The sequence below is a fragment of the Herbaspirillum rhizosphaerae genome (assembly GCF_046025915.1).
Taxonomy (GTDB): Bacteria; Pseudomonadota; Gammaproteobacteria; order Burkholderiales; family Burkholderiaceae_D; genus Herbaspirillum; species Herbaspirillum rhizosphaerae_A.
This window is the reverse complement of sequence record NZ_JAQQFR010000001.1, coordinates 228,175-285,845: the sequence shown is the minus strand read 5'-3', so window position 1 is coordinate 285,845 and position 57,671 is coordinate 228,175. Positions and strand designations below refer to the sequence as shown.

Sequence of the window (57,671 nt, the reverse complement as noted above, 5' to 3'; positions counted from 1 at the left end):
CGTGTGTGATGTGCTCATGATCTGCTCTTCAGAATGTGCGGCCTGCGGGTGCGTACCGCTCGCAGGGAATGGCCAAGTTGCAGACCGAGCGAACAATGCCAGCCGGTCTGCGGACTACTTAGTTACCACTTAGTTACCAACTACTTGCTTACTTTTTCGGCAAAGCTGTTGTCCACAGCGCTATCGTAAGTGACTTCGCCTGCCTTGATGTTGCCGATGGAAATCTGCAGATCAAGACCAGCCTGGAACGCCTGTTTGGAAATCGATGGCGTCGCCGGATAGATCTTCTGATCCAGCAGACGCTTCACAGCCGCTTCCACCACGCTCTTTTCCAGTGAAGGAAATTCCGCCACCGCTACACGATACGCCACTTGCGGATTGGTTTGCATCAGCTTCTCGGCGTCGGCGATGGCGCTCACAAAACTTTGCACCATTTGCGGACGCTTCTGGATCGTCGACTTCAGCGTGTCGATGGTCGAGAACGCATACACGCCGTCATACTGCTTGGCGAAGTCATAGACGATCTTGTAGCCGTTCGCCAATGCCTGTTCCACCTGCGGCTGATACAGCGTCGCAGCAGCTGCGCGGCCGGCTGTCACCGGCGAGATTTCTGTGCCGATCGAGACGGTGTTGAGCTTGACGTTGGACAAGCCCTTTTCCTTCAGCAGATTTTGCAGCAGGTAAGTGCTGGTCGACGGCGGCAATGCAGCCGAAATGGTCTGGTCCTTGAGATCGGCGATCGACTTGATCGGCGAATTTGGCGGTGCCACCATCCACACCGGCACGCCTGATACCACCATCGCCACGTTCACCAGCGATGCGCCCTTGAGGTTGGCCAGCACCGCCGTCATCGGATCCTGCAGCGAGAAATCCGCATGCCCGCCGATCACCGCCGCCACGCCTTGCGCGCCGCCGCCGGCAGTCACCTTCTGCACTTCCAGTCCGTGTTTGGTGAACAGGCCTTCATTCATCGCCACATACAGCGGCAGATACTGAATCGACTGGAAGGCCTGATAGATCACCGCCTTTTCAGCGGCATTGCTGGCCGGCGCGGCAACGCAGGCCGCAGCAATCAGGGTGGCACCGAGCAGACGGCGGGCATGCATGAATGTGAAACTCATTGTGCGATTCATTGTTCTGTTTTCCATGAAACGATCCTCTCTTCGATTAATTGGACAACCCAGGTAAGAACTGCGGCCATCAGCGTCAGAATGATGACGCCCAGCCAGACACTATTAAGATCGAACAGCGAGCCGGCGACGAACACCGCATGTCCCAATCCGTTTTCTGAAGCAATGAATTCACCCACCACCGCGCCGATCAGCGCGAAGCCGATGTTGATGCGGAAGATGGAGAAAATCCACGGGATCGACGCCGGCACGATCAGCTTCTTGAAGATCATCGCGCGCTGCGCCTTGAACGATTTGAAAAGGTTCAGTAAATCCTTGTCGACTTCCTGTGCCGCCGCGCAGGAAGAGATCATCGCCACCGCAAAGGTCGAAATGCCGGCCAGCCAGATTTTCGACACCATGCCGGAGCCGAACCAGATGATGATCAGCGGGCCGAGCGCGATTTTTGGAATGCTGTTGAGCAGGATGGAAAACTGCTCGACGATGTCTGAGGTGCGCGGATAAAACCACAGCACCAGTCCCAGCACGATACCCAGACCGCTGCCCAGCACCAGCCCGAACAGCGTTTCGAACAGCGTCACCCAAGTGTCGTACAGCAGTTGTCCCTTGGTGAAGCCGATCACGGCCGAACGATAAATACCCAGCGGCGAACCGAGCAGCTGGCCGTTGATCAGATTGGCCTGCGCCGCCATCTGCCACAACACAACCAGCACAATCAGGATGGTGGTGACGATCATCGTCGCGCCATTGTTCTTTCTTTTCATGAGATCCCTTTCTTCACTCGGTTCGGCTTAAACGCTTGCGTGCGCGACATCGCTCGCACGCAAGGCATTCCAGATTTCCTTGTGAAACAAGGGAAACTCCGGCGCACCGCGTGCCGTCACCGCATCGCGGTCGCCATCGGTAATGCCCTCGACGGTGAGCAGGATTTTTTCTTCGCGTGTGATCTTTGCCGGACGTCCGCCGAGCACGACGATGCGGTTGCTCATGGCGATGGCTTCATCGATATCGTGCGTCACCAAAATGACGCTGGTGCCTTCGGTGCGGGTGAGGCTGATGACATCGTTCTCCAGCATCAGCCGCGTCTCGTAGTCGAGCGCCGAGAAAGGTTCATCCAGCAGCACCACTGAAGGATCCGCCAGCAGCGTGCGCGTCAGGGCGACGCGTTGTTTCATGCCACCCGACAGCGAATGCGGATAAGCGTTGGCGACCGACTCCAGGCCATAGCGGCCCAGCATTACTTTGGCGCGCGTGCGATCAGCCTCAGTCACAGGACGATGCAGCTCGATACCCAGCACGGCGTTCTCAAGAATCGTGCGCCACGGCAGCAGCAAATCTTTCTGCAGCATGTACGCGATGCTGCCCGGCGTGCCGTCGGCTTTTTCGCCCAGCGCGATCTTGCCGGCGCTCGGTGTCAACAGGCCGGAGATCAGGTTGAACAGCGTGCTCTTGCCCGCACCGCTGCGACCGACGATCGCCACGATCTCGGCTTTGCCCACCGTGAAATTGAGGTTTTGGAAAATACGAATTTCTTCGCCGTTGGCCTTGATGAAGGCGTGGCTCAGATTCTGGACTTCAAGACGGTTCTCCAACATTTGCTCCGTAAAAAAGTACCGACGGCGTCGCCGGCGGATGAGTCAAAAGTGTTGCCGATGTTTCTCAAAGAAAATTATGCATAATGCATAATTTGCTTCGATGAGCAGGGCCATAAGCAGAAGACGTGCCAGAAAATGCAATCAACTGGGCACCTGAAAATCGAACCGGCGGGAGGCCTAGAAGTGGCGCGGAGTAAGGCTTCAAAGCCGATGGAGATGTAAAGGGAAATGCGCAAAAACGGTGAAGACGTCAGTTGCCGGAATGGATGGAAAACGTGCACGGAATGTGTGCGGAGAGGTAAAGACAGGCGCGCAATCCCAAAGATGGCGCGTCGCTGAGACGGCCAAATGATGAGCTATCGGGGCAGTTGCCGGAGGGATGACGGAGGGTACTTCAGGCAGCCGGCGACGGGCTGATGATGCCCGCCGCCGTGTTTCTGTCTTACTTTGATCGCATTGCTAATGACTATTTAGCGTAACGGCACATTGATCCCCAGTAGCACCGACGAGTACCGTCCCTGCCCGACATTCAGATTGCTGCTGTAGTCGACGATCAGCGATGTCCCGTTGGACAGCAGCAAGCGCATGCCCAGGCCGGCGGTCCAGTTGCCGGTGAAGCTGTCGTCCGAGCGGATCACATAAGCCGGGCTTGACGACGCCAGGTCGGCGTACGAAATCCCAGCTTCGCCGGCGCCGGAGAACTGGCGGCGGTATTCAAGCCGCGCGCGCGGTGTCCACATGCCGAAACGGCTCAGGTACTGGCCTTCGGTGCGCAGGCCGAACGTACCGCTGCTGGTGCGCACGCGCTGTTTGAAATAGGTCAGCGCGTTATTGCCGGCGGCGGCTTCGGTATATTGCGCCAGCGTGGTCGACGCCAGATCGACCTTGCCGTACGGCGACCACATCCAGCTCTCGCCGCGGAACTCATAGCCGCTCGACAGCGCGACGAACAGTTGCTTGCCGCCGCGCTGACCGGTAGCGAAGCTGCCGTCATCGGTGACGTAGCGCGTCGAATCGAAATTGAGCGCGCCATAGCCGAGCATGCCGTCGATGAAAATATTCGGCGTCGGTCGCACACTGCCGTAGACGGTCGCGACCACGGCTTGTCCGATGGTCTTGCTGCCGTTGTCGCCGATATCGCTGCGGTCGCGGCTGTAGCCGGTACCCACGCCGATCGTCAGTTGATCGCTCAGGCGATAGTCGGCGCCCATGCTGACACCGTTGGTGGTGAAGCGGAATCCTTCCTGTTGACCGTTGCTGTTGCGCTGGCCGAAGTCGACCGTACCAGCGATCCACAGCGACAACTCCTGCCGGCTCTGTTCACGCTTGGATGGCAATTCAGGTAGCGCGGCAAGATCTTTGCTGCTTTCTGCAACCGGCTTTGTCTCGGGTTTGTTCGCCTGACTCAGCAGCGGCCAACCCACTTTGCGCATGCCGGCCTGCAGCGGCGAACCGACCACGCGATCGACTTCATCCTCGCTCCATTGCGCCAGCAGCGGCTTGATCGGCGCCGTCGGCTGACCGAATCCAAGGCCGAAACTGGATGGCGCCCAACCGGTGCCGTGCAGGCTTTCCAGGCGGCGGCTGAAGTTGCCCAGCTGCGCGGTGGCGAAACGGCTTGCGGTCTGGCCGTGTGCGGCGACCAGTCCCTTGACCTGCGGATCGTTCGCGGCATTGGTGCGGGCGCCGACGGTGATCGTGACCGTCGCGGCAGCGGACGGCCCCGAGGCATTGCTCAGCGTAAAGGTGACCGTGGCGACGCCGGAGAACGCGGCCGCCGGCGTGAAGTTCAGGCGATAGGACGGGCTGCCTGAACTGGCGGCGTTGACCATGGTGGCGGTGCCGGCGGTTGCCGGATTCACCGCGACGATGGCCGCGGCAGTGAACGGACCGCCGGTGGCGCCGGCCGTCACATCTACCGTGGCCGTGACACCCGCAGCGACGGCGACGCTCTGGTTCGATGCGACCGGCACGGCGCTGGCGCTGACGGTGGCGGTAACGAGTGCCGATGCGCCGAATACGTTCGATAGCGTGTAGGTGAATTGCACATTGCCGGTGAAACCGGCGATAGCGGTGTAGACGATATCGGTGCCGTTGACCACGGCGCTGCCGGACGTTGGCGCGCCGACGATCGTCACCGCTGTGATCGGACCGTTAGCGGCAGCAGCGCCGACATGCAGCGTCACCGACTGACCTGCCTGCACGCTGGCACTCTGCGGCGGCGAGGTCGGCACTGCCAGAGCCGTTACCGTGACGCTGACCGTGGCCGACGACGAGGTGCCGCCAGGACCGGTGGCAGTGTAAGTAAAGCTGTCGCTGCCGAAATAATTGGTGTTGGGTGTATAGATAACACCGAGACCACTGACGGTGGCGCTACCGTGCAGCGGCGTGGTAACGATGGCGATGCTGGTGATCGCGCTGGTGTCATTGTTCGTGACAGGAATCGTCACCGCCTGATTGGCATTCGTGGTGGCGCTATCGGCCACGGCGACCGGCACCGCCTGGCCGACCGTCAGCGTGAAATTCTGCGACTTGGTCACCGGCGTCGGCGTGCTGCTGTCGGAGGCCGACGCCGTCAACGAGAAGCTGCCGTTTTGCGTCGGCGTGCCGGAAATGGTCGCGCCGGTAGTGCTGGTGCTGTAGGTCAGGCCTGTCGGCAAGCCGGTCACCGTGATGGTGCTGTAGGGCGCGGTGCCGCCGCTCCAGGTCAGCGTCTGACTATACGCGGTTCCTTGCCTGACGCTCCATGTCGTGGACGGCGTGATGATCACCGTCGGCGCGCTGATCGTCACGGTCACTGTTGCCACCGCCGAGGTGCCGACCGCATTGGTGGCGGTGTAGCTGAACGTATCCGTGCCGCTGTAGCCGGCCGTCGGCGTGTAGGTGAACCCCGTGACGCCGGAAGGCGATGCCGTACCGTGCGCCGCTGCCGTGGTGATGTTCAGGGACGTAGGCGCACCGCCGGTGATCGTTGCCGTGATGCTGTTGTTGCTACTGCTGTAGCTGACCGCGGCGGTGCTGCTGGCCGTCACCGGTTTGCCGGCGCCGACCGTGCCGCTGTAATTGATCGTTGTAGTGACGCTGTAGTTATCGGCGGAGGTTACCGAAAAATTGTATGCACCGGCAGCCGTAGGCGTACCGCTGATGAGACCGGTGCCCGAGACGTTCAGGCCGGCCGGTGTTGCGCCCGCCGTGACGGTATAGGTATAAGGCGAGGTGCCGCCGGAAGTCGACAGTTGCTGCGAGAAAGCGATGCCGACCTGAGGCGTGGTCAGCGACGACGGCGAGATGCCCAGTGTCGGATTGCCTACCGCCAGCGTGTAGTTGTTGGAGGTATTGAACGGCGCTCCCGCTCCGGTCGAACTGTCCTGGGCTTTGAGCGTGAAACTGAAATTGCCGCTCTGCGTCGGTATCCCCGACAGTGTTCCGCCAGTGAGCGTCAGTCCGTTGGGCAGACTGCCGGCGATCACGCTGTAGTTATAAGGCGATGTGCCGCCGCTGCCGGTAAACGTCTGCGAGTAGGCAAGGCCGACGGTGGCGCCGGACAGGGCGGGACCGGCAGGCGACAAGTTCAGCGCCGGCGGCGAAACAGTGATCGATACGGTCGCGGTGTTGGATGTGCCGACGGCATTGGTGGCGGTGTAGGTGAAGGAGTCCGTCCCGGCATAACCGGCGGTCGGCGTATAGCTGAACGACGTTGCGCTGAGCACGCTGACCGTGCCGTGCGACGCGCCGGAGGCCACGGTCAGCGATGCTGCAGTGCCGCCGCTGGCCCCGATCGATGCCGCAATCGTGGTGGCGCTACTGCTGCCGGTGTTGTAAGCGACCGAGGAACTGACGGCGTTGGCAATCGGTGCGCCCTTGCCGATACCGCCGGACATAGGCAATGTTACGGTGAAGCCATTGCTGTCGGTTGCGGTGACGGTGTACGAGTAGTTGCCGGCGACGGTCGGCGTGCCGGTGACGGCGCCGCTGCTGGCCGACAAGTTCAACCCGGCGGGCAGGCTGTTGCTGGTGACGGCATAGGTGTAAGGAGCGGTGCCGCCCCCAGCGACGAACTGTATGGTGGGCGCAGGTACGCCACGTTCCAGATTGACGGAATTGGCAACAAGAGTAAGGGTGGGCGCTGCCACGGTCAGCGTGTAGTTGCGCGAACCGGTGACAGCGGTGCCGGTGGAACTGTCGGTCGCAGTGATCGTGAAAGAAAAGACTCCTGCCTGGGTCGGCGTTCCCGACAGCGTTGCCGTGCCGGCATTGAAGCTCAGGCCGGTGGGCAAGGTACCGGTCTGGCTATAGGTATAAGGACCGCTGCCGCCGCTGGCGCTGAACGACTGGCTGAATGCCGATATCGTCGTCGCACTGAGTGCGGTTACGCTTGGCGACACCGTGATCGTCGGCGCCGTCATCGTCACGCTCACGGTTGCCGGCGCCGATGTGCCACCTGCATTGGTGGCGGTGTAGGTAAATGAATCCGGGCCGTTGTAGCCGATGGTCGGCGTGTACCTGATCGTCGTGCCGCTGATGAGGGTCGCGCCGTGTAGCGGTGCCGTGGGGACCGCCACGGAAGCCGTCGGACCGCCGCTGAGCGATAGCGTCGCCGCATTGAGGGTGCTGTTGTAATTCACCGTCATACTGACCGGACCCGCCACCGGCGGCGGCAGGGGATCGATCGTCATGCTGTAGTTAGCCGTCGCGATTGCGGGCGTGCCGGAAGTGCTGTCGGTGACCACGATCCGGAAGGTGGCGGTGCCGGCCGTGGTTGGCGTGCCGGAAATCAGACCGGTGGAGCTGATGCTCAAGGGCGAGCCGCCCCCCGGAAAGTTAGTGGTGTCCATCGCATAACTATACGGCGCAATACCGCCGCTGGCGCTCATTTGCTGCGAGTAGGCGACGGTCGCAGTGCCATTCGGCAGCGTCCCCGGCGAGATGCTCAGCGTCGCCGCGCCGACATTCATCTGATAGGGCTTGGTGAACGTATTGGAGGGCGTCGCCGAGTCGCTGACCTTGATCGAAAAGTTATAGCCGCCGGAGGCGGTCGCCGAGCCGCCGAAGGCACCGGTTGAATCATTGAAGGTGATGCCGGGTGGCAGCGACCCAGCGACCAGCGCATAGGTATAGGGCCCGGTGCCGCCGGTGGTGCTCATTTGCTGAGAGAAGCTCTGCGCGACGACAGGATTGGCGGACGCCGTCGGGGACACTGTCAGCGGCGAGGTGGGAGCGCTGATCGTGATGTTGAATACCATCGGATTGTTGCTGTCATCCTTCAGGGTGAAGGTATCGGTCAGTTGACCGTTGCCGCTGTTGGAATAGTTGATCCATGTGTTGCTGTCGCCAGTCGTAAGGTCAGCTGCGACGAGAGAGCCGTTTGAAGGAAAGGTAAACACTCCATTCCAGCCAACCGAGCAATTGAAGTTAATCTGGACCTGAGTTCCAGACGCAACATTCGCGCTGATCGGTCCGCAAGCGTAGGCTGAGTTGAATCCGCTCCCCAGCATCATCAACGCAAGCGCTGCCGACAAGGTGACCGCACAAGACCATGCGAATCTCGTCACAAATCTCGCCGCAATACAGGCACGCCGCCACGGCGACATCGGTGACGATAAAAGAACGCGACTTGCGCCGCCGCTGAAGCTTGGTTGAAACATGCATCCCCCTGGATGATCGTGCGAGTGTTCTGAAGCCGGTGTTTGCAATCTGGTGTCGCTGTTGCCGGATTGCTGTCGGGTTGTTGTCGGTGAAAGCGGCATGCGTGAAAACACCGGAGAGGCGAAGCTGCACTCTCATTTGTTAATCCACTTCTGTCTTGCGCAGGTATTGCCGGACAACGCCGCGAATGTGACGGCGGTGTGACGTCACTCCCTGAAAACCCTTGCGGGTTGTGCCGTGGCGGGCTTGTCACCGTTCGCAGGCGGTCCAGTTTCCGCACGCGAGTGTAGTCCCTTTTTTTCTAAGGACTTGACCGCATGTCTCACTTTTCGAGATATCGAAAAGAAAAAAATATTCAATGGGAATTAGGCTTGACGACGCCATACGCGATCCATATGCTTGGCAAAAATTTCGGTAATCGCGGCATCAGAAAAGCAGAACGAGAACAGCAACGTCCGATGCTGCGCCGATGAATTTTTCATCCGACCGGGAAGGTTTTTCATGTGACCCGTAAATCCGGACGCGCCTCGCGGCATGTCGGTGACATTGCAATTGCACAGTTCAGGGAGAAGAAAATGGATGGCGAATACTATCTGGGGCAGATCATCACGACGGCGTTTGGTATCGTGCCGAAAGACTTTGCTCCTTGCAATGGACAACTCTTGCCGGTGAATGTCTATCAGGCATTGTTTGCGCTGCTCGGCACGCGTTACGGCGGCGACGGTATCCGGACTTTCGCCTTGCCCGATCTGCGCGGCAGAACGCCGGTCGGCGCCGGAACATCGGTCGACGCCGCGTGGCAACCGTCCCCCTATGAGATCGGCACGCTCGACGGCGCTGAAACAGTGGTGCTCAAAGCCAATCAGGTGCCGGCCCATACGCATGACAGTGTCAACGCAGTCAAAACCGGCACCGGCGATCTGCGCACTCCCGTCAGCAATCTGCTGGGCGTGAGTTCCGACAAGCAGATCTATGTCACCGGCACGCCTGCCACGAAAGTGAAGCTCGCCGCAAACGCCGTTAACAGCCGCGGCGGCGGCACAGGTCACGACAACATGCAGCCGTTCCAGGTACTCAGTTTTTGCATCGCGATCAACGGCATTTTCCCGCCGCGTCCCTGATTCAGTTTCGTCCCAACCAATTTTCAGACAGGACCACCTACCATGCCTAGCCCCATGATTGGAGAAGTTCGCATGTTCGCCTTCGGCCGCGCGCCGGTCGACTGGCTCTTATGCGACGGCAGCCTCAAACAAATCAGCGACTACGATGCCTTGTTCGCACTGATCGGCACCACTTACGGCGGCGATGGCATGAGCAACTTCGCTCTGCCGGATCTGCGTGGCCGCGTGCCTGTCCATCAGGGACAAGGCATGAGCAGATCAGGCGCCATGACTGACCGCAAGCTCGGCGTCAAAGGCGGCAGCGAAACAGTGACGCTGCAAATCGCGCACATTCCTGCCCATACCCATGCGTTCGAGGTCAGCGGCGATCAGGCCAACAGCCTGCAACCTGATGGCGCTCTGCTGGCAAAAGCGGTCGGTGACACCATTTACGTCAAACCGGAAAACATCAAGTCTGCGACGCCGTTTTCTACCGCCGATACGACGACGTCCGTCACCGGATCCTCTGCATCGCATGAAAATACGATGCCGACCCTGGTGCTGTCGTATTGCATCTGCGCCAAGGGATATTTCCCTTCCCGAGCCTAAGACCTCAGACCGGCAAGACCATCAATACAGGAGCATCGCGATATGGCATTCATCGGTGAAATTCAAATTTTCGGGTTCGGCTATGCGCCTCCGGGCTGGGCGCTATGTGACGGCGCATCGCTCCCGGTCAGCCGTTTTACGCAGTTGTTTTCCCTGATCGGCAACAACTACGGCGGCGACGGCGTCAGGCAGTTTCAGTTGCCCAATCTGACGGGACGTGCGGCTTGCGGCCAGGGGCAGGGCAACGAGCTGTCACAACGCCGGATCGGTGATAAGTTCGGCGTCAACACGGCATTACTGGCAGCCGAAAACATTCCGGCGCACAGCCATGGCCTGAACTTCTTCAGCATCCCCAAGACCACCGATCCCGTGACCGGCGTTGTCACGGATCACAGGGAAAACGTACCGGCGGAGGGTTACAGTCTGGCGATACCGGAATCCAAGATCTTCTCTCACTCCACCAGCGATGCCAAGATGAGCAACACGCTCGGCAAGCTCGAAGGCGGCACGGATGCGCACGAAAACCGCCAGCCGTTCGGTGCGCTGGCGTACTACATCATGACCCAGCCTGCTGCCGGCGATGGCGTGTTTCCGGTGTTCGCATAAGAATCTACGAAAATTTCGGAGCGTCAGCATTTGTTCCCAATATAAAGAGGAAAAGATGGAATCCAATTCGCAAGACGCTCTGCCCGGCATAAGCAAGGACTTAAGCTGCGTTGCATCCGGTACGCTGATCGCTACGCCAGACGGGCAGAAAGATAGCGTCAAATTCAATCTCGGAGATGCGGTGATGACAGCGTCGGTCAGTTCGACCGGAGGAAAGCTGACATTACAATGGTCGAATGCTGAGATCGGCTTCCATCATGACCTGTTGCCTACAGCGTCTCATCGTGACAGGCTGCTCGTAGAGATTGAACTGGAGAGAACCAAGCTTCGCTGCACATTGGATCAGTGGTTGCTATTACCAAATGGCGAATGGACCACGGCGGGTCTATTGCGTCCTGATATGCAATTGGTCGATAAGGATGGCGCCAGCCTCGCTATTAGTTCAATTGAAAAGGGATATTTCAAGGACGGCATTCAATCTATCATGACAAATCGACCGTGGAATGGAAGTCCTGATGGACATATTCTGTTGGCCAACGGTATCGTCATCGGTGATTTCGCGATGCAGGTATATTCATGACCTATCGGACTAGATGAGAGTGCCAGCTCAAAAGCAGGGACGCAGATACGATTTTCGCTACGTGTCATCCCGCAGGTATCAGAGATCAGGCACCAGATAGTCAACATCCGATCCGCAGAGGCGACAGCATGCAAGCGTCGCCTCTGCGGAAACAAATCCGGAACAAATCCAGAAACAAACTAAAACGGATAAGCCCGCGCCGACGTCTGCACCGTCACCCAGCGCAAATCCGTAAACGCTTCAATTCCCGCCTTGCCGCCGAAGCGGCCGATGCCGCTGCTCTTGACGCCGCCGAAGGGCATCTGCGGTTCGTCATGCACGGTCGCGCCATTGATGTGGCAGATGCCCGATTCAATGCGTGCAGCAACGCGCAAGGCACGCGCCGTGTCCTTGCTGAACACCGCCGACGACAGGCCGTAGTCATTGTCGTTGGCACAGGCAATCGCCGCGTCTTCGCCTTCCACACGCACGATACCCTTGACCGGGCCGAAGGATTCTTCGCTGTAGATGTCCATCGCCGGCGTCACGTGATCCAGCAGCGTCGCCGGAATCAATGTCGAATCGGCTTTGCCGCCGCACACCAGTTTTGCACCCTTGGCCAGCGCGTCATCGATCAGGGCGTTGCAGCGCTCGACGGTTTTCTGATCCACTACCGAGCCGAGCACCACCGGCCCCTTGCGTGGATCGCCCAGCGGCAGGCTGGATGCCTTGGCCGCCAGTCGCGCGACGAAGTCGTCGGCGATCTTGTTGTCGACGATGATGCGTTCCGTCGACATGCAAATCTGGCCCGAGTTGGCGAAGGCGCCGAAGGCCACGCCGTTGACCGCGACTTCCAGGTCGGCGTCGTCCAGCACCACCGCGGGCGCTTTGCCGCCCAACTCCAGCACCACGGGTTTGAGATATGTCGCGCACAGCATCGCGATGATCTTGCCGACGTGTGTCGAGCCGGTGAAGTTGACGCGGCGCACCGCCTTGTGTGCGACCATCGCTTCCACCACGGCGGCGGCATCGGCCGGCGCGTTGGTGACAAAGTTGACCACCCCCTTGGGCAAGCCGGCTTCCTGCAATGCCTCGATGATCAGACCATGCGTTGCCGGGCACAGCTCCGAACCCTTCAACACCACCGTATTGCCGCAAGCCAGCGGCACCGCAATCGCGCGCACGCCGAGGATGATCGGCGCATTCCACGGCGCCATGCCCAATACCACACCAGCCGGCTGGCGCATCGCCATCGCCAGGTTGCCGGGCAGATCGGAGGGGATCACTTCGCCGCTGATCTGCGTCGTCAGCGATGCGGCTTCCAGCAAGGTATTGGCCGCGAGATGCACGTTGAAGCCGGCCCAGATCGCCGATGCGCCGGTCTCGCTCGCCATCGCCTGGATGAAGGCATCAGCCTTCGCTTCCAGTGCATGCGCCGCCTTCATCAGCAGGGCACGGCGTTCGCCGGGACCCGTTGCCGCCCATCCCGGAAAAGCCGCTGCCGCTGCTTCCACCGCCTGCACCGCATCGGCCACGCCGGCTGCCGGTGCGATGGTGGCGATTGCGCCATCCAGTGGATTGCGCCGCTCAAACGTTGCGCCGTTCTTGGCCTGGGTTTGTTCGCCGCCGATCAGCATCGCCATCTTGTTCATCGTTGTCTCCATTCACTTATTCGTTGCATTGTTTGTCCGGATCTTGTCTATGCTACTTCCACATCAATCAGCATCGGCTTGTGCGTATCCTTGCGGCTCAGCGCCATCTGCAAGGCATCACGCAAGGCCGAGGCATCGGCCACGCGCAGCGCGGTGCAACCTTGCGCTTGCGCCAGTCCGACAAAATCGATCGCCGGCAGTTCGGTACCTTGCACCACGTCCGTCGCACTGAAACCAAACACCGGCGCAAAATCCTGCAGCGCTGCATAGCGGCCATTGTTGAGAATCACGAAGGTGATCGGCAATTGCATCTGCGCCGCGCTCCACAGCGACTGGATCGAATACATGCTGGAGCCGTCGCCGAAGATACCGATGATGCGAGCGTCGGGCTTGGTGGATGCAACCCCCAACGCGACACCCAACGCCGCCGGCATGCCGTAGCCCAAGCCGCCGCTGTCCATCGTAAAAAATCCCTCGCTCTGCGTGATCGGCAGATAGTTCTGCATCACCGAGCGCGCACTCGGTGCTTCTTCCACGATGATGTCGGACGGCTTGCGCAACTCCGTCAGCGTCTGCATCACATATGCCACCGACAGCGGCGATGTTGGCGCTGCACGCGGACGCGGTACACGCGGCGCAGGCAGAGGACGCGCAGGCGGTGCAGCGCGCGACAACAGATCCAGCACGCTCAGACGGATACTGCCGACCGCCGCCGTGCCCGACGGTGTCCACGCCGCCGTGGTCGGATCATCGGTCAGCTGGCACAGCACAGCACCAGGCGGCAGATGCGGCCCATTGCCTTCCACGTGATACGTAAAAGCCGGTGCGCCCAGCGCAAAGATGCAATCGTGACCATCGAGCAGGCCGACGATTTTCTCGCGCATCGCCGGGAGGAAGCCGGCAAACAAGCGATGGTCTTCCGGAAAGCTGCACCGCCCCGACATCGGTGCCGCAAACACGCGCGCGTTGTGACGCTCGGCCAGTTGCACCACGGCGTCCCAGGCATTGTCGCGATCCACCGCCGCACCGACCACAAAGGCAGGGCGCTTGCTCGCGTCCAGCATCGCGCCGATCTGATCCAATACAAAAGGCTCGGCGCGCAACTCGGTGCTCACTGTGCGCGGCGCCAGCAACTCCGCCGGCTGATCCCAGTCATCCGCCGGAATCGACACCAGCACCGGCCCGCGCGGCGGCATCATCGCGATGTAATACGCGCGCGCAATCGCCAGCGGCACATCCGCTGCACGCGCCGGCTCCACGCTCCACTTTACGTACGGCTTGGGCAACTCGGTCGCCTGCGCAGAAAACAAAAAAGGATCGAACGGCAAAATAGAGCGCGCCTGCTGACCCGCCGTGATCACCATCGGCGTGCGGTTCTTGAAAGCCGTGAAGATGTTGCCCATTGCATTGCCCACGCCCGCCGCCGAATGCAGATTCACCATCGCCGCATTGCGCGTGGCCTGCGCATAGCCGTCGGCCATGCCGACCACCACCGCCTCCTGCAAGCCCAGCACATAGCGGAAGTCCTCCGGGAAATCGCGAAACATCGGCAGCTCCGTCGATCCCGGATTGCCGAACACCGACGTCATGCCGACTCTGCGCATGAAATCCAGCACCGCGTCGCGCACAGTGATGGTTGAAGACGGCGTGGTGGAAGACGATCTGCTTGATGTCGCCGCAGCGGCCTGCGTGGATTGGGAAGTACTCACCCTGATTCTCCTGGTTTCAATGTAGGGATTGCGGTGTCATGCGGCGCAGTCTGGCCGCACGACAGCTGCAGCAAGTATGAAAGCCCAAGCCTTGTTTTGAAATTGCCTTTTGGGATAAAAGACATTACTCTTTCGCATGACTTTCGATCTGCGCCAGCTCACCGCTTTCACTACCATCGTCGCCACCGGCAGTCTCGGCCGCAGCGCCGATGCCCTGCACGTGACCCAGCCCGCACTGAGCCGCACCATCAAGCGCCTCGAAGAGCAAGTCGGCGCACCGCTCTTCGAGCGCCACTCCAAAGGCATGCAACTCACCGCCATCGGCAAGGCCCTGTTGCCGCACGCGACGCTCCTGCTACGCGAAGCCCAGCACGCCGCCGAAGAGATCGACGCCATGCGCGGCCTCGTCAAAGGCACCATCCGCGTCGGCGCCGTCGGCAGCATCGCCAGCATGGTTCTGCCGCTCGCCATCGGCGAAGTCCTCAAGAAGCACCCAACCCTCCAAGTACAAGTCATCGAAGGCGTCTGGGATCGCCTCACCGACGCCCTCATCACCCACGAAGTCGACCTAGCCCTCGGCATGGCCGTCGCCGACACGGAAGAGATTTGCGCCATCAGTGACTGCCGCTGGGAAGACACCAGCTACGTCGTCGCCGCCGCCGACCACCCGCTGCGCCAAAAGAAAAACCTCAGCCTCATCGACACCCTCTCTCAACCCTGGGCGCTACCACCGCAAGGCACCGGCCCCTATGAGCAGATGCAACAAGTCTTCCACGACCACGGCCTGCCCATGCCCAACAGCGCCGTAGAGACGCGCTCGGTCATGGTGCTGAAAAGCCTGGTGACACGCTCAGGATTCCTGAGCTGGATGCCCGCCCCGATGTTCGAAGTGGACCGCAAGGCACAACTGATTACGGCGTTGGAGATTGAAGGCGCGACGGGAACGAGAACGCTGACCGCGTTCCGTCGGAGGCATGGGATTTTGCCGGGGCCGGCGGTGAGGTTGTTGGAGGAATTGCGGGTGTTGACGGTGACGAAATAATGGATGTTTCAAGTGTTCCATGGCCAGTATTGCGCTGAAAGAAATTGGGCGTAGAAGACAAACAACAATATCGCTAAAAGGAGCGCGACTCTATGAAGTTTTCAGAATACGTCATTCTGGAGAAGCCCGGACTGATGATGGATCCACTTGGATTTATTGCACCCTCTGCAAATCTACAGGACACTCTTTTCAAACAATTTACGGTTCTGACAAATAATCCCGTTTATCACGGTTTGCTCGCTTTGGTGTACCAGACCTTGCAACGCAAGGGGCTGATTCCGGGTCAACCATCTTTTGCATTTGAGTTTCGGAAGCTTGAGATCTTGTGGGGTTTGGCAAATGCTGTGCAGAAAGAGGGTGTTCTCAATGTCACCAAATATCTTCCGATGGTGGCGACCGTCGATAACATCAGCCTCAACAATATTCCGAAGTCGCACGGAATTTATCAACGTCTAGCCTACGGGACGTTGGGACATTATTCAGCGCCATCGTATGTCTGGGGGCTGGTGGAAAAAGGGCGCTCGCAGCTAAGTGATTGCGGGCAGCAACTCGCAGATTCCTTTGCGGAGCGGCGAGGCGTTTCGCTAGTCCGTAGTCTCGAAAAGTGGTACGAAAAGAACGCCGTCAACAAGCAGGAGCTGGAAGAGCTCGGTCAAGAATATGCGATCAGCTGCGATCCGGAAAGCGATGAGCAGGAAACTTGGCGCAGCATCATCCGGCAATACTGCCGCAGCACGCCGCACACCAGTTGTTACTGGGATGCTCCTCTAACGCATGATGCACTCGCGGACTTTAACAAAAGCGCGCAGGACTACGCAATGCTATTTCCGACATTGCGGGAGCGGTATCCGACTTTAGAATCGCGATTCCAGCAGGTGCAGATTTTTCAACTTCTCATGGCGCTTACGCAGTACATATTTGAGCGAGAGTACTTGCTGTTGTCGGAGGAAAATTTCTTACTGCCGCCGGGCGAGATTGAAGAGTCCTTGGCGGTCACTCTGGGGCGGCTCGCCGGCGAATACATCAGTGTGCCTTCGCATCAAGATGCCAGGGGCTTGTTCAAGTCTCTGGCAGGAGTTTCTTCTTACCGGGTCGCCGCAGACCTGATTCTTCGGCATCATGTTCGCCATCAGAATCTGAAGAATGTCTCTCCCTTCATGGAAAATGGACGGTTGTTGGTACTAGACCGGTTTCACATCGCTGATTTCACTAGGTTATGGGAGGAACTGGACGCGGCCCCGGACCATGACAGCGCTCTGGCATGCCTTGCCTATCGCTATCGTCGGGACTGGCATTTCGGTCGGGCGCGTACTTACTACGACTATGCCGGGACGAAGCCATGAAGTCAGATACTGACATGACACAGTTCGATTCGCTCAAGGCGATCTATATGGACGTCATCGCAAAAAACATCAGTGACCCAATTGAGAAGATCCTGGTGATGACTTATGAGTTCGACGATCAGCAATTGTTGAACCTTATTTGTGCCAGGCCGCTTGAGGATGATTTCGAACTACGAAGAAACCAGCGGAAATTCATTGCTGATCTCAAGCCGGTTATTTTTTATGATGCCCGAAAAACGAGAGAATTCAACCGCCTTCCCCATTTCCTCGATTTGGTGCCGGTACGTACTAAACCGTTCAGTTGCCACCATTCGAAGGCATATCTGATCGTTACCGGGCAAAGTGTGCGGCTAGTTTTGGGATCGTTGAATTTGACTTATTCCGGATTATTCAAAAATCGCGAAGTGTTCACGGATTTTTGCTGGAATAAGGATGAGACCGAAGACCTGCAAGTGTTGCGTGACTTTGTAGAACTATTGAAGCGGCAGCGCGCGGACATTCCTCAAGCTGTCGCATCGGAGGCCTTGATTGAGCTTCTCAATGTTATTGATGGACGTCTGGCCCAGTGGGGCGTCAACCATGTGAAGGTACGTCACACGCTGGTTGCTTCCGGCACTGGCACGTCCGGTTTGTCTCAGCTGGCGGAGCGCTGGAGCTTGATATCGACATCGGCGCCAAAGCGCTTGTTCGTAGTATCGCCGTTTTTCGATCAGGGCGACGGTGTATTGATTGATCTGCTTGGTTCCGCAGTGGGGGCTGCAGATGCGGTGCATATCGTCACAGATGAGCGTTCTGTGAGCGCAATATGCAAAAAACACTTTGGTGCAGCGACACGGGATCGGATCCTCAATGTTATTCCCGTTCAGATATCTCAACAGGAGCGTATTCGAATTGAAAAATTCAATGACGGCCGCTCCACTGAGGGATTGCATCTTGAGCGGAAGCTGCACGCAAAAATTCTGGTGCTCGAGAGTGAAATGGAATGCCTGGTTTATATCGGCAGTGCCAACTTTACGTCTAAAGCGTGGAACGGAGACAACTTTGAACTCGGGGTGATATCCGTGGAAACGTGTAGCGCGGATACGCTTATCCGACGGATCTGCGCAGGACTTGGCGCAGGATCCGAGAATGTATACAGCCGCGTGCCCGATACGCTGACATTGTCAGATATCGTGGACGATGAGGACTATGTTGAGGAAACGGGCTATCCAAATTTCATCGAGCGCATTGTTTTGCACTACGACGAGATCAGCGAGACCGTTCATTTTCGCATTGATGGCGGCACTCCCGATGAGATCGGTGCATATGACGTCTCTTGGGGCAGTTTGCCTCTGTCGATATCTGAAAGACGTTCGCAGGATATTCTATCCAAGGAATTTTATGTCCGGCTGGTTGGGGGACGAAATCTCAGTTTCGTGCCGAAAGCGCAGCCAGCTTTGCGATTTTGCATCCCGTTTTGGCATGCGCCAGAGCTGGTTCAGAAGAAGGATGAATTTGTTTTTCCAAACGCGGACGATTGGCTGCAGTACTACCTTGGTATCGACATCGATGACGGTGGGCAGCCTGGGGAGCATATTCCCGGTGAACCTGTTTCGCCAAAGCCGCAGGCAATGTTCGAAGTAGACAGAGAAAGCAATGTCATTATTCAGATGCAACGTTATCTGAGTCTATTTTCAGCAATTGAAGGGGTGTTTACAAAAAAAGCTGATGAGGCCGACAAATTGCTTTTCGGGGATGAACGTTCAATGTTTGTTCGCAAACACCTGACGGAGCCAATTAACGCATACGCGAAAATTCTCAAACGCGAGTTTCAACAGAGCCGTAATAAAAAAACTGCGCAGCTGGAGTTTTGTTTCAAACTTGGTGAGCTGTTGTTGTTCTTTCGCTCTCTCGCAGAGAAACTGCCCGAGTTGCAGGCGTCTCAGGCAGCGCTGGCGTCCTTGCTGACCGATTCGGTTCCGGAGATGGATGCGGGGCTCAAGAGCTATATCAACTATTGCAATCAAAATAATTAAACGACGATGCGAATCCCTCTTAGTAAAATTGTTAGACCATCCGCCGAGAAAAAAGAATTTCAGCGTGACTGGGATCGACAGCGTGAAACGGCAAAGGCAATCACAACGCAATTCGACAACGGCTTTGACACGATCTTGTTGGCGGACGAGGTTGGTATGGGAAAGACCTATGTCGCACTCAACGTGATGGCTGAACACATCATGCAGAGCAAGAAAAATGACCGGAAGGTGCTGTTGATCACGCCTCCTAGTAGTGTGCTGCGAGATAAGTGGGAACAGGAGATCTACAGTTTTGATCAGAAGTACATGGAGCATGCGGAGAACCGCAAGCAATTGCGCCCACTCCAGGTAGACGGCTATTGGACGCTGTTGAGAAACTTACACGACTTTGCGGACCATGTGGATCTCAAACGTGTTCACGATGATGCGCGTTTGTGCTTTCTCTATTTTTTCAACGAATGGGACAATCAGCGCAAGCGCAATTCACGCCGAACACTATGGCCGGAGCTGCGTAGCTTTGAATCGGACAGCATTGCTTTTTATCGTTTTTGTTCCCAGTTCTCGGAACATGCGATATATGCTTTTCTCAATGAACTCAATGGATCAGAAAATCTTGATATTGAGCGTATTGTCGCGGCGATAGAAAATGAGACATGTCCCAGATGGGAGATAAGCAATCTGTTTAAGCGATTTGCTTGTCAGCAGGATCGTTTTGAGGCCAACATCTTCATCATGGGGATGAGTGCGTTAAAGAAGCCGTACAGCAATTCGGAGCAATATAAACAATTGTGCATGTTCTTGCTCGGGCGGTTATGGAACGGACTGCACTATCCAACGCGCGAGGCGATGGCCAAGTCGCTGGTCGCCGCAGGCGTACTCCCGCAGAAGCGTGTCCATGTTTGGGCGGCATATGTGCAGCAAGTCGAAGAGCTGGGGGCGGTCGATCTGTATGGACTGATAGCGGCGGCGGATGCGGTCATGGCGACATCGCAACATGGTAATGCCTGGGATGGCATGGCAACTAAACTTCGGGCAGGAAATAGCGAAGGTGCTGACGCCTTTTTTGAGAATCTCTGCGCAGCGTTGTTGGTGGAGAAATTGCGTCTTGCAAACGTAGGGCTCGCCGTTATTGATGAGGTGCACAACTGGAAGAATGGAAAACTTGGTGCACGCCATTTCGAAAAACAATATGCACCCGGCATTGATAACAAGCTGATCCTTTCTGCCACGCCGTTCCAGATAGAGGAAGAAGAGATAAAACGTCTTTTCGGTTTCGTCGCCAACCCGGAGGGTAATGCCGTCGCAGCGATAGAATCAATTTTCAAGCCGCAGGGAGGGGTGGATTTCTGCATGAAGACAAGCCTGGCATTCAGCGAAGCGTGGGAACAAATTTCAGCTGCTCCGGAAGAGATCCGCTTGCTTGGTGAGTTGTTGGAAAATCAGGAGCTTGAGGGGCTGAGCGCTTTGCTTGATCAGATCGTTTCGGATCCTGGTTGCAACGATGTCTTGCGTCGTTTCTTTGTTGCCGCCAGAGATTATCGTACGGCCATTGTGGCTTTGCAGTTGAAGCTGCGTACGATTGTGGTCAGACATACAAAGGGGCGGAAGAAACGAAATTTCCATATCGGTGCGGATTTCAATACTCCTGACACCGCGTCTTCACGCACATCTTTGTATCTTGGAAAAGGTTATGCCGGTGAAACTGACGCGCTGATTAATTTTGTCGGGATGCGACTCGACCAGTTAATTCGACGTCAGTCCAAAAATTCTTATCAGGAGAACGGACGCCTGCTCGCGGGGATCACCTCCAGTCGAAGTGCATTCAGGGAAAGTCGGCAGAAATTTCAAGAAAAGGGCGGGATGTCTTCTGCGGTTAAGGAGTACAGCGCTTTGTTCGAATCACTTTTGGAAGCGAGCGCGCATCCGAAGGTTGCGGCGACGACCGATCGCGCATTTGCGAACTTTGTTGATGGAAGAAAGACCTTGATTTTTTGCGAACGGGTGGCGACTCTTGATGAAATACAAGATGCATTGCGCTTGCGGATCAACGGCTTTCTCGACACAAAATCGTCGCAGGGCGCATTGAAGCGCGATACGATTCTTAAGAACACCGCCTTTGTCGACAATGCGTGGTGGCTTTCCTTGTTGACTGCCAATGGCCAGGCAGCCAATTGGGCGCCGTCAACTGACCGCGATTTTGCCGAAGCGCACGCTTTCGCCAAGTCCTGCATTGTGAAAGCAGGGATGAAGGCATCTCCTCGTCGGACAATTCGTTTGATAGATTTGCATATGTTGGCGACGTCTCATGCCGAGCAAGCAATGGAGCGTTGTGGTTGGACATCATTGGCCGGCATTTTCAAATCTCTGTTCGACACCATATCCGGAGCGATTGATGCGGATTCCAATGGGGCACTGATGAGTTTGCTAAACGGTGAAAATGGAGACGGAAGCGAGCGCATAGAAGAAACTATCGACGAAGACACAGAAGATGATATCGACGACACCATTAAACGGGTGTATGAAGGGCGACGCAATCTATGGTTGACGGAATCAGACAAAGAATTTCACTGTTTGCTGTGGCAACTTATCGATTCAGAAGCGCGGCAATTATTGGGAGCAGATGGCAACCCAACTCAAAAAGGACCTGCACTCGCGAACATCATGTCGGATCTCTTTGAGGGACTGCGAAAGATTGTATTACGTGACGATTTAATTGCCCGGTATGATTTTTTCAGCAAGCTGGACGACCGTACAGAGCGAATCAAGGATGGATTTTTCTCTATGCCGGTTGGTCATGAAACCATGTCGGGACGTGTCATACGTTTTCTGGAGGCGCTCTTGCAGGAGAGCGGGTCAATCAATCTGGCTTTGCGGCAGAACTCCAAGCGACAAAGCCTGTGGCAAGGAGTCTTCCTGCAGAAGGTAGATTGTGTGGAAACCCTTAGCGGTAAAGTTACCGACCCCAATCGACGTCGGCGTCTTTGCGCAGCCTTCAATTCACCACTAATGCCGGATGTGTTGATCTGTACGGCAATCGGCTCAGAGGGTATCGATCTGCATCGACACTGTGCTGAGATTATTCACCATGACTTACCTTGGAATCCTGCGCGGCTTGAACAACGTAACGGGCGACTTGATCGAGTAAATTCTCTGGCTGAGAATACGCCGGACATCCGTATTGAAATTGGCATTCCATTTCTTGCCAATAACTACGAGGAGTTCCAATATCGGGTGGTGTATAGCCGAGCACAAAAATTTGAAATTCTCATGGGCAGTCCAAGTTACTCTACTGGGGTTGACGAGGAAGCGTTCAGTGACGGTATCGAAACCATTATCGAAGAGCAAGGGGATCAGCCCAGCGCGCAGCAGGAAGAAATATTGGCGATCATTCCTGACATCTTGGTCCGTTATTTGCGCATGGATCTATCAGTCGTTTCCGTTTGATGGCCTTCTGCAGTCTTCAACTGCGGATTGGACTGCCTCCTCAATGCACACTGTCCGGCGGTCGTCCACGAGTTGCAGGTAGCCTGCACGAAACTCGGACGACTCCGTGATACTTGTGGATATGGGTACGATTACGCCGCCCGGTACCGCCTTGTCCCAGACAAAACAGGCATCTCTGCTCATTAAAACCTTAATCGCCGAGTAAATTTGCTAACAGAACGGTGATGTTTCACGAAAACGTTAACGCGTTCCGCCAATAGAGGCAGGCCGCCTGCTCATCAATTATCATGCGATGCTGATAATGCTATTATTCTGGCGTTTATTTGATAAAAAGTGTGAAATATTATCTCCTTTCCTGTGGCGAATGACGCGCTAGCGCGATGCTGTATTGGTCAAATTTCAATGAAAGTGATAATATTCTGGCTGTTCTTGATAAAAAAAGATGGAATATTATCGCCATGGCCAAGAAGACAGCTCCGCTCTTGCCGTCAACCAGCAAGCTGCTCATCGAATTAGGCGAGCGGCTCAAGCTTGCGCGTCTGCGTCGCAAGCTCACGGCCAAACAGGTTGCCGAGCGCGCCGGGATGTCTCCCATGACTCTGCGCTCGCTGGAAGCTGGCGGGGCAGGCGTCACGATAGGCGCTTATCTGTCCGTCATGCAGATCCTTGGGCTGGCCGGGGATCTCGCCAAACTCGCGGCTGCCGACGAGCTCGGCCGGAAACTCCAGGACGCGCGGTTGATGAAGAACGAAGTTGTACACAGTGGTCGTGTGTCATCCAGCAAAACGGTTAGCAAAACGGTTCGCAACGAGCCAGCGATAGACCATATTTCGCACGGCTCCATTTCAATCAAGACGAAACAGCCGGAGATGAAAGTCAACAAGCCGGCATCTGAGAGGGACGCCATCACTGGCGAGCTTATCTCCACCACGACCAGCACCGATTCTCTGGCGTCATTGCTGAAGAAGCCCAAACGCAAACGGCAGGTTGAGTCATGAGCATGATTGCGGTGTATGCAGATTGGGATGGGCTTGCCAGCCCTCGACGACTTGGCTTTCTGCACAGTCGCAGAACCCGGGCGACCGAGTTGTTCGAGTTCGAATACGATATCGACGCACTAGTCGATCCACAGTTTGCCGGGTTGCAGTTGGATCCGAGCATCCAGCTCTTCGGCGGACCACAGCATCCTGCAGCGCCCAGAGACAAGTTCGGCGTCTTCGATGACTCCTGTCCGGATCGGTGGGGGCGCTTGCTGATGGACCGCCGGTTCGAGCGCGACAAGCGGGCGGGCCTGGTGCCCGCGCAGGCACGTTTCTACGAATCGGACTACCTGCTTGGTGTGCACGACCTGTACCGCGTGGGTGCGCTGCGTTTCTGCCTGGAGGACGACGGCGATTTCCTTGACAACCGCATCCACGTCGCCGCTCCGCCTTTCGCTGAAATCCGTGCGTTGGAGCAGGCCAGCCGCGCGCTTGAGGAGGATCCGGATAACATCGCTGCCGAAGGCCAGGATTGGTTGCGCATGCTTATCGCCCCGGGCGGATCGCTGGGCGGCGCCAGACCCAAGGCGAGCGTCGCGGACGATGCAGGGCATTTGCACATCGCCAAGTTTCCCAGCACCCGGGATACTTACGATGTCGGCGGCTGGGAAATGGTGGTGAATGCCCTTGCCAGTGGCTGCGGCCTGAATGTCGCGTCGGCTCAGGCCCGCAAATTCGCCAGCGACTATCACTGCTTCATGGTGCGCCGTTTCGATCGCACCGACACAGGCCGCCGGCTGCATTTTGCTTCGGCAATGACCATGACCGGACACGGCGATGGCGACGATGCCTCGACCGGGGTGAGCTACCTGGAACTCGCAGAAGTGCTCATGCATCGGGGCGCGCAACCGAATCAAGATCTGCGCGAACTATGGTCGCGCATCGTCTTCAATATCCTCGTCTCCAACACGGACGACCACCTGCGCAACCACGGCTTCATCCTGGTGCCGGGAAATGGCTGGAAACTCTCCCAGGCCTACGACATGAATCCTGTTCCCCATGCCGATGGACTGAAGCTCAACATCACGGAGGTGGACAACGCCCTCGATCTTGAACTGGTCCGGGAAGTCGCAGGGTATTTCCGCGTGGAGCTGCGCGAGGCGGACGAAATCATCGAGGACTTTCGGCAGGTCGTCGCCCAGTGGCGAACCCTGGCCGGTAACCTGGGCCTGTCCGGGCGCGAGCAGGATCGCATGGCAGACGCCTTTCGGCTTGCCGAGTGAAAACCGCAGATGGCGCAGAGACTTTAGATAAGAAAAAGGCTCGCAACGTGCGAGCCTTTTTCTTGTATGTTTCTGCTACCCCTTGCTTAGCACCTCCTTGGCGACAACATGTTCCTGTTTACCCAACCTCGGAATATGCCCCCGCACCACCAGCAACGCTCCAAACACAAACACCATCGCCGTTCCCAGCATCACCAGATAACCGTTGGCTCCCGCGCCGGTGATCACTATCGCTCCCGCAAATGCACTGAGAATCGCACCGAGACGGCCGAAGGCCAGGGCTGAGGCTGTGCCGGTGGCGCGCACGCCGGTCGGGTAGATGTAGGCACACAGCGCGAACATGGTGGATTGCACGGCATTCACAAACAGGCCGTGCATGCCGAGGCCAAAGATGAAGACGCCGGTGGCGTGCGAAGCATCCACACCCAACAACAGCAAAGCGCTGGCGACGCCGCCGATGCTGCACAGGAGCAGCGGGCCGCGTGAGCCGTAGCGCGTGATCGCGACGGCGCAGACCAGTGCGCCGATGACGCCGCCTAAATTGTAGGCAGTCAGTCCGGCGCCAGCGATGGCGACGTTGAGGCCCTCTGCGGCGAGCATGGTGGGCAGCCAGCTGAAGGCGCTGTATACCGCCAGCAAACACATGAAGAAGGCGCACCAGATGGCGATGGTGTCGCGTGCGCGGCCGTCGCTGAAGAGGGCGCGGAAGCCGAGGCGTTGTTCTGCCTTTTGTTCGCCGGCATCCGTGAAGCCGGTGGCGGTGTTGACGTTGCGTGCCATGCGGGCGAGCAGCTTGCGCAGTTCTGGCCAGCGTTGCTTACGGCGGGCGAGGTAGCGTGGCGATTCAGGCAGGGCGAGGATGAGCAGTACGGCGAGCACCAGCGGCAATGCGCCGCCGATGAAGAACAAGCCGCGCCAGCCGTATAGCGGCATCACTGCGCCGGCAAACAAGCCTGCCAGCATGCCGCCCAGCGGCACGCAGACGATGGTGGCGGTGACGGCGACGGTGCGATGTTTGGAGGGCGTGAATTCTGCCGTCATGGTGGTGGAGCTGGGCAATGCGCCGCCGATGCCGAAGCCGGCGATCAGGCGCAGGATGGCGATGGTCAGCACGTCGGGTGCGAGGCCGATGGCGCAGGTGGCCACACCAAAGATCAATACGCTGCCGATGATGGCCCAACGGCGGCCGAAGCGGTCGGCAAACAAGCCGGCGCAGGCGCTGCCGATACCCATGCCGATCAATCCGGCGGCGACCGCCGGTGCAAAGGCGCTGCGGGTGATGCCCCATTCCTTGATCAGCACCGGAATCGCGAAGCCGATCAACTGGCCGTCAAAACCATCCATGACGATGGACAGCGCCGCCAGACAGACCACAAACTTTTGCATCGTGGTGAAGACGCCGTCGTCGAGAGTCCTGCCGATGTCGATGGAGGCGCTCATGCTGCTGCCTCTGCGCGGATTGTTTCCACTTCTATTGTGACGTGTACTTCCACTCTGTCTTGCAGCATGGCCTTGTCTCCTTGAATTTTTTGTCGCTATTTTTATAGGTGTCTGACAGTTCGCGCGCGGCTCGTGCCGACGCGATTTTTGTGCGGCCAAGTATGGAAGAGGGTTGCCTGATTTGGAATTACCTTTTGGGGCAAAAGGCATTACCGCGATGCATGACTTGCCAGCTTAGCCTTGGTATTGGTCTACGCGGGCATGCATTGTCACAGGTCATCAAAATCTGTGCGGACAACGCACAAGCCGATCAGCTTGCCGGAGAGGGATGGTCTCAGCCTGAGGTGGGTGGATCGTCGTCTATTGAAACCGTTGCCTGCTGCATGGGTGCGGCCGGAGGGACGGGCAGCGTTGTGGCGACGATGCCTTGATGCTGGGCAAGATTGTGCTGGTAGTAGGCGATGAATTCTGTCGCCGGCATGGCCTTGGCATAGAGCCAGCCTTGCACGAATTCGACCTCGTGCTTGCGCAGGTAGTCGGCCTGCTCCTGCGTTTCGACGCCTTCGGCGACGATTTTCAGCTTGAGCGTTTTGGCCATGCCGATGATGTGCGGCGTCACGCTGCTGGTGGCGGAATCGGTGCCGATGGTGTCGATGAAGGACTTGTCGATCTTGAGCGAATCCAGCGGCAGGCTCTGCAGATAAGACAGGCTGGAATAGCCGGTGCCGAAGTCGTCGATGGCGACCGCATGTCCTGCGGCGCGCGCGTTGGTCAGCGTGACGCGTGCGGAGTTGACGTCCATGAAGCCGCGCTCGGTGGCTTCCAGCCAGATTTGCTGCGCTTCGATGTCGGTGTTCTTGAGCGCGGCCTGCACCGAGGCCAGCGCGCGTCCGGTCTTGATGTCGTCGGCGCTGAGGTTGATGGCGATGTGCAGATGCCGCTCCGCTGCGAGCGTGGCGCGCAGGTCGGCGACCACGTGTGCGATGACCTGGTCGGTGATGGGCAGGATCAGTCCGCTCTCTTCGGCCAGCGGGATGAAGAGGTCGGGCCTGACCATGCTGCCGTCGGGACGTTGCCAGCGCACCAGCGCCTCGGCGCCGACGCACAGGCCGGTGCGCAGTTCGACAATGGGTTGGTAATGCACGATGAACTCACGCCGCTTGATGGCGACGTTGAGTTCGCCCAGCGACGACAGCCGTCGCCGCAAGCCCCACACCATGGCGGCGACGATGAGCGCGGCAATCGCTGCGCCGATCGGCAGCAGAATCAGTTGCTCCTGCCGCAGCCGCTTGAACAGGTAGCTGCGCGGTTCGATGGCGATGGCAATCAATCCCGACGCACGCACCGAGGCGATCAGGTAGTCGTCGTCGACCCTGTTGGCAGGTGCGGCGACGATGTCGCGCACCAGCATGGCGTCGGGCGAATTCTGTTCGCCCAGCACAAAGCCTTGCTCGGTTACCGTTGCCAGTTGCACGCCGGAATCGACGATGACGTCGACGAAACGCGACGGCACCGTCAGCACATTGTGCGAGCGGTACTGGATCGCCATCATCGGGTTGCCCTGGGTGACGACCGGCGAGACGCGCAGGGTGACTTCCAGGCCGTCGGCCGTGACAAAATCGGCCGGCGTCTGCTCGACATATTTATCGTTGCGGCCCCATGAGGTGCATTGCAGCTTGCCGTCGCGGAAGTAGCCGATTTCTTCGATCGACCGGGTGTTGACGGTGAGCTGGCGCATGCGCGCGATGTGGGTGTCGGAGCAGGGCTTGAGGTTGAGCGGCTCGATGGCGTGCAGCGCCGAGCGGATTTCATTGAAGGAGATGTTGGCGCGCAGGATGGCTTGCTGGGCGTAGAGGGTGAGGCGGCTCTGCTCATCGGTCACGGCCCGCGACCAGGAAAAATACAACATGATGACGAGCGGCAGCGCTGCGCCGACGAGGGCCAGCAAGATGGTGACAAAGATGAGGCGGGACCGGTTCAAGTTGCTTCTCCTTCTTCTTATGATCTGGAGAAAATGCAGCGGTAACAACAAGTGTAATGAGAAATCCCGCGCCCGGCCCGGTTTTTACATCTTGCGGCGACTTTTTGCCACAGTCTTTGCGGCGGGGTTGGCGGTGCTGACGGCCGCACTGATAGCCGGCGGCGGCGTTGCCATGCTGTCGGCCGCACCGATTTCCGTCAAGAACTCCAGAAAGGCACGCGTCTTGGCCGGCACATGATGGCGCGACGGATACAGCGCATACAGCGGATAGCGTTCATCCGGCCAGTCGGGAAAGAGGTCGACCATGCTGCCGTCGGCGAGGAAGCCTTCCGAACCGATGTCCATCATCTGCGCGATGCCGTAGCCGGCAAGACAGGTGCTCCACAGCGTGCCGGCATCGTTGAGGGTGAGCTGGCCGCTGAGATGCAGTTCCAGCTTTTTGCGGCCGCGGTGGAATTCCCATGAAAACGGCCGGCCGCTTTCCGGTTCGCGAAACAGGATGCAGACGTGGCCTTGCTCCAGATCCTGTGGTGTGGCGGGGCGGCCATGGCGCGCCAGATAGGATGGCGCCGCCACCGTGATGATGCGTGAATCGAACAGCTTGCGCGCCACCAGCGTCGACGGCTTGGGATGGCCGAAGCGCAGCGCCAGGTCGAAGCCGTCGCCGATCATGTCGCCGAGACGATCCCGCGTGACGAGGTCGAGTTCCAGCTGCGGATGGCGTTCAAGGAAGTTGCCCAGTTGCGGCCCCAGCAACAGCCGCGAAAAGAACGGATCGATGTTGATGCGCAAGCGCCCGCGCACGGTTTTGACGCCTTCGGAGGCGCTGGTGGCGGCGTCCTCCAGCCCGGCCAGCAAAGGTTGCACCTGCTCATAAAAGCGGCGGCCTTCGTCGGTCAGCATCACCGAGCGCGTGGTGCGATCAAACAGACGAATGCCGAGCCGCGTCTCCAGCCGGGCCACCGCGCGGCTCACGCCCGGCGGCGACATGTTGAGGACGTCGGCCGCCGCCGCAAAGCTGCCGCAATCGACGATGGCGACCAGCACGCTCATGCCGTTCAGGGTACGTTCGTCAAAGCTCATGCGGATCCTCCTCTTTATGTCCTGTTGATGTTCGATCGCTATTGTCAGCGATGTCTGCCGATACCATTGATGACATTTCAGCACTGATGAAATGCCATTCATGCTATCGCAAAATCTGTCGCTAACGCCGAGAATCCACTCCAACCGCACTTTGCTGCGTCGTTATTTCAACGTTGAAATCATCTGGAGAAAGCCATGTTTGCCATCACAGGAATTACCGGTCAGGTCGGCGGCGTTGTCGCCCGTCAATTACTGGGTCACAAAAAATCAGTGCGCGCCGTCATGCGCGACGCCGCCAAGGGGGCGCTGTGGGCCGCGCAGGGATGCGATCTGGCGCTCGCCACGGTAGAGGATAGCGCTTCACTGGAGCGCGCTTTCACCGGCATGGAAGGCGTGTTCATCCTGCTGCCCCCAACCTTTGACCCCAGCGCCGGTTATCCGGAAGCACGCGCCGCCATCGCCTCCATCAAGGCGGCTCTGCTCGCAGCCAGGCCGGGCAAAGTGGTCTGCCTGTCGACCATCGGCGCGCGCGCCACCCAAACCAATTTGCTGAATCAGCTCGGTTTGCTGGAAAAAGCGCTGAGCGATTTGCCGATGTCGGTGGCTTTCCTGCGCGCAGGCTGGTTCATGGAAAACGCTATCTGGGATGTGGCACCCGCGCGCGACGGCGTGATCCCCAGCTATCTGCAGCCGCTGGACAAGCCGGTGGCGATGGTCGCCACTGAGGATGTCGGCGGCGTCGCAGCGGAGCTGTTGCTGGAAGAATGGACGGGTGTGCGTGTAGTCGAGCTGGAAGGGCCGAAGCGTGTCACGCCGCTGGAGATCGCCGCCTGCTTCGGTAAGCTGCTCGGCCGTGATGTGAAGACGGAAGCCGTACCGCGCTTCACCTGGGATGACGTGTTTCGCTCGCAGGGCATGCGCAATCCTTTGCCGCGCATGCAGATGCTGGATGGTTTCAACGAAGGCTGGATTGACTTTGAGTCGGGCCGCGACGGCACGCGCAAGGGTGTGGTCGGATTGGAGGCGGTGCTGCAAGGGTTGATCAAGCGCGTTGCTTAGCGCTTGATTGAGCGCAGCCGATCAGGCGGGGGCTGATCGGCTGCGCGGCTTTATTTCATCTTCATTTTCCTTTTTCTTTTCCTCCACTGCGCTGGCCCCACGCCACGCCGATCAACACCAGCGCACCGGCCAGCGCATGATAGGCATGCAGCTGTTCACTCAGCAGCGCCCATGCGGCCAATGCCACCAGCAGCGGGATCAGATTGGCGAACAAGGCGCTGCGCGGCGCACCCAGATGCTTGATCGCATTCATCCACAGGAACGGCGCACCGATTGAGGCCAGCAGTCCGGCGTACATCACCAACGGCAGGTTTTGAACGGTCAGCGGCGAGGCCGGTGCCGCCAGCCAGAACGGCAACAGGATCAGGCTGCCGAACGCCGCCTGCACATATAGCTGCGTCCACGTCGACAGCGGCAGTGCCCAGCGTTTCAGCAGCACGCCGTAGAAGGCGTTGGATGTCACGGCAATCAACATGAGTGCATCGCCGGTATGGACGCCGCCGTTGAACAACCGTGACGGCTCGCCATGTGAACTCAGCACCACCAGCCCCAGCAGCGACAGCACGCCGCCGACAATGCGCGCAGTGGACAGGCGCTCGCCGGCGAACAGGCTGCTCAGGCAGGCTGAGACCAGCGGCATCAGCGCCACCGTCACGCCCATGTTGATCGCCGATGTGGTGCGCGCCGCCTCATACGCCAGACCCTGATACATCGCCATGCCCAGCGCGCCGAGCAACAGCAGGCGCGGCCAGTGGGCGGCGATCACTGCGCGCTGCCGCCATGCCTCGCGGCCGAGGAAAGGTGTCATCACCAGCACCGCCAGCATCCAGCGATAGAAAGCGATGGCCGCCGGTTCGATCGCTGTCGACGCCGCCTTGGTGATGATGGTGTTGCCGCTCCAGATGCAGACCGCCGCCAGCGGAAACAGATAAAAGCGGATGCCGCCTGCGCCGGCGGACGTGACGGACGCGGCAGGATTTGACGATGGTGCAAGCGAAGAAGTGTTGTTCGACATGATGACTCCTTGAGGTGTTGCACTATCCTGCGGCATTCCAATGCGTGCATAAAGTGATATTGTTGCAGTTCATCAGTGCAAACCATGCAGTATTCAGAGCGGTGTGCATGCTGCAACCATCCGCAACCGTCCGCAACAACCCGCAACAATCCTTTTACCAATACGGCAAACCATCACCCGCAGGAGTAACCGTCATGCGCGATCTCGACTTCAACATGGTGCTCGACCTCGAGGCATTGCTGCGCGAAGGCAGCGTCGTCGGCGCAGCCAAACGCCTGCATCTGAGCGCGCCGGCCATGAGCCGCCGCCTCGCCAATCTGCGCGAAGCGGTTGGCGATCCGCTGTTCGTTCCGGCAGGGCGCGGGCTGGTGCCGACCCAGCGTGCGCTGGAATTGCGAGAAAAGATCGATGCCCTGGCCGAGCAGATGCGTAAGGTCTTCATGACCGAGGAGGTTGATCTGTCGACGGTGGAACGCACGCTGGTATTGCGCACCAACGATGGCTTTGCCGGCGCCTGGGCCGCGCGACTGGCGCAACGCGTTGCACAGGAAGCACCGGGTATCTCGCTGCGGTTTTCGCCGCGTGCCGACAAACACGTCGGTGCCTTGCGAGATGGTTTGGTCGACCTGGAGATCGGGGCCTTGCACCCGGGAGATGATGACATGGCGGAAGAGCTGCATAACCAGGTGCTGTTCAAGACACCTTTCGTCGGCGTAGTGCGTGCAGGTCATCCGCTGGCAAGCAAGAAGGTCAGCCTCGCCGGCTTTATCGCTTGGCCGCATATCTCGGCGTCACGCACCGGCAGCGACAGCGGTCCGATTGACGACGCGCTGGCAGCGCGCGGCATGCAGCGAAAAGTCAGGTTGGTGGCACCAGGGTTTCAGTCGGCGGTAATGATGGCCGCGTCTTCAGACATGATCGCCGCCGCGCCTGCAAGGTTTGCGCGCTGGGCTACGGAGCATCTGGACTTGCATGTTTTTCCGTTGCCGCTGGCGACGCCGGAAGTAGAGGTCTCGCAAAGCTGGCACCCGCGCCGTCATGCCGACCCCGTACACAAATGGGTGCGCGGACTGGTGCGGGAGTTATGCAGCGAAGACGATTGAGGAAGGCTCAGGCCAGCGTGGTCGTGACTTCGGTCTTGACGCTGGTCATCAGTTTTTGCACCGGACATTTTTCGGCCACGGCGAGTAACTCCTGGCGTTGCGCATCGGTGAGATCGCCGCTCAGGCTGATCGATGCAGCGAGGCGATAAATGCCCTGGCGTTCTTCGCTGTTGTCGCGGGTGATGGCGACCTGGATGTCTTCCACCGGGATGTTCTTGCGCTTGGCGTACCACACCATCGTCAGCGCCTTGCACGCGCCGAGAGCGGCGTCGTACAAGTCATGCGGATTGGGGCCGGCGTCGTCGCCGCCTTCTTCCACTGCGCCGTCAACCGAGATGAGGTGATTGCGCACGTGCACGACGTGACGCATGGCGAGCGACTGGTCGCGTTTGACTTCGATGGCTGGACTGGACATGAGCGTTCCTTGCAGTGGGAAAAGAACGCTCACTGTAGCGCGTTTTTCTATATGCGTCCGCGGCTTAATGCGCGCGTAATTCCGACAGGAATTTTTGTGCGCGCATGCTTTGCGGACGCAAGAAAAAGTCATCCGGCGTGCCGGTTTCGACGATCCGTCCCTGATCCATGAACCACACGCGGTCGGCGACTTCGCGCGCGAAGCCCATTTCGTGCGTGACGCAGATCATGGTCATGCCGTCGCGGGCGAGCTGCTTCATCACCTGCAAGACCTCACCAACCATTTCCGGGTCGAGCGCGGATGTCGGCTCGTCGAACAGCATCGCCGGTGGATCCATGGCCAACGCGCGTGCGATCGCCACGCGTTGTTGTTGCCCGCCGGACAATTGGCCGGGGTAGGACTCGGACTTACTGGCCAGGCCCACGCGCTCCAGCAACTCCAGTGCGCGCACACGTGCTTCGCTGCGTTTGCTGCCGCGCACGTTGACCGGTGCCATGACGATGTTGTCCAGCACCGACAGATGCGGGAACAGGTTGAAGCTTTGGAACACAAAACCAACCCGGGCGCGGAAGCGATTCAGATCCAGCTTGGGGGCATGCACATCCTGACCGTCGAAGACGATCTTGCCCTTCTGGATTTCTTCGAGCCGGTTGACGGTGCGAATCAGCGTTGACTTGCCTGATCCGGAAGGGCCGCAAACCACGACGACCTCACCCTTGGTGACGCTGGCGCTGACGTCGGCCAGTGCGTGATACGAGCCGTACCATTTGTTGACCTGATCGAAGCTGATCATGCTGTTTGTATCGTTTGTAGCGCGAGTTGTAGTTGTGGCGATGCCGCCGGAAGATGTTTCCATGATGTCGATTCCGTTGAAATTGATCAGGCCGCCGTGGTCGCTGCGACCGTATTGCTGTTTGGGACTACCGTTGCAATCGTGCTGCGAGGACCGCCGCTACGGCGTCTGGCGATGCGGCGTTCCAGCCAGCGGGCAAATTGCGTGAGCAGCGAGCACAGTACGAAGTAAATTAACGCCAGCATCACAAACACCGGGAAGGGTTTGGTCAGCAAGGTACTGTTGATCTGATTGGCGGCAAAGGTCAGTTCGTTGACGCTGATGACATACCCCAGCGAGGTCTCCTTGATGGTCGAGACGAACTGGCTGATCATCGCCGGCAGCATGTTGTAGAGCGCCTGCGGCAGCACGATCTTGAACATGGTCTGCAGATAGCTCATGCCCAGCGCACGTGAAGCTTCGACCTGGCCTTTGGGCAAGCCTTCGATGCCGGCGCGGATGACTTCGGCCAGATACGCGGCTTCATAGATCACCACCGTCACCAGCATCGTGGTGAAGCCGGAGATGGTGGTGCCGATCAGCAGCGGTACAAAGAAATACACCCAGAAAATGAACATCACCAGTGGTACACCGCGCACGGTGTAGATGATGGCGATGGCGGGCGCACGCAGGATCGTCAGCGGACTGACGCGTCCCAGTGCCAGCAGCACGCTGACCGGGAACGCCAACGCCAGACCGGCGACGGACAGGATCAACGTGATCGCCAGGCCGCCCAATGGGCCGTTGGGATACTGGCCGATCAGCAGCAGCGTCCAGTTGTCGCGCAAGATGTGAAAGATGTCGGTAATCACGATATTCCTCAGCGCGTCTTGATGCGGTAACGGTTTTCCAGCATCGCGCCGCCTGCCATGATCAGCAGCGAAATGCCGAGATAGATCACGGTCGTCAGCAAGTAGGTTTCGATGGTGTGGAAGGACTGGCTTTCGATTTCACGCGTGGCGTAGGTCAGTTCGGCTACGCCGATAACCATCGCCAGGCTGGTGTTCTTGAACAGCAGTACAGTGTGGCTGACCAGCGTCGGTAGCGCGATGCGCAAGGCTTGCGGCAGAATCACCAGGCGCGAGGCACGCAGATAAGACAGGCCGAGTGCGCGCGCCGCTTCCATCTGTGAAGCGGGAATGGCGCGGATGCCGCTGCGCAGGCTCTCGGAAATGTAGGCTGACATGCACAGGCCAACTGCGATGATGGCAAACAGAAATTCACTGTGACGCTGGTTGAACCAGAGCTGGACGCTGTCCGGCAGCAAGGTCGGCACGCCGAAATACCAGAGAAAGATCTGCACCAGCATCGGCACGTTCTGGTGATACTCGACAAACAGTGCGACAGCGCGCTCGGCCCAGCGATTGCGCGTCATGCGCAACAGTGCCAGCAAGATGCCGACCGCCATCGCCAGTATCCAGGCATAGCCGGTCAGTTGCAGCATGGTGCTGATGCCTTCGATGATGAGGCGCGGATAGTCCTCGCGCAACAGCACTGAAAAATCCAGTTTGGTACTCATACAATTCCTTCCCCAATTGCGTTGCTGCCGCCTGGCCGGTTGATCCGGGGCAGGCGGCAGCGCAGATCGTCGCTTTTACCGCTCAACCCTTGATCGGTTCGATCTTGAAGCCACGTTGCAATTTGTATGCCGTGTTGGGGCCGAGCCACTTGTCGAAGACCTGTTTGGCTTCGCCGGTCTTTTCCATGTTTTCGAGGACACCGTTGACGTGCTTGATCAGACCCGGCTCTTCCTTGCGCATGCCGACACCCCAGTATTCGTTCATCAGCGCCGGTTCGAGGATATCGATCGGCGAGCTGTCTTCAGTCTGCTGCTTGAACTTGACCAGCATCAGCTCGGACACGGCGAAACCTTCCACCTTGCCTTGCTGCATCGCCAGGAAAGCGGCAGGAGGATCCTGGAAGGTGGTGGTCGATGCCGTCGGCAGAGACTTGCGCACGCCCAGTTCCGACGTCGATCCCTTGGTCGCGCTGACGCGTTTTCCGGTCAGGTCGTTCAAGCTCTTGTAACCGGAAGAGCGGCGGGCGGCGACCTTTTGCAGGCTGGCGTAATAGCCGTCGCTGTAGGCGATTTGTTCAGCACGCTCTGGAGTCCAGCCGAGATTGGCGATGACGATGTCGACGCGGCTCTGTTGCAGTTCGGGAATACGCGCTGCCACCGAGATCATTTTCAGCTCTAGCTTGACGTTGAGACTCTTGGCGATGGCCTTACAGAAATCGACGTCGTAGCCCTGGATTTCACGCGTCGACGGATTGGGAAAACTGAAGGGTTCGGCAGTGCCCAGCGTGCCGCAGATCAGCGTGCCTTTTTGTTTGATGTCGGCGAGCTGGTCGGCGCTGGCGGAAAAGCTGACCGTCATCAGCACTGCTGTGGTGAGCGCTGCGATAGCGGACTGTTTGAATATGAACATGATTTCTCCCGTGGTATTAGTGAAATTGCAGAGACAAATTACTGAGACGCTAGCTGAAATACAGCATCACGCAGTTGCTGGCAACCCGATTCGATCTGTTCGATCGAAGTTGCAAACGACATACGCAAATAGGATGGCTGGCCATAGGATGCGCCATCGATGGTGGCGACGCCGGCTTGCTCAAGAAAATACATCATGACATCGACGTCATTGCCCAGCGTCGCCCCTTGCGGCGTCCGCTTGCCCAGCAAGCCGGAGACATTCACGAAGACGTAGAACGCGCCGTCAGGCGGCAGGCAGCTCAGTCCGGGAATACTGTTGATCTGCGTCACGATGGCGTCGCGCCGTTTGCTGAACAGATCGCGTCCTTGCAGCACGCATTGCTGCGGTCCCGACAACGCGGTAACGGCAGCAGCCTGGCTGACAGCGCTTGGACAAGTGGTGCTTTGCGACATCAGCAGCGCCAGCGCTTTCATCAGCGCCTGTGGTCCGGCGCCGTAGCCGATGCGCCAGCCGGTCATCGCATACGCCTTCGATACACCGTTGACGACCAAGGTGCGTGTCTTCAGGGCAGGCGCGATTTGCAGCGGCGAGATATGTTGCGCGTTGCCATAGACGAAGTGTTCGTAAATCTCATCAGTCATCAGCCAGACCTGCGGATGGCGCAGCAGCACGGCACAGATGGCGTTCAGTTCGTCGGCCGTGTAGACCGCACCGCTGGGATTGTTGGGTGTGTTGAGCACCAGCCAGCGGGTGTGTGCGGTGATCGCCGATTCCAGCGCGGCGGCGGTCAGCTTGAAACCGCTGGCAGCGTCGCAGTTCACGATCACCGGTTTGCCGCCATTGATGGCCACCATGTCCGGATACGATACCCAGTACGGCGTCGGGATGATGACCTCGTCGCCTTCGTTGAGCGTCGCGGCGAAGGCGTTGTAGATGATGTGCTTGGCACCGTTCCCGACCACGATTTCGTCGATGTCGTAGCGCAGATGGTTTTCGCGTTCCAGCTTGGCGGTGATCGCTTTGCGCAACGCCGGTGTGCCGGTCGAGCCGGTATAGCGCGTGTGCCCTGATTGCAGCGCATCGACGCCGGCGGCGACGATGTGCGCCGGTGTCGGGAAGTCAGGTTCGCCGATGGTGAAGTCAATGATGCTGCGACCGGCGGCGCGCAGAGCGTCGACGCGGGCTTTGGCGGCCATGCTTGGCGAGGGTTTGACGGCAGAAAGGCGGTCTGCCAGAAGCTTGTCCAATTGCGGCTCCAGTGAAAGAAAAAGAGAAATGAATAAAAAGACGTCGAGCGAAAAAAGCCGGCTTACAGGCCGTACGGCTGCAAGACTTTGCTCAGCCACGCCTGCTCGACCTTGCCGTTGGCGATTTCTGCCTTGATGGCATCTTCCATGGCGGCGGTCTGCTGCGCGGCGGCGATCAGCGCGTCGGCCTGGTCGGGCGCGAAGGACACCACACCGTCTTCATCGCCGACGATCAGGTCGCCCGGACGAATCACCTGGCCGCCGATGCTGACCGGCACATTGATCTGGCCGGGGCCGTTCTTGTAAGGGCCGCGATGGCCGATGGCGCGGGCGTAACAGGGAAAGTCCGCCGCATGGAAAGCAGCGCTGTCTCGTACTGCGGCGTCAATGACGAAACCCGCGCAACCGCGTTGTTGGGCGTACAGCATGATCAGTTCGCCGACCAGCGCGTTGCTGGTATCGCCGCCGCCGTCGACCACCAGCACATGGCCGGGTGACATCATCATCAGCGCCTTGTAGATCAGCAGGTTGTCGCCGGGGCGGGTCTTAACGGTGAAGGCGGTGCCGACCAGCTTGCGCTCGGGATGCAGGCGCTGCAGGCCACGCACGCCGGACAGGCGTTGCAGGTTATCGCTCAGGTGCGAGACCACCAATCCGTGCAATGCGTCCAGCGTGGCTGCCGAAGCAACTGCGGGCGCAGGATGGATGGAGGCGGCATAGGGGGATGCAGACATGGTGAAGATCTCCTCAAGCTTGTGTTTGTTTTGTACCTACTCGTTAGCTTGATAATAGGAGTGCCGAAAAACTAAAAAAAGCGATATTTAATTATCAATTTACATCTCTTTTAGGAATACAATCGGTTTGCTGCACCATCTCAATGCACTTCACTTCCGCCATCCCATGTTCTCCTTCAAACAGCTCGAAGCCTTGTATTGGATCGCCACCCTGGGCGGTTTTGCGGCAGCTGCACGCAAGCTCAACACCACGCAGTCGGCGGTATCCAAGCGCATCAAGGAATTGGAAAGCAGTTTCGACACCGCCCTGTTCGACCGCGATCTGCGGCAGGCGCGGCTGACTGAAAAGGGCGAAGAGTTGCTGTTAGTCGCCAAGCGTTTGCTGGAACAGCGCGACGCCGCCGTCGAGCAGTTCAGCAAACCGGAAGTAGTGGAGCGCCGTCTGCGCATCGGCGTTACCGAGCTGACGGCGATGACATGGTTGCCGCGTCTGGTCAAGCAGGTGCGCGAGCACTATCCCAAGGTGGTGATCGAGCCGGACGTGGATCTGAGCGTGACTTTGCGCGACAAGCTGCTGGCCGATGAAATCGACGCCATCATCGTCCCCGACGCCTTTGCCGAATCGCGTTTCTCGGTGCTGCCGATGGGTAAGGTCAAGAGCGTATGGATGGCCAAGCCCGGCTTGTTGCCGCGCTCGTCTTCCAGTGCGCGCGTGTTGCGCATGCATGAGCTGGCGCAGCACACCATATTGACGCAAGGCGACAAGTCGGGCACCGGCATCATCTATGACCGCTGGTTCAAGTCGCAGGTGGTGTCGCCGTCCAACTCCATCAGTTGCAGCAGCCTCGTGGCGCTGATCGGCCTGACGGTATCGGGCATGGGAGTGAGCTATCTGCCGCACCTGTGCCTGCGCTCGCTCGTCGAGCGCGGCGCACTGGAGGTGGTCGAGACCACCCCCGCCTTGCCGGAAATCCCTTACGTCGCGCTCTACCGAGGCGAGCGCAAGAGCAACTTCATTTCATCGATCCTGATGCTGGCGCAGGAGTGCTGCGAGTTTTCGGATTTGTTCCAGATCGAGGATGAAGTGGCCGGCATCGGCCATGTGCATGCGGGCGCATCGCCGTTCTGAACGGATGTCATCCAAACTTCACCAGATCCAGCACCGGCAGCGGACCACCGGGAAATTGCATTGGGCAGCCTTCGTTCACACCTTCCGGCAAACAAGCTGTGTAAATTCTGATCGCGCAACCAAGCAGCCAAATTGCCACGTCCAAAGTTCATGGGCATAATGGCCCGATCAGGCCCGGACTAGAACAACTATAGCGCCGGCACAGTCACGATAACGTGTTGTGCGACGTCAATCCCGGGTTTTACACCAGTGTGTCCATCGGGAGAGCGCATGCGCAGGCTGAAGGGAAATCAGCACTACTTTCTGGCGCAGTTTCTGCCGCTGGCTGCGATGGTGCTGGCTGCAGCGGCTTTTCTCTATCACAGCCGCGTTGACGCCGAACTCAATCGTCTCCAGTTGGAGCAGCGCGAACGCGTGGCGTTGGGCGTGGCCTCACTGACCAACGATATGGATGCGCCCCTGCGCCATCTGAGCATTCTCACCGGCGAGCCGCCCATCGCGCGCGCCATCAACGATCCCACGCCGGAAAACCTGGCCGTCATGGCAGAGAGTTTTTCCACGCTGATGCTGCGCAATCCTTACTATGACCAGGTGCGCTGGATCGATCAGGACGGCATGGAAAAGGTACGCCTGAATATGGGCAGCACCGGGCCGATGCTGATTGCGGACAAATATCTGCAGAGCAAAAAAGACCGGCCGTATTTCACCGACACCATGACGCTGCCGCGCGGTGAAATCCTCATCTCGCCGATGGACCTCAATGTTGAAAACGGCAAGATCGAAGTGCCGCACAAGCCGACTACCCGGCTGGCCGTTCCAGTGTTTACCAGCGGAGGCCAGGCGCGCGGGATCCTGATCATCAACCTGCTCATGGGGCCGCTGTTGGATCGCTTCTCCAATCAGGTCGAGCGCGGCGTCAACCGCGCCATGCTGCTCAACGGCGAAGGCTTCTGGCTCTACAGCACCAATTCCGCTGATGAATGGGCCTTCATGTTCAAACGCGACGACAACCTAAAGCGCGATTTCCCCGAGGCCTGGGCGCAGATGCAGGCGAAGCCCGCCGGCAACATCATCGGCAGCGACGGCATCTGGTCATGGCAGCGCGTCGACATTGACGGCAATACCGGTCGCTACGGCCTGCATCAGCAATCGCCGTGGACCGTCGCGCTATTTCTGCCGCAGAAGCGCGTGATTGTCGACAACTATAGAATCCTTTCGCGGCTGGCCTGGTTCGTCGCGCTGATTCTTGCAGGGCTGGCCTTGCTGAGCTGGCAACTGGCCGTGCAGCGCAAACGCCGCGAGATCGCTGTGCATGACCGGCTCAAGGCAGAGACCGAACTGGTCGCCAGCGAGGAGCGCGTATCCGACTTGTTGCGCGATCAGGAAACCCGTTCGGTGCTGGCATCAATCGTCGCCTCGTCGGATGACGCCATCATCGGCACCGGCCTCGACGATCTCATCAACAGCTGGAACCCCGGCGCGGAAAAGGTGTTCGGCTATCTGGCGCGGGAGATGATCAACCAGTCGATCTACGTCCTGGTGCCGACTGAAAAGAACGAGGAAACACGTGGCATTACCGCACAGATCATGCAGGGCGAAACGGTGGTCAATTTTGAGACCACGCGCTGGCATCGGGATGGCCGCCTGCTGGATATCTCCGTGACGATTTCGCCGATCCTCGACGGCGACAGAAAGATCGTCGGCACCTCTTACATCGCGCGCGACATCACCGATCACAAACGTCTGGAAAAGGAACTGAGCCAGTATCGTCTGCGCCTTGAAGGCCTGGTTGAGCAGCAGACCAGGAACCTGATGGATGCCAACCGCAATCTCGAACTGGCGCTGTCGCGTGCCGAGTCGGCCACGCGCGCCAAGACCAGTTTCCTGTCCAACATGAGCCACGAAATCCGCACGCCGATGAATGCCGTGCTAGGGCTGACGTACCTGCTGGAAAAGACGGCGCTCGACGCCGACCAACGCGATCTGGTGCGCAAGATCATCACTGCCGGCCATTCGCTGCTGGGCATCATCAACGACATTCTTGACGTGTCCAAAATCGAAGCAGGGCGGCTGGATATCGAGCACGTGCCGTTTCGTCTGAGTGCCGTACTGGAAAACGTCGTCAATGTTACCGCCCCCAACATCGGCCAGAAGGATGTGGAACTGGTAGTCGGCTTCAACGATGTCGGGATTGAACACCTGTACGGCGACGCCTTGCGGCTAGAACAGATTCTCGTCAATCTCACCAGCAATGCCATCAAGTTCACGGCAAAGGGCGAGATCAGCATCCACGTGGCTGTTCTCAGCGAAGCCGGCGATCAGGTCATGTTGCGGTTTGCCGTGACCGATAGCGGTATTGGTATTCCGGCAGACCGTCAGCAAGACATCTTCCACGCCTTCACGCAGGAAGATACGTCCACCACGCGGCGCTTCGGCGGCACCGGCCTGGGCCTGACCATTTGCCGTCATCTGGTGCAACTGATGCACGGTGATATCGGCGTCATCAGCGAACCGGGCAAGGGCAGCCAGTTCTGGTTCATGCTGCCGTTCCAGACCATGTCGCACGTGGCCGAGGCCTCACCGGTGGAAGGCCCGCTCACCGTGCTGGTGGCCGACGACAATGCCACTGCACGCGCGGTGCTGGCCGACACCATCAAGTCCATGGGCTGGCAAGTCGATACCGTGGAGTCGGGCGAAGATGCGGTTTCCAAAACCATGGTGCGCTTGCGGCACAACCTGGCGTACGACGTCTTCCTGCTGGACTGGCGCATGCCGGGCATGGACGGTTTGTCGGCGGCCAAGGCGATTCGCGAGGCATCGTCTTCACACAGCCAGCCGCCCATCGTCATCATGGTGACCGCTTACGGCCGCGACGACGTAATGACTTCACCGGATGCCCAATTGCTGGATGCGGTGATCACCAAACCGGTCACGCCGTCGACGCTGTACAACACCATCATCCATGTGCGTCAGCGGCGTAGCGGTGAGGCAGGTAGCAATAAAGCGCGAAAGGCGGGGGTGGCAGGTGCAGCAGGCCCGGGCAATACCAGTAACGGCAATCGTAGTAGTGACAGTCGGGACAATCGCATCGACGGCGTGCGCGTGCTGGTAGTCGACGACAGCGAAATCAATCGCGAAGTCGCCAAGCGCATTCTCGAAGCCGATGGCGCCGAAGTCGTTGCCGTCGGTGACGGCAGCGAGGCAGTCGACTGGTTGCGTGTGCACCCCGACGGCGCCGATCTGGTGCTGATGGATATCCAGATGCCGGTCATGGATGGTTACACCGCCACGCATGAAATCCGCAACACGCTGCAATTGCACGCGCTGCCCATCATTGCCTTGACGGCCGGCGCCTTCAAGGCACAGCAGGAAGCGGCGATCACGGCGGGCATGAACGGCTTCCTTTCCAAGCCCTATAACGTGGACCAGATCATTTCGGTCGTGCGGCAGCACATCGCGCATCTGTCCGCTGACGAGCTGGAACGGCGCAACGCGGCAAAATCGGCCAAGCCTGCCTACACGTCGGCAAGTGTCGCGACGACTTTCCCGACACTCATCGAGACTACTCCCAGCGCCACGCCGGGACTCGATGTCGATGTCGGTCTGGAGGCCTGGGGCAGTAAAGATGTCTACGCCAAATTCCTCGGCAAGTTCGCCGAGCAGTATGAAAAAACCGGCAGCGACATCCTCGCTCATATTCAAGCCAACGAACCGGCCCAGGCCAAGACGCTGGCGCACAAGTTGCGCGGCAGCGCAGGCACGCTGGCGCTGACCGACGTGCATCGTCTCGCGGGCGAGCTGGAGGGCTTGCTGTCCGGCGCCGATTTTTCTTCCACCTCGGCCTCCGACTGCAAGGTCAAGGCGGCAGAGCTGGATGCGGCCTTGCGTATTGCGCGGCGTGCGATCGTCGACTACACAGGTAGTTGATTTCATACAACAGTGTGTCAGGCGTTGTCCTACAAAAGGCGCGCCTGGCCGCAAGGTCGCGCACATCGACTCTTAACTTTCGGTTAAGCTGACATACCGCCGGGCATGTTCTGTATTCATTCTGTGTTCATCAGAGTGAGTCAACGTTGCGTCCGTCTGCGGCATACATAAAAGATCAGACAGAGAAATCAGGGAGCGCGTTGTCTGCGATGGAACCAAGAGAAAGAGCACTGCTGGCAGAGGTGATCGCAGCTGGCGCAGGCGATGTTTACGTTCCGCATCCAGGCGGTGCCGGAATGACGACGGTGTGTTCAATGCCCTCATTTAAAAAAATTCCGTTATTTCGGAGCAAGCGATGATCCAATTCGTGATTGCCGCAGCGCAGACTCTTTCGATAACCAGCGACATGCCCGCCAACCACGTATGCAATCAGTTGGTCTGGCGAAGCGTGCGAACTCGACTGAATACCTCTTTTAAGCTGTATTTTTCTTATGGAAAAATCGCAAATCTCGGTAGGAATAAAGCCGAATGCTTCGTATTTTCATTCATCCAATCGAGTATAATTTTCGCGATTTCCCCATAAGAAATATAAGAAAATTTTCTGGCGGTCATCTCACCCGATCGCCTTCTTTCCCGCATTCTTATATTACGGAGCACGCCGTGCCAGGTTCTGCCATGCATACTGAAGGGTCATCGTCACCCACGACATCATCGTCGATGTCGGCGCGGGGGCAGAGCAGGGGGCCGCGCGGCCCGATCTCGGGGCCACCCTTGCCGCCGGGTCCGCTGGTCGGATTTGCCGTCGCCATTCTCGCCGTGATCCTGATCGCCGTGTTTTCCTTTCGCTCGCTGCAAACGCGTGAGAGCACGGCGGCGCTGGTGTCGCATACGATAGAAGTGCGTGAACAGCTACAGCTGGTGGTGTCGGCACTCAAAGATGCTGAAACCGGTCAGCGCGGTTATCTGCTGACTTACACCGAAAGCTATCTGACGCCTTACGTCAACGCGCGTGCCTCCTTGCCGGGCGAACTGGCCAAGCTGCGCAAGCTGGTCAGCGACAGTCCTGAGCAATTGCAGCGTCTCGATGCCATCGATTCGCTGGTCAAGGTCAAGATGGATGAGCTGGCAGAAAGTATCGAGCTGCGCCGTAACCAAAGCAGTGATGCGGCGCTGAACGTGGTGCGAACCGATCGCGGCAAGCTGGCGATGGATCGTCTGCGTACGCTGGTTGATCGTATGGAAAACCATGAGCGCGACCTGCTCAGCGACCGCCAGGTCGAATGGCGCACTGCCGTCAATTTGTCCAACACCATTACCTGGGGCGGTTCGGCCTTGTTGCTGGTGCTCATCGCCATTGCGGCAGTGATGACCTCGCGTGATTACCGCGCGCGCGAATTGCAAGTCTGGATGCGCGCCGGCCAGATTGGCCTGAGCGAGCGTCTGCAAGGAGAGCAAAGGCTGGATGTGCTGGGCGCCAACGCGCTGGCTTTTCTGGCGGACTATCTCAACGCGCAGGTGGGCGCCATCTATATTCAGGAGGCGGGCGGCGAATTTCAGCGTTTCGGCAGCTATGCGCTGGCAGCCGACAACCCGCACAGCCGCGTGCAGCCCGGCGACGGTTTGCTGGGGCAGGCGGCCAAGCAGAATCAGTCTCTGCATGTGCGCGATGTGCCCAACGGCTATCTGCCGGTGTCGTCCAGCCTCGGCGCCGCCAAGCCGCTGGAGTTGCTCATAGTCCCGGCCAGCGTCGACGGTGGCGTGCAGGCAGTGGTGGAGCTGGGCTTCTTCCGCACCTTGCATACCAATGAAGTGAATTTCCTGTCCAACATCGCCGACATGATCGCGGTCTCGGTGCGCTCTTCCAAGGATCGCACCCGTCTGGAAGAACTGCTGGAAGAAACGCAGCGCCAGTCCGAAGAACTACAGACCCAGGAAGAAGAACTGCGCGTCAACAACGAAGAGCTGGAAGAGCAAAGCAACGCCCTCAAGGCCTCGCAGGTTCGGTTGGAAACGCAACAGGCCGAGCTGGAAGAAACCAACGCCCAGCTCGAAGAACAGGCGCAGCAGCTGGAAGCGCAAAAAGACGATCTGTCCAAGGCGCAAGACATATTGCTGGAGAAAGCCAGCGAGCTGGAGCGGTCAAACCAGTACAAGAGCGAGTTCCTCGCCAACATGAGCCACGAGCTGCGCACGCCGCTCAACTCGACGCTGATCCTGGCCAAACTGCTGGCCGACAACAAGGATGGCAACCTGACCGGCGAGCAGGTGCGTTTTGCCCAGACCATTTCATCGGCAGGCAACGACTTGCTGGCGCTGATCAATGACATCCTCGACCTGTCCAAGATGGAAGCCGGCAAGATCGACATCCTGCCCGAACCGGTCGCGCTGACCAAGCTGGCAGATGACATGCAGGCCAGCTTCAAGCCGACCGCGCAGCAAAAGAGCCTGGCCTTCCGTACCATCATCGAAGCCGGTGCACCCGCGCATATCGAAACCGATATCCAGCGCATCGGCCAGATCCTGAAAAACCTGTTGTCCAACGCGCTCAAGTTCACCGACAAGGGTGAAGTGACGCTGACCATTTATCCCGTCGCCGCAGGCAAGGTGGCGTTCTCGGTGCGCGACACCGGTATCGGCATTGCGCAGGATCAGCAACATTTCATCTTCGAAGCCTTCCGGCAGGCCGATGGGAGCACGCATCGCAAATATGGCGGCACCGGATTGGGCCTGTCGATTTCGCGCGATCTGGCACGCTTGCTGGGCGGCGATATTCAGGTGCAGAGCAATCCGGGCGAGGGCAGTATCTTCACGCTGACCCTGCCGGCCGTGTATTCCGCAGAGGAGGTTCAGAAGCGTCCGGGGGCGCTGGATGCGCCGGAGTTGCAGGTGTCTTTGCAGCCCTCTCTGCAATCGTCTCTGCAGCAGTCCTCGTTGCCGAATCTCCAGACGACACAAAGAACTGCTCCGGTGTCCTTGCCGACCGCGCTTGTCGATACGTCTGCGCGCAGCATGAGCATTTCGTCGCAGCCGGGCGCTGTCGACGACGATCGCAGCCGGCTTGATAGCACCGCGCGCCGCATCCTCGTGATCGAAGATGACATTGCGTTTTCGCTGATCTTGCGTGACCTCGCACACGAGATGGGGTATCAGTGCATCGTCGTGCATTCAGCCAATGAGGGCGTCGCTGCCGCAGGCCAGTATCACCCCAATGCCATCGTGCTCGACATGAACCTGCCGGATTTCTCCGGACTCGGCGTGCTCGACCAGATCAAGCGCAACCCGGTGACGCGGCATATTCCGGTGCACGTCGTCTCGGTCGCCGACTATTCGCAGGAAGCGCTGGAGCGCGGCGCTGTTGGCTATGCCCTCAAGCCGGTACAGCGCAAGGAGTTGGTCGAAGCCTTCAAGAAGCTGGAAGCCAAGTTCTCGCAAAGCCTGCATCATGTGCTGGTGGTCGAAGACGATGCGCGTCAGCGTGAAAGTATTCGCCAGTTGCTGGGCAGTCAGGACATCAACATCGTCGGTGTCGAAAACGCCGCCGACGCATTGGCGCAATTGCAGGCGACCACCTTCGATTGCATGGTCATGGACCTGAACCTGCCCGACCTCAGCGGCTATGAGCTGCTAGAAAAAATGGCGAAGCAGGACGATGTTTCTTTCCCGCCGGTGATCGTGTATACCGGCCGCTCGCTGGCGACGGAAGAAGAGCAGCGACTGCGCCGTTTCTCGCGCTCCATCATCATCAAGGATGCGCGCTCGCCGGAACGCCTGCTCGACGAAGTGACCTTGTTCCTGCATCAGGTTGAGACCACCCTCCCGGTGGAAAGCCAACGTCTTCTCAAGGTCGCGCGCGACCGCGAGACCGTGTTCGAAGGCCGCCGCATCCTCGTGGTGGAAGACGATGTGCGCAACATCTTTGCGCTGTCGAGCGTGCTCGAACCCAAAGGAATGAAAATTGAAATCGCCCGCAACGGCATCGAAGCACTGGCCGCGCTGGAGCGCAGCCGGACAAGCTCCGGCACGGCTATCGACCTCGTGCTGATGGATATCATGATGCCGGAAATGGATGGTATGACCGCCATGCGCGAGATCCGCAAGCGATCCGAGTGGAAGAAATTGCCGATCATTGCGTTGACCGCCAAGGCCATGAAAGACGATCAGGAAAAATGCCTGGCCGCCGGCGCCAACGACTACATCGCCAAGCCGCTCGATGTTGAAAAACTGCTGTCACTGGTACGTGTATGGATGCCCAAGTAAACACCGGTATGCCTTCGCCCAACAAGCATTTCGACATCGAGATGCAGTTGTTGCTCGACGCTATCTATCTCAAGTATCACTGCGATTTTCGCGGCTACGCCGGCGCATCGCTGAAGCGCCGGCTGGTGACGGCGATGAACCGGTTCGGCTGCGAGACGCTGTCGCAGTTGCAGGACAAGGTGCTGCATGAGCCGGAGGTGTTTCCGGCGCTGATGGATTACCTGACGGTGCAAGTCAGTGAGATGTTCCGTGACCCGGCCTATTTTCTGTCGCTACGCGAGAAGGTGATTCCGCTGTTGCGCACCTATCCTTCACTGAAGATCTGGGTGGCCGGTTGCAGCGCCGGGGAGGAAGTGTATTCCCTCGCGATCCTGCTGCGCGAAGAGGGACTGCTGGAACGTACCCTCATCTATGCCACCGACATCAATTCGACGGCGCTGAAGAAAGCCGAGTCCGGCGTCTACAGCCTGGATCGCATCGCGGGATTCACCAGCAATCATCAAAAGAGCGGCGCCAAAACTTCCTTGTCGGACTACTACACCACCGGCTACGGCCGCGCCGTGTTCGACAAGACGCTGCGCCAGCACATTGTCTTCTCAGACCACAGTCTGGCGACCGATAGCGTATTTGCGGAGATGCATCTGGTGTCCTGCCGCAATGTGCTGATCTATTTCAATCGCCAGTTGCAGGAGCGTGCGCTGGGCCTGTTCCGCGAATCGCTGTGCCGCAAGGGCTTTCTCGGACTGGGCTCGAAGGAGTCGCTGCGCTTTTCCAGCCATGCCGATGCCTTCGACGAGGTCGTGCGTGAAGATCGTATTTTTCAGAAAAAGAATCTTGCATGAACGATACCGCTCATCTTGATAGTCGCATCGGCAACATCGACGCCATCGTCATCGGTGCGTCAGCCGGTGGCGTAGAAGCCTTGTCGACGCTGTTGCCGGCGTTGCCGCAGAACGCCGTCGCCGCTACCTTTGTGGTGCTGCATCTGCCGCGTGAGCGTCCCAGCCTGCTGGTCGATATCTTCGCCCCCAAATGCGCACAGCCGGTGCGCGAGGCGCAGGACAAGGAGCCGGTTGAGCCCGGCACGATCTATTTCGCGCCGCCGGATTATCATTTGCTGATCGACACTGGCCCACAGCTGGCATTGTCGGCGGACGAGCCGGTCAACTTTTCACGACCGGCCATTGATGTCTTGTTCGAGTCGGCTGCCGACCAGTACGGCGATCGTCTGCTCGGTATCATTCTCACCGGCGCCAATCATGACGGTGCGGCAGGATTGCAGGCGGTGCGCAGGGCGGGTGGTATGACCATCGTGCAGCAACCTGACGACGCACAATCGTCTTACATGCCAGAAGTCGCTTTGCAGCAGGGGGCCGTCGATGCGGTATTGACGGTGCAGCAGATCGCCGCTTTGTTACGGACTTTCACCCGCACTGCCGTCCGCAGTTCTTCCGGCGGAGTAAAAAATGCATAAAGAAAATGAGAAAAATATGTTGCCCCGCGTGAAATTTTTGCTTGTCGACGATCTTGACGAAAATCTGCTGGCGCTGTCCGCCTTACTTCGGCGCGACGATGTTGAACTGTTGCAGGCGCGCTCCGGCTTTGAAGCGCTCGAATATCTGCTGGTGCACGATGTTGCACTGGCCTTCATCGATGTGCAGATGCCCGACATGGATGGTTTCGAGCTGGCGGAGCTGATTCGCGGCAGCGAGCGTACCCGCCATGTGCCGCTGATCTTTGTCACGGCCGGTGTGCGCGACGAGCGGCGTTTATTCAAGGGTTATGAAAGCGGCGCGGTGGATTTTTTGTACAAACCGATCGAGCCGCATATTCTGCGCAACAAGGCCGAAGTGTTCTTCCAGCTGTATCGCCAAAAGCAGCAACTCGCTCTGGAGCTGCATGAACGTACCGAGACCTTGCGTCTTAATGAGATGTTCGTCGCCATCCTCGGTCACGATCTGCGCAATCCGCTCGGTGCCATTCTTACCGCCGCGACCTTGCTGCAACGTTCGCTGAAAGAAGAAGTCAACCAGAAGGCCACCACACAAATCGTCAAGAGCGGCAAGCGCATGGGGCGTCTGATTGACGACATGCTCGACCTCGCACGTGCGCGCCTGGCCGGCGGTATCGCGCTGGTGCGCAATGCCACCCGTTTCGATGAGGTCGTGCAGCGCGTGGTGCAGGAATATCAGGCGGGCTCTCCGCATTGCCGTATCGACGTCCATGCTGAGGGCGACGCTGCCGGCGAATGGGATGCCGACCGTCTGGCGCAAGTCATCGCCAACCTGATCGGCAACGCCGCACGTCACGGCGATGCGATCGAGCCGGTACGCGTGCGCATTGACGGCACGCAGGCCGACGTTGTTGTATTCACAGTGGGCAATGCCGGTGCGATTCCTGCAGAAATTCTGCCGGACATCTTCAATCCCTTCCGTGGTGGTCGCCGTCGTGAGGGGCATGGCGAAGGCCTCGGTCTCGGGCTTTATATCGTGGAACAGATCGTCACTGCGCATCGCGGTGGAATCACCGTGCAGTCGGCCGACACGCATACCCTTTTTACCGTGACGCTGCCGCGCACCGTTTCTGAGGGTGGTAACGCCGCCTACGGCAACTGGTCTGAAACAGGCGGTCAGGTGCACAATAGTGGTTGGCAGTCGCTGAACTAGCGCAGTTTTCATCAGGGATATCATGACCGCCTCAAATGAAACTCCTGCGCACACGCTGAACGGCATGTGCCTGTGCGGCGCGGTGCGCTATGTGGTGGAAGACAGCTTTCAGTACGCGCTGAATTGTCATTGCTCCAACTGCCGCCGTGCCACCGGCTCGGCCTTCAAGCCGTTCGCCGGTATCGAAGCGCACAAGCTGAGCATCACTGCCGGTGAAGAATTTCTGCAGCGTTTTGGCGACGACGGTATTCCGCAGCAGCACGAAGCACACGACGCCCACTGCCGTAAATGTGGTTCCTTGCTGTACTCGCTGGTGCGGGAAGGCATCTACGTCCATGTCACACTCGGCACGCTGGTCGACACACCGGCGATTCGTCCCACCGCACATATCTTCGTCGGCTCCAAGGCGCCATGGTTCACCATCACGGATCTGCTGCCGCAGCACGAAGGATTTGCAGAGTAGATATTCTCCACCGTCGCCGTCGCAAGACGCAGAAAATCATTGTCACGAATAACAAGACAAATCGTCGCATTGGCCAGTATTTATTTCCACCGGTGATCCCGCTAGAGTGAACTCACACTCATTACAGGATCATCATGAACACCTCTTCCAACAGTTCCGAAGGCCACGGCCTGCCTCTGCATCATCTGGTGCGTCGTCCGGCTGCCGGCGCTATTGCGGAAGGCGGCAGCGCTTGCCTGTTGCTGCTACACGGCGTCGGTTCGAACGAAACCAATCTCGTCGCTTTTGCGCAGGCCCAGGATCCACGCCTGACGGTGATTCTGCCGCGCGGGCCGCTGGCTTTCGGACCGAATCAGCATGGCTGGTTCAACGTCAATTTCACGGTGACCGGCCCGGTGATCGATCCGGCGCAGGCAGAGGCGTCGCGCGCGATGCTGGTGTCTTTCATCGAGGGTTTGCCTGCTGCATACGGTATCGCGCCGGACAAAGTCTGGATCGCCGGTTTCAGCCAGGGCGGCATCATGAGCGCCGGCGTCGGCCTGACGCGGCCGGACAAGGCCACCGGTTTCGGTATTTTGAGCGGACGCATCCTGCCCGAGATAGCGCCACTGATCGCCCGCGACGATGCGTTAAGAAAAAGCAGTGCCTACGTGTCGCACGGCGTGCAGGACAACAAGCTGACCGTCGAATACGCACGCGATACGCGACGCCTGCTCAACGAGCATCAGATCCCGACGGTCTATCGTGAATACCCCGCCGGGCATGAACTCAATGCCGAAATGCAAGGCGACTTCATCGCCTGGATGACGCAGCAGCTGGATGCGGCGTCAGGCTATTAATGAGATCTGACGCAGTTACAGCACTTCGCTGAGAACGATTTTCTTGACGCTGGCAGAGGCCTCGAAAGTGAACTCTTCCACATTGCCGCCGAACACATTGCGCACGATGCTTTCGATGTCGACCACCTGCACCATCTGCCCCGGGTTAGCGGTGCGGATGATGTTGCAGACATAGCTGGCGCGGTTGCCGAACATCGGCAGCGGTGGGTCGATCTGTGCTGCGCCGAACTCCATGACGTTGTGCAGATCGTCGACGAGTAGGCCGAGCGTGTGACGGCCTTGGCGGACCACGACGATTTCTCTGGCGGCTTCCGGCTTCGGCGCGCCGGGATGCAGCAGTTGCCGCATGTCGATCACCGGCACGAAGGACGAGGCGCTGCTGCTGTTGTCCTGATAATTCAGTACGCCGGCGATGAGCGGCTTCAGGGTTGATGCGGTCAGCATGCGTTCGACTTCCAGCGATTCGACCACGCTTGAGGCGGGCATCGCAAAGACGTCGCCGTCGATCAGGATGGTGGCGTATTCGCGTGCGCTGCCGCTGTGTGGCGCGACTTCCAGTCTGGCTGCATCGCTTTGCCCTGAGGCCGTCGCGTCATCCTGGGCACCGATCGGTACGAACACCGTGGCGATGACGTCGTTGGTGTAGTTGTCCGCGTTCTTGAATTCGCGATAGCCGAATGAGGCGGTGTGGCCGACCACCATGTATTGCCCGTGGTGGATGCGGATGGCGGCCGAGCTGATGCCGTTGCCGGCTACCATGACGTCGCCGTCCGTACGCAGCACGCTGCCAGGTGGATAGTCGGTATGTGTGGAAGAAATGACGTGGCCTTCGCGGTCGGTATAGACCGCGAAGGCCCGGTCCTGCTCCGGCAGCGACGCTGATAGCATGTTGCGGAATTCCGGTTCGGCATCGAACACGATGCCGATGCCGCCGACCGCCTGTCCGGCGTGGTCCGGATGAAAGATCGCGGCGCAATACACGTAGGTCGGGCGGTCGCCGTACAGCCAGGTCGGCTCGAACGGCGAGACGCAATAAGCCTGGCTGTCGACCAGTTGCAGCGTCTTGCGCACCAGATAGTCGTCCATGCTGTGGCCGGCCATGTCGAGGCCGTCAGCATGCGGATCGGATGCGGCGATGATGGCACCGTTGGCGTCGAATACCACCAGCCTGGCGTAGGCGGTATAGAGCGCGTTGATCGATTCCAGTATCTGCGCGATACGCTTGCCGTCCTGTTCGTTGCGGTTGCGATCGGCAGTGATGCGGCGGATGTCCGGCGTCAAGGCCCACCAACGGCAATCGTTGGCGCGTTCGTACAGGTTGCGGTCCATGATGTCGATCATCAGGCGCGAAATGAACTGCATGTCTTGCAGACTGGACGAGACGACGGTGGCGTACAAGTCCTGGATCGAATCCTTGAAAATGCTGTTGGTCTCGTCGCCGGTCTGGCTGATTTCCTGCAGGATCGCTTTGAGACGCAGCAGGTCGCGGTCTTCGCCGGCGGACATGATCTTGCCGTTCCACACAACACGCCGCAGCGAATGATTGATCGATTCGGCCATGATGGTGATGTCATGCAGCGGCGGACAAAACGATTTGGCATGCGACATCACGCCGTTCAGCATGGCCGCGTCATAGCCGGAAAGTACATCCGTGTTCTGCTGGCGAAAAGCGGTTTCGCACGGGATCATCACGTGGCCGTACCAGCCGGGACCGCCGTAGCCCTGGTAGTCGCGCGCTGCACAGGTGCGCGCCAGGTATTCGCGACCGGCATAGACCACGATCTGGTAGTCGCCTTCGAGTGCCAGCGGCACCGTGCGGCCGGCGGGGATGTGTTCGGCGTCACTGCTGCCGATCACGCAGCCGGTGTCGTCGAGCATGAGCATTACTGAGCGATCGGCGGCTTTGCGCAGGCCGCTGAAGACATCCTTCATTTCCACTGCAATCGGAAAGCACAGGCACAGCACGCCGATGGCGTCATCGCTGTTTGGAGCGACGATCTTGTGCGAATAGATCAGTGCGCGCTCGCCGCTGTTGCGCAAGTCGGAGTACGCGAAGGTTTCGATGTAGCGATCCGACTTCAGCGTCTGCGCTACCAGTGGATCGAAAGAACGCGTCACCTCATTATTGCCGTCGAGGTTGACCAGCACCCGGCCTTCGGTATCGAGGATCAGGATTTCGTCATAGACGGTGTACTTGTCGCGATAGGCGCGCAGCCGCGTCACCATGTCGTCGACGTCATGCTGATCGCGTTGGCGGTTGAGGATGAACGCGCGGATGGCGTCGTCCATTGCCAGGAAGCCGACATCGGCGGTGCGTTCGAACAGGTTGCGCACCACGATGTCGATAATGACCTGGGCCTTGAAGTCGATCTCCTGGACTGACTTGGCGATATTCTGCCGGACCAGATTGGCGATGAGGCGCTGCTCCAGGTTATTGAACCCTTCACGCGTGACTTTCATGGTCGGCAGGATGCTCTTGGCTTCCACCGGGCAGACCATCTTTGCGGTTGATTCGATCAGACGCCAGGCGAAGTTGAGTTCGCGCAGAGAGCGTTCGCACAATGCCACGTCAGGCATGTAGCGCAGGAACTCTGCGGTCGGTACTATCTGTTCCATAAGACCTCAAAATTGGTTTGCATAGGGCAATGCCATTGCCGACAGCCGTCGCAGCGTGCGCCGGCGGTATCCATGTCTCCCGCAATCTTCCTGTCAGGCAGTACCCGTTCCCTTACTGCGTTTTTATGAGGTCTTTTTTCTTGCCTGCCACAACTATTGTGGCAGAAAAATGTCGCTTCGCTTGACCGCCTGTCTCACTTTATGAATAGAATTTGGCGTCTTCGGGAAGCGACGGCGGCCGGGGTATCATGACAATGTTGACGAAAAGTTATTGTCATTGCGTGATGCAGATCGCCGGAAATGCCGTGGCGTCATGCCGTAAACGCGCCGGAAAGCGCGGCAGAAGTCCGAGGCGCTGTTGAAGCCGGCACCATAGGCGATGTCGGCAATCGTACATTCGGGCAGGTCGATCATGTCGGCAGCGGCTTCCCGCAAGCGGCAATTGCGGATGTATTCCACCAGGCCGCCTTCGGTTTCGAACAAGCGATACAAGGTGGGGCGCGATAGCCGGAACGCCGCCTGTATGGAAGCCGGCGTCAGCCAATCCTGATCAAGCCGGTCTTTGATGTAATTGCGAATGTCGGCCAGCAGCGCATTGCGCCTGATTGCGCGCGCGGAGGAAGGCGGCCCCGTGACGATAGCTTGCATTTTTATTATTCCCGTACGGCATCATGAATGAGTGGGACTGTATTGCTGCCGTCAGCGCTTGTCTGTAGCACAAACGTGTTACATGGGCCGCAGAGCGCCCGGCGTACAATGGCCGTCCCATGCCATCCATTTCCGACATCCCCATGCTGCCCGCCATTCACGTCGCCATCGTCGAGGACGACCCCGGCTTTCGCGATGCGCTGAGCAAGGCCGTCCAGGCTGCGCCGGACATGCAACTGGCGAACATTGCCGGCACCCGCGCGGAGGGACTTGCCATGCTGCAGGGGCCGCCCGCGGATGTTTTGCTGGTGGATCTGGGCTTGCCGGACGGTTCCGGCATCGACGTCATCGTGGCGGCGGTGGTGCAATGGCCGAGCTGCAACATCATGGTCAGCACCACCTTCGGCGATGAGACCCACGTCATGCGTTCGATTGAGGCGGGCGCCGCCGGTTATCTGCTCAAAGACAGCTCGCCCACCAAAATGATCGATGAAATTCGCAGTCTTGCCAGCGGCGGCAGTCCCATCAGTCCCATCATTGCGCGTCAGGTGCTGGCGCGTTTTCGCGGCGCTGCTGCTGCTGCGCCCGCTGTAGTCGACCGGGACAATGCCGGTGCACGCGGGCAGGAAGAAGCCTCTGTGTTGTTATCGGTGCGCGAAAAGGAAGTGCTGGATTACATCACCCGCGGTTTCACGGCGCAGGAGATCGCGCGGCTGATGCAGCTGTCGCCGTTTACCGTGCGCACCTTCGTGCGCCGCATCTACAGCAAGCTCAAGGTCACCTCCAAGACGGAAGCCATCTATGAAGCCAGGACCCTCGGACTGCTGCCCGACTGAGTGGCGTCGGTACAGGGCTCCGGTTCTTCTCAATGGCATGGATGTCAGTCCATAATGCCCGCATGAAAATATTCTCTTCCCGGCTGTTCGCCAATGCACTCCTGGCCCTTTCCGTGACGCTGCTGTTTGCCGTCGGTGCCTGGTATGTGCAGGGCGACGGCGAGACGGCCTCCGCCAGTCTTCATCTGACCCAGGCGGACTGGCAGGATGCGGACGGCCATGGCTTTTCTACGCCGCCGCTGGTGATGAACAGTCGCGACCTGCCATCGTCTTGGCAACATGCCGCACTGCCTTCGGCGTTACCGGTTGCGCCGTTGCCGGCAGACGGGATTGCCGGTCAAAAAATTATTCGTACGACCTGGATAAAAGTGCCGGTCACCGGCCAACTGCCCACCGGTCCCTTGGCGTTGTACGGCATTCGCATCAAGACCGACGGCACCGTCGCGGTGTACGCAAACGGCAGGCTGACCTACCGCACACAGCAGCGCGGCCAGTTGTGGAACAGTCTGTTCACGCCGCTGTGGTTTACGCTCGATCAGCACGATGCGGCCATCCCGTTGACGGAAATCCTGATCCGCGTAGAGCATGTCCCTGAAACGCCGGTGGGGTTGTCATCGCTATGGGTGGGGACGCCCGAAGCATTGCGCGGACGTTATTACCTGCGCCAGTGGTTACAGCGCGAATTGCCGGCCACGCTCAGCGCGGCCTTCATGGTGGTGGGTATTTTTGCCCTGTTTGTCTGGTTCCGGCGCCGCCACGAGATGCGCTATCTGCTGTTCTTCAATCTCGCGGCGGTGTCCTTCGTGGGCCATCTGCACTACTACGTGAGCCTGCCCATCGTGACGGATTGGTTCGCGTGGCTGACAGCCAATGCCTTGCTATGGCTGCTGACGGTGGTCCATCTGTTCCTGCGGCAATTGCATGGGCGCCCGCTGACGTGGCTGACGTACACACTGCTCAGCGTGACGATGGCGGCGACGGTATTGTCGATACCGGTGCTGGGCGTATTGCCGGTTTATCCAAGCACCTCCTTGCTGGTGCCCTTCATGTATGCGGTCACCGTTCTCATGGGGGTGTTGGTATGCACGATGGGCGCGAAGGCGTCGTGGCATCGTTCGCGCGAAGGGATGCTGCTGACCATCGGCGTCGGCGTGGCGGTGTTGCTGGGCATGTCCGACTGGCTGTTGCACAACAACGTCGTCAGTCCGGAAGGCTGGTTCCTTGGGGCATACACCAATGCCGTCACTTTCGTGATGTTCGGCGGGCTGATGTACCGGCGTTACGTTCATGCCATCACCGAAGTGGAGCAGATCAACGCCAGTCTGGCCCAGCGCCTGCAGGCGCGCGAAGCGGAACTGGAAATCAGCCACCGGCTGTTGCGCGAAGCGGCGCTGCGGCAAACCATCAGTGAAGAACGCCAGCGCCTGATGCAAGACATGCACGACGGTCTCGGTTCGTCGCTCATCAGCGCCATCCGTTCGGTGGAGCATGGCGGCGTCAGCGACGCCAAGGTGTCACAAATTCTCAAGGATTGCCTCGACGATCTCAAGCTCACCATCGATTCGATGGAACCGGTTGAAGCGGATTTGCTGCTGTTGCTGGCGACCTTGCGCTTCCGTCTCGAACCACGATTCGAGGGAACCAATATCACCCTGATCTGGGACGTGCAAGAGCTGCCGACGCTGGCCTGGCTGGAACCCTCCAGTGCGCTGCATATCCTGCGCATCGTGCAGGAAAGCATCGCCAATATCCTGCGTCACACCCGCGCTGACCGGATTCGCGTCAGCACCGCACGCGACGATAACGGAGACGGGGTATCGGTCACCATCGAAGACAACGGCCAGGGTTTCGATATCGGCAAAGCGCTGGACAGCGCAGCAGGTCGCGGCTTGCACAACCAGCAGCGGCGCGCCAAGGCAGTTGATGGTAGGGTGTCCTGGGCGTCGGACGCCGACGGTACGCGCTTCACGTTGTGGCTGCCGCTTGTGCGCAAGACAATGCCAGCATAGTCCGTCGTACGAAGCAGACTACAACTGCACCGACTTCAGGTCTTCCAGAAACGCCGCCACGATAGGCTCATTCGCATTGGCGCGATTGGTCACCACGCTGATGCCGACTTCGTATGACAGCTCCGTACGGTTAAGCGCTTTCATGGCGCCGCGGGCGACGTGTTCGCGGCCCATTTCTTCCGGCAGATAACCGAGATGCTGGCCTGACAGGATCAGGATCGACATCG

The 57,671-nt window shown here is 58.8% G+C and carries 44 protein-coding genes (2 of these 44 only partly in view); 22 read left to right on the top strand and 22 right to left on the bottom strand.

Going from position 1 to position 57,671, the window contains the following annotated elements; genetic code table 11:
• The 6 genes from PQR63_RS01305 to PQR63_RS01280 form a co-directional block, all read right to left on the bottom strand.
• Positions 1 to 18, bottom strand: the beginning of a protein-coding gene (locus tag PQR63_RS01305) for an amidase (RefSeq protein ID WP_408164943.1). The gene continues 1,242 nt to the left of window position 1, outside the view; the window shows 18 of its 1,260 coding nt (coding positions 1–18); the start codon lies at positions 16 to 18; its stop codon lies beyond the left edge, outside the window.
• A 122-nt stretch (positions 19 to 140) separates the two neighbouring features.
• Positions 141 to 1,121 (bottom strand): ABC transporter substrate-binding protein, encoded by a 981-nt coding sequence (locus PQR63_RS01300; protein ID WP_408164941.1) that lies wholly within the window; start codon positions 1,119 to 1,121, stop codon positions 141 to 143.
• An 8-nt stretch (positions 1,122 to 1,129) separates the two neighbouring features.
• Positions 1,130 to 1,894: an ABC transporter permease gene (locus tag PQR63_RS01295; protein WP_408164939.1), complete on the bottom strand. Its 765-nt coding sequence runs from the start codon at positions 1,892 to 1,894 to the stop codon at positions 1,130 to 1,132.
• 27 nt (positions 1,895 to 1,921) lie between these two features.
• Positions 1,922 to 2,725, bottom strand: coding sequence for an ABC transporter ATP-binding protein (locus tag PQR63_RS01290; protein ID WP_408164937.1), 804 nt, complete (start codon positions 2,723 to 2,725; stop codon positions 1,922 to 1,924).
• 470 nt (positions 2,726 to 3,195) lie between these two features.
• Positions 3,196 to 8,109, bottom strand: a complete 4,914-nt coding sequence (locus PQR63_RS01285; RefSeq protein WP_408164935.1) for a putative Ig domain-containing protein — start codon at positions 8,107 to 8,109, stop codon at positions 3,196 to 3,198.
• Positions 8,110 to 8,137: 28 nt separating this feature from the next.
• Positions 8,138 to 8,509, bottom strand: a complete 372-nt coding sequence (locus PQR63_RS01280) for a hypothetical protein (protein ID WP_408164933.1) — start codon at positions 8,507 to 8,509, stop codon at positions 8,138 to 8,140.
• Positions 8,510 to 8,874: 365 nt separating this feature from the next.
• Between PQR63_RS01280 and PQR63_RS01275 the strand changes: the two genes are divergently transcribed.
• From PQR63_RS01275 to PQR63_RS01260, 4 genes are read left to right on the top strand one after another with little or no spacing between them, the layout of a single operon-like run.
• Positions 8,875 to 9,492, top strand: a complete 618-nt coding sequence (locus PQR63_RS01275; RefSeq protein WP_408164931.1) for a phage tail protein — start codon at positions 8,875 to 8,877, stop codon at positions 9,490 to 9,492.
• A 42-nt stretch (positions 9,493 to 9,534) separates the two neighbouring features.
• The gene (locus PQR63_RS01270; protein ID WP_408164929.1) at positions 9,535 to 10,080 is read left to right on the top strand and encodes a phage tail protein; all 546 of its coding nucleotides are present in this window, start codon (positions 9,535 to 9,537) and stop codon (positions 10,078 to 10,080) included.
• Between the two features lie 42 nt (positions 10,081 to 10,122).
• Positions 10,123 to 10,686 (top strand): phage tail protein, encoded by a 564-nt coding sequence (locus PQR63_RS01265; RefSeq protein WP_408164927.1) that lies wholly within the window; start codon positions 10,123 to 10,125, stop codon positions 10,684 to 10,686.
• 55 nt (positions 10,687 to 10,741) lie between these two features.
• Positions 10,742 to 11,266, top strand: a complete 525-nt coding sequence (locus PQR63_RS01260; protein WP_408164925.1) for a Hint domain-containing protein — start codon at positions 10,742 to 10,744, stop codon at positions 11,264 to 11,266.
• Between the two features lie 179 nt (positions 11,267 to 11,445).
• Here PQR63_RS01260 and PQR63_RS01255 read toward each other — a convergent pair whose 3' ends face one another.
• On the bottom strand, positions 11,446 to 12,897 hold the full coding sequence (locus PQR63_RS01255) for an aldehyde dehydrogenase (protein WP_408165358.1): 1,452 nt from the start codon (positions 12,895 to 12,897) through the stop codon (positions 11,446 to 11,448).
• A gap of 47 nt (positions 12,898 to 12,944) precedes the next feature.
• Positions 12,945 to 14,606: a benzoylformate decarboxylase gene (mdlC, locus tag PQR63_RS01250; RefSeq protein ID WP_408164923.1), complete on the bottom strand. Its 1,662-nt coding sequence runs from the start codon at positions 14,604 to 14,606 to the stop codon at positions 12,945 to 12,947.
• A gap of 136 nt (positions 14,607 to 14,742) precedes the next feature.
• On the opposite strand from mdlC, the gene PQR63_RS01245 reads away from it, so the two are divergent.
• From PQR63_RS01245 to PQR63_RS01220, 6 genes are all read left to right on the top strand, one after another.
• Positions 14,743 to 15,648 (top strand): LysR family transcriptional regulator, encoded by a 906-nt coding sequence (locus PQR63_RS01245; protein ID WP_408164921.1) that lies wholly within the window; start codon positions 14,743 to 14,745, stop codon positions 15,646 to 15,648.
• A gap of 92 nt (positions 15,649 to 15,740) precedes the next feature.
• Positions 15,741 to 16,991, top strand: a complete 1,251-nt coding sequence (locus tag PQR63_RS01240; RefSeq protein WP_408164920.1) for a hypothetical protein — start codon at positions 15,741 to 15,743, stop codon at positions 16,989 to 16,991.
• Positions 16,988 to 19,006 (top strand): phospholipase D-like domain-containing protein, encoded by a 2,019-nt coding sequence (locus PQR63_RS01235; protein WP_408164918.1) that lies wholly within the window; start codon positions 16,988 to 16,990, stop codon positions 19,004 to 19,006. Before PQR63_RS01240 ends, PQR63_RS01235 begins: the two co-directional genes overlap by 4 nt.
• A gap of 6 nt (positions 19,007 to 19,012) precedes the next feature.
• Positions 19,013 to 22,450, top strand: a complete 3,438-nt coding sequence (locus PQR63_RS01230; protein ID WP_408164916.1) for a helicase-related protein — start codon at positions 19,013 to 19,015, stop codon at positions 22,448 to 22,450.
• Between the two features lie 380 nt (positions 22,451 to 22,830).
• Positions 22,831 to 23,448: a helix-turn-helix domain-containing protein gene (locus tag PQR63_RS01225; protein WP_408164914.1), complete on the top strand. Its 618-nt coding sequence runs from the start codon at positions 22,831 to 22,833 to the stop codon at positions 23,446 to 23,448.
• Positions 23,445 to 24,713: a type II toxin-antitoxin system HipA family toxin gene (locus PQR63_RS01220; protein ID WP_408164912.1), complete on the top strand. Its 1,269-nt coding sequence runs from the start codon at positions 23,445 to 23,447 to the stop codon at positions 24,711 to 24,713. The genes PQR63_RS01225 and PQR63_RS01220 overlap by 4 nt, the downstream gene beginning before the upstream one ends.
• A 75-nt stretch (positions 24,714 to 24,788) precedes the next feature.
• On the opposite strand, the gene PQR63_RS01215 is transcribed toward PQR63_RS01220, so the two are convergent.
• The 3 genes from PQR63_RS01215 to PQR63_RS01205 all read right to left on the bottom strand — a co-directional run bounded on the left by PQR63_RS01215 (position 24,789) and on the right by PQR63_RS01205 (position 29,217).
• Positions 24,789 to 26,153, bottom strand: a complete 1,365-nt coding sequence (locus PQR63_RS01215; RefSeq protein WP_408164910.1) for an MFS transporter — start codon at positions 26,151 to 26,153, stop codon at positions 24,789 to 24,791.
• A 334-nt stretch (positions 26,154 to 26,487) separates the two neighbouring features.
• Positions 26,488 to 28,134: an EAL domain-containing protein gene (locus PQR63_RS01210; RefSeq protein WP_408164908.1), complete on the bottom strand. Its 1,647-nt coding sequence runs from the start codon at positions 28,132 to 28,134 to the stop codon at positions 26,488 to 26,490.
• Between the two features lie 84 nt (positions 28,135 to 28,218).
• Positions 28,219 to 29,217, bottom strand: a complete 999-nt coding sequence (locus PQR63_RS01205; protein WP_408164906.1) for a LysR family transcriptional regulator — start codon at positions 29,215 to 29,217, stop codon at positions 28,219 to 28,221.
• A 195-nt stretch (positions 29,218 to 29,412) separates the two neighbouring features.
• On the opposite strand from PQR63_RS01205, the gene PQR63_RS01200 reads away from it, so the two are divergent.
• Positions 29,413 to 30,276, top strand: coding sequence for an NmrA family NAD(P)-binding protein (locus PQR63_RS01200; protein WP_408164904.1), 864 nt, complete (start codon positions 29,413 to 29,415; stop codon positions 30,274 to 30,276).
• 61 nt (positions 30,277 to 30,337) lie between these two features.
• Here PQR63_RS01200 and PQR63_RS01195 read toward each other — a convergent pair whose 3' ends face one another.
• A complete protein-coding gene (locus PQR63_RS01195; RefSeq protein WP_408164902.1) occupies positions 30,338 to 31,291 on the bottom strand; it encodes a DMT family transporter in 954 nt (317 codons plus the stop codon).
• A gap of 107 nt (positions 31,292 to 31,398) precedes the next feature.
• Here PQR63_RS01195 and PQR63_RS01190 point away from each other — a divergent pair, with 107 nt between their 5' ends.
• Positions 31,399 to 32,394, top strand: coding sequence for a LysR family transcriptional regulator (locus tag PQR63_RS01190; protein WP_408164901.1), 996 nt, complete (start codon positions 31,399 to 31,401; stop codon positions 32,392 to 32,394).
• A 7-nt stretch (positions 32,395 to 32,401) separates the two neighbouring features.
• On the opposite strand, the gene PQR63_RS01185 is transcribed toward PQR63_RS01190, so the two are convergent.
• The 7 genes from PQR63_RS01185 to PQR63_RS01155 form a co-directional block, all read right to left on the bottom strand.
• The gene (locus PQR63_RS01185) at positions 32,402 to 32,809 is read right to left on the bottom strand and encodes an OsmC family protein (protein WP_408164900.1); all 408 of its coding nucleotides are present in this window, start codon (positions 32,807 to 32,809) and stop codon (positions 32,402 to 32,404) included.
• 64 nt (positions 32,810 to 32,873) lie between these two features.
• A complete protein-coding gene (locus tag PQR63_RS01180; protein WP_408165356.1) occupies positions 32,874 to 33,602 on the bottom strand; it encodes an amino acid ABC transporter ATP-binding protein in 729 nt (242 codons plus the stop codon).
• Positions 33,603 to 33,688: 86 nt separating this feature from the next.
• The gene (locus PQR63_RS01175) at positions 33,689 to 34,441 is read right to left on the bottom strand and encodes an amino acid ABC transporter permease (protein WP_408165354.1); all 753 of its coding nucleotides are present in this window, start codon (positions 34,439 to 34,441) and stop codon (positions 33,689 to 33,691) included.
• A gap of 20 nt (positions 34,442 to 34,461) precedes the next feature.
• A complete protein-coding gene (locus PQR63_RS01170; RefSeq protein ID WP_408164898.1) occupies positions 34,462 to 35,160 on the bottom strand; it encodes an amino acid ABC transporter permease in 699 nt (232 codons plus the stop codon).
• An 82-nt stretch (positions 35,161 to 35,242) separates the two neighbouring features.
• Entirely contained in the window at positions 35,243 to 36,070 is an 828-nt protein-coding gene (locus PQR63_RS01165; RefSeq protein WP_408164896.1) for an ABC transporter substrate-binding protein, read from the bottom strand.
• A 38-nt stretch (positions 36,071 to 36,108) separates the two neighbouring features.
• Positions 36,109 to 37,320 carry a pyridoxal phosphate-dependent aminotransferase gene (locus PQR63_RS01160; protein ID WP_408164894.1) on the bottom strand — a complete coding sequence of 404 codons (1,212 nt, stop codon included), beginning with the start codon at positions 37,318 to 37,320 and terminating at the stop codon, positions 36,109 to 36,111.
• A gap of 62 nt (positions 37,321 to 37,382) precedes the next feature.
• Positions 37,383 to 38,054, bottom strand: coding sequence for an RraA family protein (locus PQR63_RS01155; RefSeq protein ID WP_408164892.1), 672 nt, complete (start codon positions 38,052 to 38,054; stop codon positions 37,383 to 37,385).
• 166 nt (positions 38,055 to 38,220) lie between these two features.
• Here PQR63_RS01155 and PQR63_RS01150 point away from each other — a divergent pair, with 166 nt between their 5' ends.
• The 8 genes from PQR63_RS01150 to PQR63_RS01115 all read left to right on the top strand — a co-directional run bounded on the left by PQR63_RS01150 (position 38,221) and on the right by PQR63_RS01115 (position 51,335).
• The gene (locus PQR63_RS01150; RefSeq protein WP_408165352.1) at positions 38,221 to 39,183 is read left to right on the top strand and encodes a LysR family transcriptional regulator; all 963 of its coding nucleotides are present in this window, start codon (positions 38,221 to 38,223) and stop codon (positions 39,181 to 39,183) included.
• A 270-nt stretch (positions 39,184 to 39,453) separates the two neighbouring features.
• Entirely contained in the window at positions 39,454 to 43,110 is a 3,657-nt protein-coding gene (locus tag PQR63_RS01145) for a PAS domain-containing hybrid sensor histidine kinase/response regulator family protein (protein ID WP_408164890.1), read from the top strand.
• 717 nt (positions 43,111 to 43,827) lie between these two features.
• Positions 43,828 to 47,367, top strand: coding sequence for a response regulator (locus PQR63_RS01140; protein WP_408165350.1), 3,540 nt, complete (start codon positions 43,828 to 43,830; stop codon positions 47,365 to 47,367).
• Positions 47,352 to 48,209: a CheR family methyltransferase gene (locus tag PQR63_RS01135; protein WP_408164889.1), complete on the top strand. Its 858-nt coding sequence runs from the start codon at positions 47,352 to 47,354 to the stop codon at positions 48,207 to 48,209. The genes PQR63_RS01140 and PQR63_RS01135 overlap by 16 nt, the downstream gene beginning before the upstream one ends.
• Entirely contained in the window at positions 48,206 to 48,841 is a 636-nt protein-coding gene (locus PQR63_RS01130; RefSeq protein WP_408164887.1) for a chemotaxis protein CheB, read from the top strand. The genes PQR63_RS01135 and PQR63_RS01130 overlap by 4 nt, the downstream gene beginning before the upstream one ends.
• Entirely contained in the window at positions 48,834 to 50,033 is a 1,200-nt protein-coding gene (locus PQR63_RS01125) for a hybrid sensor histidine kinase/response regulator (protein WP_408164885.1), read from the top strand. The genes PQR63_RS01130 and PQR63_RS01125 overlap by 8 nt, the downstream gene beginning before the upstream one ends.
• A 22-nt stretch (positions 50,034 to 50,055) precedes the next feature.
• On the top strand, positions 50,056 to 50,496 hold the full coding sequence (locus tag PQR63_RS01120; RefSeq protein WP_408164884.1) for a GFA family protein: 441 nt from the start codon (positions 50,056 to 50,058) through the stop codon (positions 50,494 to 50,496).
• A gap of 134 nt (positions 50,497 to 50,630) precedes the next feature.
• Positions 50,631 to 51,335, top strand: coding sequence for an alpha/beta hydrolase (locus tag PQR63_RS01115; RefSeq protein WP_408164882.1), 705 nt, complete (start codon positions 50,631 to 50,633; stop codon positions 51,333 to 51,335).
• A 15-nt stretch (positions 51,336 to 51,350) separates the two neighbouring features.
• Here the strand turns inward: PQR63_RS01115 and PQR63_RS01110 are convergent, their stop codons facing one another.
• Positions 51,351 to 53,951, bottom strand: a complete 2,601-nt coding sequence (locus tag PQR63_RS01110) for a chemotaxis protein CheW (protein ID WP_408164880.1) — start codon at positions 53,949 to 53,951, stop codon at positions 51,351 to 51,353.
• Positions 53,952 to 54,197: 246 nt separating this feature from the next.
• The gene (locus PQR63_RS01105) at positions 54,198 to 54,599 is read right to left on the bottom strand and encodes a helix-turn-helix domain-containing protein (protein ID WP_408164878.1); all 402 of its coding nucleotides are present in this window, start codon (positions 54,597 to 54,599) and stop codon (positions 54,198 to 54,200) included.
• Between the two features lie 119 nt (positions 54,600 to 54,718).
• Between PQR63_RS01105 and PQR63_RS01100 the strand changes: the two genes are divergently transcribed.
• Both PQR63_RS01100 and PQR63_RS01095 read left to right on the top strand, forming a co-directional pair.
• Entirely contained in the window at positions 54,719 to 55,435 is a 717-nt protein-coding gene (locus PQR63_RS01100) for a response regulator (RefSeq protein ID WP_408164876.1), read from the top strand.
• Between the two features lie 62 nt (positions 55,436 to 55,497).
• The gene (locus PQR63_RS01095) at positions 55,498 to 57,444 is read left to right on the top strand and encodes a sensor histidine kinase (RefSeq protein ID WP_408164874.1); all 1,947 of its coding nucleotides are present in this window, start codon (positions 55,498 to 55,500) and stop codon (positions 57,442 to 57,444) included.
• 18 nt (positions 57,445 to 57,462) lie between these two features.
• Here PQR63_RS01095 and PQR63_RS01090 read toward each other — a convergent pair whose 3' ends face one another.
• On the bottom strand, positions 57,463 to 57,671 hold the 3' end of the coding sequence (locus PQR63_RS01090; RefSeq protein WP_408164873.1) for a LysR family transcriptional regulator. Its footprint extends 688 nt past the window's final position; 209 of the gene's 897 nt are visible here — the last part of the coding sequence; its start codon lies beyond the right edge, outside the window — the gene reads right to left on this strand; it ends in the stop codon at positions 57,463 to 57,465.

Bases quoted from the DNA above. Each gene is read 5' to 3' on its own strand.
- PQR63_RS01300 (WP_408164941.1), bottom strand. From the start codon at position 1,121: ATGAGTTTCACATTCATGCATGCCCGCCGTCTGCTCGGTGCCACCCTG.
- PQR63_RS01295 (WP_408164939.1), bottom strand. From the start codon at position 1,894: ATGAAAAGAAAGAACAATGGCGCGACGATGATCGTCACCACCATCCTG.
- PQR63_RS01290 (WP_408164937.1), bottom strand. From the start codon at position 2,725: ATGTTGGAGAACCGTCTTGAAGTCCAGAATCTGAGCCACGCCTTCATC.
- PQR63_RS01280 (WP_408164933.1), bottom strand. From the start codon at position 8,509: ATGAGAGTGCAGCTTCGCCTCTCCGGTGTTTTCACGCATGCCGCTTTC.
- PQR63_RS01270 (WP_408164929.1), top strand. From the start codon at position 9,535: ATGCCTAGCCCCATGATTGGAGAAGTTCGCATGTTCGCCTTCGGCCGC.
- PQR63_RS01265 (WP_408164927.1), top strand. From the start codon at position 10,123: ATGGCATTCATCGGTGAAATTCAAATTTTCGGGTTCGGCTATGCGCCT.
- PQR63_RS01260 (WP_408164925.1), top strand. From the start codon at position 10,742: ATGGAATCCAATTCGCAAGACGCTCTGCCCGGCATAAGCAAGGACTTA.
- PQR63_RS01255 (WP_408165358.1), bottom strand. From the start codon at position 12,897: ATGAACAAGATGGCGATGCTGATCGGCGGCGAACAAACCCAGGCCAAG.
- PQR63_RS01245 (WP_408164921.1), top strand. From the start codon at position 14,743: ATGACTTTCGATCTGCGCCAGCTCACCGCTTTCACTACCATCGTCGCC.
- PQR63_RS01240 (WP_408164920.1), top strand. From the start codon at position 15,741: ATGAAGTTTTCAGAATACGTCATTCTGGAGAAGCCCGGACTGATGATG.
- PQR63_RS01235 (WP_408164918.1), top strand. From the start codon at position 16,988: ATGAAGTCAGATACTGACATGACACAGTTCGATTCGCTCAAGGCGATC.
- PQR63_RS01230 (WP_408164916.1), top strand. From the start codon at position 19,013: ATGCGAATCCCTCTTAGTAAAATTGTTAGACCATCCGCCGAGAAAAAA.
- PQR63_RS01225 (WP_408164914.1), top strand. From the start codon at position 22,831: ATGCTGTATTGGTCAAATTTCAATGAAAGTGATAATATTCTGGCTGTT.
- PQR63_RS01220 (WP_408164912.1), top strand. From the start codon at position 23,445: ATGAGCATGATTGCGGTGTATGCAGATTGGGATGGGCTTGCCAGCCCT.
- PQR63_RS01215 (WP_408164910.1), bottom strand. From the start codon at position 26,153: ATGAGCGCCTCCATCGACATCGGCAGGACTCTCGACGACGGCGTCTTC.
- PQR63_RS01205 (WP_408164906.1), bottom strand. From the start codon at position 29,217: ATGAGCTTTGACGAACGTACCCTGAACGGCATGAGCGTGCTGGTCGCC.
- PQR63_RS01200 (WP_408164904.1), top strand. From the start codon at position 29,413: ATGTTTGCCATCACAGGAATTACCGGTCAGGTCGGCGGCGTTGTCGCC.
- PQR63_RS01195 (WP_408164902.1), bottom strand. From the start codon at position 31,291: ATGTCGAACAACACTTCTTCGCTTGCACCATCGTCAAATCCTGCCGCG.
- PQR63_RS01190 (WP_408164901.1), top strand. From the start codon at position 31,399: ATGCTGCAACCATCCGCAACCGTCCGCAACAACCCGCAACAATCCTTT.
- PQR63_RS01185 (WP_408164900.1), bottom strand. From the start codon at position 32,809: ATGTCCAGTCCAGCCATCGAAGTCAAACGCGACCAGTCGCTCGCCATG.
- PQR63_RS01180 (WP_408165356.1), bottom strand. From the start codon at position 33,602: ATGATCAGCTTCGATCAGGTCAACAAATGGTACGGCTCGTATCACGCA.
- PQR63_RS01170 (WP_408164898.1), bottom strand. From the start codon at position 35,160: ATGAGTACCAAACTGGATTTTTCAGTGCTGTTGCGCGAGGACTATCCG.
- PQR63_RS01165 (WP_408164896.1), bottom strand. From the start codon at position 36,070: ATGTTCATATTCAAACAGTCCGCTATCGCAGCGCTCACCACAGCAGTG.
- PQR63_RS01155 (WP_408164892.1), bottom strand. From the start codon at position 38,054: ATGTCTGCATCCCCCTATGCCGCCTCCATCCATCCTGCGCCCGCAGTT.
- PQR63_RS01150 (WP_408165352.1), top strand. From the start codon at position 38,221: ATGTTCTCCTTCAAACAGCTCGAAGCCTTGTATTGGATCGCCACCCTG.
- PQR63_RS01145 (WP_408164890.1), top strand. From the start codon at position 39,454: ATGCGCAGGCTGAAGGGAAATCAGCACTACTTTCTGGCGCAGTTTCTG.
- PQR63_RS01140 (WP_408165350.1), top strand. From the start codon at position 43,828: ATGTCGGCGCGGGGGCAGAGCAGGGGGCCGCGCGGCCCGATCTCGGGG.
- PQR63_RS01135 (WP_408164889.1), top strand. From the start codon at position 47,352: ATGGATGCCCAAGTAAACACCGGTATGCCTTCGCCCAACAAGCATTTC.
- PQR63_RS01130 (WP_408164887.1), top strand. From the start codon at position 48,206: ATGAACGATACCGCTCATCTTGATAGTCGCATCGGCAACATCGACGCC.
- PQR63_RS01125 (WP_408164885.1), top strand. From the start codon at position 48,834: ATGCATAAAGAAAATGAGAAAAATATGTTGCCCCGCGTGAAATTTTTG.
- PQR63_RS01120 (WP_408164884.1), top strand. From the start codon at position 50,056: ATGACCGCCTCAAATGAAACTCCTGCGCACACGCTGAACGGCATGTGC.
- PQR63_RS01115 (WP_408164882.1), top strand. From the start codon at position 50,631: ATGAACACCTCTTCCAACAGTTCCGAAGGCCACGGCCTGCCTCTGCAT.
- PQR63_RS01110 (WP_408164880.1), bottom strand. From the start codon at position 53,951: ATGGAACAGATAGTACCGACCGCAGAGTTCCTGCGCTACATGCCTGAC.
- PQR63_RS01105 (WP_408164878.1), bottom strand. From the start codon at position 54,599: ATGCAAGCTATCGTCACGGGGCCGCCTTCCTCCGCGCGCGCAATCAGG.
- PQR63_RS01100 (WP_408164876.1), top strand. From the start codon at position 54,719: ATGCCATCCATTTCCGACATCCCCATGCTGCCCGCCATTCACGTCGCC.
- PQR63_RS01095 (WP_408164874.1), top strand. From the start codon at position 55,498: ATGAAAATATTCTCTTCCCGGCTGTTCGCCAATGCACTCCTGGCCCTT.